This is a genomic window from Ochrobactrum sp. RH2CCR150 (genome assembly GCA_014138095.1).
GTDB classification, from domain to species: domain Bacteria; phylum Pseudomonadota; class Alphaproteobacteria; order Rhizobiales; family Rhizobiaceae; genus Brucella; species Brucella gambitense.
Genome location: JACGXE010000002.1, coordinates 1 through 57671, shown reverse-complemented (window position 1 = coordinate 57671; position 57671 = coordinate 1). Strand labels below are relative to the sequence as shown.

The window sequence follows — 57671 nt, the reverse complement described above, 5'->3', positions numbered from 1 at the left end:
ATTTTCCAGATGATCGTAAGCGCGGGCGATTTCCGCCAGCGCCTCTGGCGTGCGGCGAGTGGCGGCAAGCGCCACCGACTGCATTTCCACACCAAGCCGCAATTCGAGAATCTGCATTGCGGAGCGAATATCGTCGATCCGGCTGATCTCGTAATTGAGCGCCTTCACGTCCTTGTCCGTGACATAGACGCCCGCGCCCTGCCGCGTGGTGACACGCCCTGCCACCTTGAGCGAGGTCAGCGCCTCGCGGATGACAGTTCTGCTGACGCCAAACTCTTCACATAGCTGGGCGCTGGACGGCAGCTTGTCGCCCGGACCATAGAGACCCGAGTCTATCCGGGTCGTCAGTTCCGCGACGACAATTTCCGCCAGATTTCCGCGTTGGGTAATGATTGACACGACATTTAACTCCAGCGCTGGTTATTTGATTTTATAAATCACGTGATGACTAACTATAGAGGCAGTACCATTTCATTGAGTATCTGAACAGGATGCCGGATGGACCGGCGTTCAATCGCCTTGACCTGAGAACGGCAAGAATAGCCGGTGGCCATGACTATATCCTTCTCGCCGGACGATGCGAGAATACCATTCCAGCTCGCAGCGAACAGCTTTTCCGAAATCGGGCGATTGCGGACCTCGTGACCGAAAGTGCCCGCCATGCCGCAACAGCCCGTTTCCGGCACATCCAGTTCCACGCCGATCTGCTGGAACACGGATTTCCATTGTTTCATCGATGATGGAACATTGCTGCGCTCCGTGCAGTGCCCGAGCAGACGCAGACGCTTTTCGTGCGCCGCATTGTCGAGCCCGTGCAGACGGTCGCGATTGGCCTCCAGCCATTCCTGCACCAGATTGACCTGCGCCCTGATCCGCGCCGCCTCGACACCCTTATATTCGCTGCGATAGGTCAGCGTCATCGAAGGGTCGAGACCGACCAGCGCAATGCCCATTTCCGCCAGTTCGTTGAGGTAGCGGATGGACTTCGACGCGGTTTTCTCGAAGGCGCCCAGATAGCCGTGAACATGCAGCGCCTTGCCGTTCTGGTTGGGCGCGGCGAGATAGGGCGTAAAGCCCATCTTGCGGGCGAGTTGCAGAGCCGACAGCCCGACAGCCGGATCGAAATGGGCCGTGAAGGCATCCAGAACGAACACAACCGCCTGTTGCCGCTGCGCATCCGAAAGTTTGCGCATGCGTTCAGGTGTTGCCACAGCCACACCCATGCGCTGCGCTTCACGTGTCAGCGACAGAGCGGGCATTTCCGGCAAGGCCGTCAGCCCGGCCCGGCGCATGGCAGCGCGACCCAGACCGGACCGCACCCATGCATTGTAAGCAGGCTTCAGCCGCGCGAACAAAGGCAGCGTGTTCTCGATGCTCGCCACCATCATATCCTTGATCGGGCGGACATAGCGTCCATAGTAGATCTCAAGGAACTTGGCCCGGAACGCCGGAACGCTGACCTTTACCGGACATTGCCCGGCGCAGGCCTTGCAGGCGAGGCAGCTATCCATCGCCTCGCGCACTTCATGCGAGAAATCGTTGCGATTGGCTGGGTTGATCGAGTTCCACAGCCGTGCAGGCAGCGTGCGAATGGCACCGGCGTTGCGGGCCTGTCCGGCTTCCTTGCGCGGGTCTTTCCCGCTCTCCGCCATCAGCCGCAACCATTCGCGCATCAGCGAAGCGCGGCCTTTCGGTGAATAACGACGGTCGCGCGTTGCCTTGTAGGAAGGGCACATCAGGCTGGCATCGTCGAAATCGAAACAGGCGCCATTGCCGTTGCAATAGGCCGCGTTGTCGAAAGCCTCGCGGATTTCCAGACCGATGATCCGGTCGAACTGACCGCGCAGCGGCACTTCATCAATCTTCAACAGTGCCTGCGAAGACGGCGTTGCAATCTTGCCGGGATTGAGCCGGTTGCGCGGGTCGAACAGACCCTTGATTTCCTGCAGGCTCGGATAAAGCGCACCAAAGAATTCGGGCACATATTCCGAACGCACGCCCTTGCCATGTTCACCCCACAGCACGCCGCCATATTTGCGCGTCAGCGCAACCACGCCGTCGCTGATCTTGCGTACCAGCGGCTCGTGATCGGTCCGCGTCAGATCAAGCGCCGGGCGCACATGCAGCACGCCCGCATCGACATGGCCGAACATGCCGTAGCTGAGGCCTTCTCCGTCCAGAAGCGCCCGGAATTCGCGAATATAGGCGGCGAGGTTTTCCGGCGGAACCGCCGTGTCTTCCACGAAAGGCACCGGACGCACCGGCCCGTCGACATTGCCAAGCAGACCAACCGAGCGCTTGCGCATCGTCCAGATCGCCTCGATGTCCTTCGGATCGCGCGCAATGGTGTAAGGCTTGCCACCGCCGGACTGATCGGCATCGAGCGCGGCGATCACGTCGCGGAACTTGCTTTCCAGCTCATCTGCGTCATCGGCCACCAGCTCGACAATGTTGATACCATTGGTCGGGCTGCTGGCATCATCCGGGAAGAACCGAGCAATGCCCGGCCAGACAATATCCTTCTTGGCGAGACCCAGCACCTTCTCGTCGATGGTTTCGACCGAGGCGACCTTCAGCGCCACCAGCGCGCGGGCATGTTCCAGCGCTGTGTTGAAACTGTCGTAGCGGATATTGATCAGCAGCGCATGCGCCGGGATCGGCAGAAGATTGACCTCGATCTCCGCGATCATGGCCAGTGTGCCTTCCGACCCGCACAGAATGGCGTTGAGGTCGAAGCGACCATCCTCGCGCCACAGATGCTTCAGATCATAGCCCGTCATATAGCGGTTGAGATTGGGGAAAATCTCGTCGATCAGCGCCCGCTTCTCGGTCGCGATGCGTTCGACGGCGCGATAGATCTCACCGACACGGCCGGGCTTCGCCTGAGCCTGCGCCAGCGCCGGTCCGTCGAGCGGGCGGGACCACAACGCCTCTCCATTGGTCAGGACGACATGCAGCCCCAGAATGTGATTGCTGGTCTTGCCATAAAGGCACGAGCCCTGCCCGCATGCATCGGTGCTGACCATGCCGCCAATGGTGGCGCGGTTGGAGGTGGAAAGCTCCGGTGCGAAAAACAGGCCATAAGGCTTCAATGCCTTGTTGAGCTGATCCTTCACCACACCGGATTGAACGCGGGCCACGCGCCTTTCCGTATCGATTTCCAGAATGCGGTTCATATGGCGCGAGCAGTCAACCACGATACCGGTCGTCAGGGACTGGCCATTGGTGCCGGTGCCGCCGCCGCGCGGCGAAATCACCACGTCACGAAATGCAGGCTGTTCCAGAACCGTTGCAAGAATTTTCAGGTCGTCGGTTCCCTTGGGAAATACGATGCCGGTCGGCTCCACCTGATAGATGGAATTGTCGGTGGAATAGACGGTACGCGAGCTGTCACCGACCTCCACTTCACCTTGAAAGCCCGCCTGGGCCAGGTGTTGCGAGAGTTCGAGTGTCAGGCCATTGAAGGGCTGTTTCCTGATCAGGGACGGAATCATGTGGGACTCAAAAAACCTCTTGCATCGCCTTCAACTTGGCATATAAGTGATAACATACAATTCTTCCCACGCAAGACCAATAAGAGGCGGAACGTGAAAGATCAGACCATTATCATTGTCGGCGGCGCTTCGGGACTGGGTTTGACGACAGCAAAGCTGATGGTGGAAAACGGAGCGGCCAAAATCGGCCTCATAGACCGCAATGCGGAACTACTCGCCAGTTCCGCGGAAACCTTGCGCGGACTGGGCGTTGAAGTCGCGACTTCGGTCGCAGATATTTCGCGAGCCGAATCTGCCCATAAGGGCTTCAACGACGTCGCCGGCAAGCTAGGCCGCGTGCATGCGCTCGTCAACAGCGCAGCCATCTATCCGCGCAAGCCAATCCTTGAAATCACAGATGAAGACTGGGATCTGGAAAACGCCATCAACGTCAAGGGCACCTATCACATGATGGTGGCCGCCGTTCTTCATATGCGACAGTTCGTCGATGTGCCTCATGTCACGGGCCGCATCGTCAATGTCACCTCGGTCGACGCCTTCAAGGCGCATCCGCAAAACGCCCATTATGCAGCCACAAAGGCGGCTGTTGTCAGCCTGACCAAATCCTTCGCGCAGGAATGCGCCAAGGACCAGATTCTGGTCAATTCCGTTGCACCGGCGGGCTTTGCAACCGACCGCGCCAAGGAACTGGGCTTCCTGCCGGAACTGGCAAAGGCAAGCGCGCTTGGACGTGCCGCCGAGCCGGTGGAAATGGCGCAGTGGATCGTCATGATGGCTTCCGGCCGCAATACCTATGCCACCGGTGAGAATGTGGTGGTCAGCGGAGGCTATATCTATGTCTGATCCCTACCGCGTTGCGCTTGTCACCGGCGCCACGAGCGGCATCGGCAAGGCCACCGTCGCGCGGCTGCGCGAGCGCGGGCTGACCGTCTATGCCGTCGGTCGCAACAGTCAGGCGCTGGCAGCACTAGCCGCAGAAACTGGTGCGCTCACGGTTGAGGCCGATGTGCGCGACACGAAAGCAATCGAGGCTGCACTTTCCGGCGTCGAGGTCGACATCCTGATCAACAATGCGGGCATTCTTTCCACCCGCGCTTTGTTTCACGAGATTGACCCCGACGAGATCGATGCCATGGTCGATATCAATCTCAAAGCGCCGATGCATCTGACCCGCGCCTTTCTGCCCGGCATGGTGGCACGCAAGCGCGGTCACCTCATCTATATCGGATCGAGCGGCGGTCAGGCGCCTTATCCGAATATGGGCGCTTACGGCCCCTCCAAGGCTGGCTTGAGCCTGTTCTGCGACAATCTGCGTTGCGACCTTCTGGGCACTTCGGTACGCGTCAGCGAAATCGTACCGGGCCGGGTGCAGACTGCACTCTACCGGACATCGATCCCCGACAATCAGGCACAAGCCGTGCTTTACGATGGGTATCGCCCGATCCAGCCGGAAAACATTGCCCAGATCATCGGTCAGGTGATCGAACTGCCGGTCTTCGTCGATGTTTCCCGCGTCGAAGTCTTCCCGACCGATCAGGCGACCGGCGGCGGCTCCATGGTCAAGTTTCAGGAAAAATAAGGCGACGGCGACGCTCTGCGTCGCCTTTGTCGTTTCATCACCATCATACCGGGCATGGCTCGCAAGAGTCGCGCACCGAACAGCTATGCGCGCGCGAAAAGCCCACGCACAGCTCCAACGATAGACAAGTAAAACTTGCCAATTGCCGGAATATCTTGATTTCGTGAAAACGCTCCGGCTGGCATGATCATTCACAAGGTGATTGCCGAAAAGGCGCACAGGAAGGAATCAGGGATGCGTAACGGAGGCCAGCTTCTCGTCGAAAGCCTCGTCGCTTTGGGAGCAAGAAAATCTTTCGGCGTGCCGGGAGAAAGCTATCTCGCCGTGCTCGACGCATTGCACGATACCAGAGGCGCGCTCGACTTCGTTCTGTGTCGCAACGAAGGTGGCGCTTCCTTCATGGCAGCAGCCTGGGGCAAGCTCACCGGCGAACCCGGCCTCTGCTTCGTCACACGCGGTCCCGGCGTTACCAACGCCTCCATCGGCATTCACACCGCCATGCAGGATTCCGTGCCGATGCTGATCTTTGTCGGACAGGTCGGAACCGATATGAAGGGCCGTGAAGCCTTTCAGGAAATCGATTACCGCGCCGTCTTCGGCACCATGGCCAAATGGGCGACCGAGATCGATGATATCGACCGTATTCCAGAAATTCTGGCCCGCGCCTGGACGACGGCGACCACGGGACGCCCCGGCCCGGTGGTCATCGCCCTGCCGGAAGATATGCTGACCTCGGCAACAGATGCAGCCCCCCTTTCCGGCCCCGCAAAGATCAGCGAAGCGGCACCTTCCGCCGCCGGTTTGAACGACGTGCAAACCTTGCTCGGAGCAGCCAGGCGGCCTGTCATCCTGATGGGCGGCATCAACTGGACTGGGGCCGGACGCGACGCCCTGCAAAACTACGCTGAAGCCTCCGACATTCCGGTTGTCGCTGCCTTCCGCTATCAGGACCAGTTCGACAATTTCTCGCCCGCCTTCGTTGGCGAGGCAGGCGTCGGCATGCTGCCGCATGTCAAGGCGCTGATCCGCGATGCCGACCTGATCCTCGCGATCAATGTCCGCTTCGGCGAAATGACAACGGATGGCTATACGCTACTGTCCGTGCCGGTTCCGGCGCAAAAGCTCATCCATGTCCACGGTTCGGACCGGGAGATCGGCAAGATCTACCAGCCGACGCTTGGTATTCAGGCTGGCCCCAATGCTTTTGCTACGGCCTTGAAGCCAATCAAAGGCGACTGGAGCAAGTGGCGGGTCGATGCCCGCGCCGCTTTCGAGGCGAGTTTTTCGGCGCCTTCGCAGCCCTCGCCCGTCGATATGGTGGTGGCCATGGAGCATGTCCGCGATGTGCTGCCCGAAGACGCCATTCTTACCAATGGCGCAGGCAATTTCACCGTCTGGCCCAACAAGTTCTTCAAATTCGGCAAGAAGAGCCGCCTGCTCGCACCGCAATCGGGCGCAATGGGCTATGGCCTCCCCGCGGCTGTCGCCGCGAAGGTGGCCTTTCCGGAGCGCACGGTTGTCTGCTTTGCCGGTGATGGTGATTTCCAGATGAACTGTCAGGAACTGGCAACCGCCAAACAGGCTGGCGCGCAACCCATCGTGCTCATCCTCAACAACGGTATCTATGGTACGATCCGCGCCCATCAGGAGCGCAACTATCCGGGTCGTGTGTCTGGAACGACCATGGACAACCCCGATTTCGTGGCGCTTGCCAAGGCCTATGGCTTTCACGCGGAGCGCGTTGAGCGGACGGAAGACTTCCCTGCCGCTTTTGCCCGCGCCCGCGCATCGCGCAGCGGCGCTGTGCTCGATCTCGACATTTCGCCCGAAGCGCTGACACCGCGCCAGACGCTCAGCCAGATGCGCGCCGCAGCCCTCGCTAAGGTGCCGGTCTGATTGGATCAGATCAGCAGTTTAGCTGTTTATTTTAACGCGCATCTTTTCCGAAAACCGTTTCACACTTTTCGGGATGCGCACTAAAAAGGAACCAGCATGAGCCAGACCATCCGCCTTGGCGCTGATATCGGCGGCACCTTCACCGACATCGCGCTCGAATGCAAAGGCGCGCTCTATTCCACGAAGGTTCTGACCAATTACAGCGCGCCCGAACAGGCGATCCTCGACGGCATTGCCATTGTGACCCGCGATGCGGGCATCAGCCCCGCCGATCTCGACATTGTCATTCATGGCACCACACTGGCCACCAACGCGCTGATCGAACGTCGCGGCGCGCGTACCGCCTTTGTGACGACGGATGGCTTTCGCGATGTCATCGAAATGCGTACCGAAAGCCGCTTCGAGCAATATGATCTCAATCTGCGCCTGCCGAAGCCGCTGATCCCGCGTGAGGATCGCTTTGCAGTCAAAGGGCGCATCGGCGCGCAGGGGCAGGAACTGCTGGCCCTCGACGAAGCGGCGCTGGAGGCCATTGCCGACACCATTGCCGCGGGTGGTTTCGGCGCTGTGGCCATTGGCTTCATCCACTCCTATATGAACCCGGACCACGAGCGCCGCGCCCGCGATATCATCGCGCGCAAGGTTTCTGTGCCGGTTTCCATTTCCTCCGAAGTCTCGCCGCAGATGCGCGAGTTCGAGCGCTTCAACACCGTATGCGCCAATGCCTATGTGCGTCCGCAGATGGCGGATTATCTCTCCCGCTTGCAGGTGCGTCTGGCGGAGATGGGCGCAAAGTGCCCGGTCTTCCTCATCCACTCCGGCGGCGGGCTGATCACCGTAGAGACCGCATCCGAATTCCCGGTGCGTCTTGTTGAATCAGGACCGGCAGGCGGTGCGATCTTTGCTGCCGATGTGGCGCAGCGCTTTGGCCTCGACAGAGTGGTAAGCTATGACATGGGCGGCACGACCGCCAAGATCTGCCTGATCGAAGATTTTGCTCCCAAGACTGCCCGCACATTCGAAGTGGCCCGCACCTATCGCTTCTGCAAAGGATCGGGCATGCCGATCTCCATTCCGGTGATCGAGATGATCGAGATCGGCGCGGGCGGCGGCTCTATCGCATGGGTAGACGCCATGGGCCGCATCCAGACCGGCCCGGAATCGGCAGCTTCCGAACCCGGCCCGGCCTCCTATCAGCGCGGCGGCGAACGCCCCGCCATCACCGATGCCGATCTGCTGCTCGGCAAGCTTGACCCGGATAATTTTGCCGGTGGCGCAATCCGGCTATCGGTGGAGAATGCCGCCAAAGCCGTGGCGCGCGATGTGGGAGACAAACTAAACATCGCCGTCGAGCCTGCCGCCTTCGGCATCTGCGAAGTGGTGGACGAGAACATGGCCAACGCCGCCCGCGTTCACGCGGTGGAAAACGGCAAGAATATTTCCGACAATATCATGATCGCCTTTGGCGGCGCGGCCCCGCTGCATGCGGCGCGCCTGTGCGAAAAGCTCGGCATCGGCCAGTGCCTGATCCCTACTGGCGCAGGCGTGGGCTCGGCCATCGGCTTTCTCAAGGCGCCATTCGGCTATGAGGCGCTGGCCTCGAAGATCGTTCGCATGTCGGACTTCAAGGCTGCCAGCGTCAACACGCTTCTGGACGAACTGAAGACGACGGCGGAAGGCTTTGTCCGCGCAGGCACGAACGGAAAGGTGCTGCGTGAAATCACCGCCTTCATGCGCTATGTCGGTCAGGGCTGGGAAATCCCGGTGACGCTGCCCGACCGCAGCTTTACCGAAGCCGACGCAGAACTGATCCGCGACAGCTTCCGGCAAAATTATGCCCGTTTCTTCGGTCGCGCCATTGATGGGCTGGATGGTCTTGAAATCGAGATCGTGACCTGGTCGGTCAAGGCGCAGGACGAGCGCCCCGCACCGGAACGCCATGTGCTGACCTTCGGTCGCTCGACCGTTGAAACGCCGGTTACCCGCGCCGTCTTCGACCCCGCGGAGGCCGCCAATCTGACGACCGCCATTGTGGAACGCCACACGCTTGCACCCGGCGCGCGCGTCAGCGGCCCAGCCGTGATCGTCGAACGGGAAACCTCCACCGTTGTCACCTCGCCCTTCGATGTGGTCATGCAGGATGACGGCGCCCTTCTTCTCCTGCGCAAGGAAACAGCAGCATGAGCGACGCGACACAGGAAATCCGCATGCAGGTCATGTGGAACCGTCTGATCTCGGTTGTCGAGGAACAGGCGCTCACCCTTCTGCGCACGGCCTTCTCCACCTCGGTTCGCGAGGCGGGCGACCTGTCCGCCGGTGTGTTCGACCCGCAGGGACGCATGCTGGCGCAGGCCGTGACCGGCACGCCCGGACATGTGAACACCATGGCCGAGGCCGTGCTGCATTTCATGGCCGAAATCCCGCGCGAGGAGATGTATCCCGGCGACACCTATGTCACCAACGATCCATGGAAAGGCACCGGCCATCTGCACGACATCACCATGGTGTCGCCGTCCTTCCTCGGCGACACGCTGGTCGGCTTCTTTGCCTGTACGGCGCATGTGGTCGATGTCGGTGGTCGCGGCTTTGGCGCCGACGGCAAGTCGGTCTATGAAGAGGGCATCCAGATTCCGATCATGAAGTTTGCCGAGCGTGGCGCGGTGAACAAGGATCTGGTGCGCATGCTGCGCGCCAATGTGCGCGAGCCCAATCAGGTTGTCGGCGATTTCTATTCGCTCGCCGCCTGTAACGATGTCGGCCATAACCGCCTCATCGACATGATGCAGGAAATCGGCCTGACATCGCTCGACATGCTGGGCGAGTTCATCTTTGCGCGGACCCGCGCCGCGACGCTGGATCGCATCCGCGCATTGCCGAAGGGCCAGTGGTCGAACGAACTTGTCACCGATGGTTACGACAAGCCGATCAGCCTCGCGGCGAAGGTCGAGATTGAAGGCGACGCGGTCAATGTCGATTTTGCGGGCAGCGATGCCGTCAGCCCTTGGGGCATCAATGTCCCGATCATCTACACCAAGGCCTATGCCTGCTATGCCCTGAAATGCGTGATCGCGCCGGATATCCCCAACAACTGGGCGTCGCTGGAACTGTTCACGATCTCCTCGCCGGTCAACATCCTGAATGCCGAGCGCCCCGCCCCGGTGTCACTGCGCCACGTCATCGGCCATATGGTTCCAGACCTCGTGCTCGGTGCGCTGGCCAAGGCCCTGCCCGGCCAGATTCTGGCCGAAGGCGCTGCCGCGTTGTGGAACATCCACATTTCGGCGCGTCCCGTGGCAGGTCAAACCGGACGCAAAGCCGAAATCCTGATGTTCAACTCCGGCGGCATGGGCGCACGTCCGGAGCTTGACGGCCTGTCGGCAACCGCTTTCCCGTCCGGGGTGATGACCATGCCGATTGAGGCGACCGAGCATACAGGGCCGATTGTCGTCTGGCGCAAGGAACTGCGTCCCGATTCCGGCGGCGACGGCGAATATCGCGGCGGCCTCGGTCAGACGATTGAAATCGAGGCCATTCCCGGCCACGAATTTGATTTTTCGGCGATGTTCGACCGCGTTCACCATCGTGCCAGAGGCCGCAATGGCGGCAGCGAAGGCGCGCCGGGCGTGGTGGCTCTGGATGACGGCACCAAGCTGAAGCCGAAAGGCTGGCAGCATGTCCCGTCGGGCCGGAGGCTGGTGCTGCAACTGCCGGGCGGTGGTGGTTACGGCGAGCCACAGAACCGCGACCCGCAAGCCCGCGCCGAAGATATTTCGAAGGGCTATGTGTCGACCAAGTGAAATAAAATGCAACATCGGCCCGAAATCAGTTCTGATCTTCGGGCCGATGACATAGAAAATAGCGTTTCCGGCAAAACCAAATAGATGATCAGCCGGCATTCTTGATGGAGCGATATGAGCGAGCGGACTGTCAGACTGCCCCCTCTCAACGCGCTGCGTGTGTTTCACGCGGTCATGCGCCACCGCAGTTTTCGCAGCGCCGCCGACGATCTTCTGGTCAGCCCGCAAGCTGTCAGCCAGCAGATCAAGCAGCTTGAAGAAACGACTGGCGTTCAACTCTTTGAGCGGAAGGGGCGCACGGTCGAACCGACCGAGAATGCCATTCTGCTCGGCCACTATGTCCAGTCCGGCTTTGCCGAATTTGCCGAGGGTATCCGTCGCATCAGCAAGACCGGCCCTCGCGACCGGATCAATATCAATGCCAGCCCCTATTTTGCGACGCGCTATCTGCTCGAGAAGCTGGGCGGCTTTCGCGACATTGTGCCCGGAGCCGATCTGCGCCTGACAACCATGGTGGAGCTGCCGGACTTTGCCCGCGACGATGTGGATGTCGCCATACAATGGGGTTTTGAAGGCGATATTCAGGGCAGCTGGAAAAACTATGAGACCAGACTTCTGACCCGCGACGTCAAGGTGATCTGCTGTACGCCCGATCTGGCACGCCAAATCGCGTCACCCGCCGATCTTCTCATGATGACCCTGCTGCATCCCGTGCTTTCAGGCGACCTGTGGGCCGATGTTCTGGCGCATATGGGCGTGGCCTTCGACCCGGCGGCGGGCAATATGCGCCTGCAAGACGCCGCCACCATGCGCCGCGCCACCGTGGCGGGCCTGGGCGTCGGACTGCTCTCCATCGCCGATGCGGAGGAAGACCTCAAGCTTGGGCGTCTCGTCGCGCCTTTTGGGCGCGAGATCATGAGCACCATGCCAGAAGCAAAGGTGCCGGGCTTTTATCTTGTCTTCCCGAAAGCGCATCTGCGCGTCGCTGCCATCGCAGCTTTCTGCAAATGGCTGCAACAACAGGACTGGGATTTTAAACCCGTTCCAGCTTGATATGCGGCAGAGGCGGCAGCTCGACCTCAATCGGATCGTCGGCGCGCACATGCCCACCGGACAGAACGATGGTCATGACGCCCGTCTTGCGGATCACTTCCCCATCGGGCGTCTTGTCGAGCACTGCCGAGAGAAGACCCTTCTGGAAGTTTTCGATCTGCGGGCACGGATTGCGCAGGCCTGTCACCTGCAACACCACATCCTTGCCGATTTTCAGCAATGCGTCCCTCGGCAGGCCCAGCAGATCAACGCCGCGCGTGGTGACATTCTCGCCAAGATCGGCAGGCGCAATCTGAAAGCCTTTTTCCGCCAGTTCGTCGAAAAGTTCGGCCTGAATGAGATGTACCTGTCGCAGATTTGGCTGGGTCGGGTCCACTTTCACGCGCGAACGGTGCTTTACCGTTGTGCCCTGATGCGCATCGCCCTCGACGCCGAGCCCGGTGAGGATATGGATTTCCGCTACGGGCTGCTTGGAAAAGCGATGTTCGCCATCGCGTGCAACGGCCACGACAAATCCAGCACCCATGATCCTCATCCCATCTATCGCTTTGGCCGCCCTTTTGTTAGGGAGCCAATTATTGTTCAGGAGAATATTTCTCGAAGGGAAAAAACTCTCCTGGCCTGCTATCATAGGTTATAAGACATTTATGTGAATGCAGGCAGGACGAGGCGCAGATTGCAACAGAAAAACGCGCGAGACGAGTTCCGCTGGGGAATATGGGGAACTGGCGCCATTGCCAGCGCCTTTGCAGCCGATATTGCGGCCATTGACGGCATGCGCGTTTCCGCCGTGTGCTCGCGCACGCTGGAAGCAGCGGAAGTCTTCGGCAACCGTGTCGGCGCCGACAAGACCTTCAACGCAGTGGGTACATTTCTTGCCGACCCGGATATCAATGCGGTCTATGTCGCGACACCCAGCGCCATGCATGTCGCCCAGACCTTGCAGGTCATCGCCGCAGGCAAACCCTGCCTGACCGAAAAGCCGCTGGCGCTCGATGCTGCAGGGGCAGCGCGTCTTGCCGCAGCCAGCGAAATCAGCCGGACTTTCGTGATGGAAGCGATGTGGTCGCGGTTTCTGCCTGCCATACAGGCGGCGAAGCAGCATATTGAGACCGGCACTATCGGCAAGGTCACGCGCATCGAGGCAGACCTCTCCTATCTTCGCGCCTATGATCGACAGAGCCGCTTCTTCGATCCCGAACTTGGCGGCGGGGCGGCATTCGACCTCGGCGTCTATCCGGTCTCGCTGGCGCTGTTCTTCATGGGAGCGCCGGAGCGCTCGCAGGGTCGCTGCAAGCGCGCGGACAATGGCGTCGACCTGCGCACGGAGATTGAACTGTCCTGGCCCGATGCAGAAGCCCGACTGTCCTGCGGCTTCGACCGGGACGGCGACAATCGCATGCTGATCACGGGAACCAAGGGCGCGCTCTTGCTGCACGGGCCTTTCCTGAAAGCCCAGCGTCTGACGATCTATTCCGCTGGTGCATTGAAATCGCCCTTCGGTCCGGGCAAAGGCTCCGGCCTGATCGGCAAGATCATCAACCGCCTGCCCCTGCCGGGCCGTAAAATCGAAAGCCACGCCTTTTCCGGCAACGGCCTTCAGTTTCAGGCGCTTGCCGTGCGCGATGCTGTTGTGAACGGTGCGATTTCAAGTCCGGTCATGCCGCTGGCGGACAGTACAGCCGTGGCGGACATTCTGCATCGGATCGTATCGCGGGATTAGAAACTGCTCTTCATTTTATATGGAACTGCGCTATCACCAGCATTGTTGAGCGCCAATGCAATTTCGGTGATGTGCAGCGCCACATCGCCGGAAAAGAACGCCGTCTCTCCCGTTTGGATGGCGCGCGCCTGATCGACGATACCGCGCGCAAAATCGATCTGCGACGGAAAGGACGGCAAAGCAGCTTTGCTGCCCTTCGGATAGGGCAGCTTCTTGCCCGCGACGGGCTTCCACGATAGGAATTTGCCGATCCGCACTTCGAGAATGATGAACAGCCGCGCCCAGAACCGTGTCTTTTCATCCGCCTTCTCAAGACGCACGGCAGAGCGATTGTCCCACAGATCGTCAACGCTGATCGAGCCCTTGTCGCCCACCACCGTCAGGCTGCGATCACGCGGCATGGCCAGACCCGATGTCAGCCGCGCCACGAGGCCCGACTTGAAACGCAGGCAACCGACGGAAAAATCGGGAGCCATCTGAAGATGCTCGGTGCCCGGCCCCTTGTCGGGAAAGGTGATCGCGGAAAACGCCGTCACGCTTTCCACCGGACCGAACAGCGAAACCAGCCATGACAGCGCATAGCCTGCATGTTCAAGCGTACAGCCGATTTCAAATTCGTGCAGGCCGGGCCAGACCGCGCCGGACTGCGAGCGCCATGTCGACCATCTGTCGCGAAACACAGGGCCGTCTTCCATCTGTGCATAGACCAGACGCGGCGTGCCAACAGCGTCGATTGCGGACGAGACCAGTTTCTGCGCATCGCTGAGACCGTTGGCAGGCGCTGCGGCCAGTGTCAGGCCACGGCTCGCGGCAAAATCGACCAGCGCCTTGGCCTCATCGAAACTCATCGCAAGCGGCTTTTCGGAATAGACATGCTTGCCCGCCGCCAATACCGCCCGCGAGATCTCGTAATGGCTTTCCGGCGTCGTCAGATTGACGACGATCTGCACGTCCGGATCGGCCAACACGGCGTCGAAACTATCATAGACCTGCGCGCCATAATGCGCTGCAAACGCCTTGAGCCGTTCCGGCGACCGATCATAGACACCGCGCAGCACAAGCTCGGGGTAATTGCGCAAGGTGGTCATGTAATAATCGGCAACGAAACCCGTACCGACAATCGCAATATTCATGAATGATCTCCGATAGAGGCGGCTCGCATTGTCAGTCCAGCTTTTTCGGTATGCTGATTCTGGATGTCAGACGCAGCCCGAAAATCCCGAACAGGGTGGTGAGCCAGACCGGATCGACACGCCGGAAGAAGAAACTCTCCATCATCGCATTCAACGTGCAGAAGAACACGATCATCAGGAAGTAATCGGCAAGAAGCAGGTTCTCGCGCTGCGGCCTGCACCGGATGTAATTGATCAGCGGCATCACGATGATCACCGTCACGCCACAGATCAGCCCCGGAATGCCCATGGCCACCACCAGATCGAGATAGCCATTATGGGCATGGACCATGTTGCGCACGTCCCAGCCGAGATAATAGGGGCTGGCCGCTTCCAGCGCGATGGGCGACTTCCAGAAGCTTTCATAGCCGTAGCCCGTCCACCATCGGCCCGGCAGATTTTCGATGGCGAACTGCCAGATCGACACACGTCCGGTGAAAGTGGCATCGATACCGAGACCCTCGACAAAGATGCGGATCGGCTCGAACAGAACCGAACCGAAGGTCAGCAGCGCGAACATGAACTGAATGGAAAAGATCGCCGCGACCGTCACAAATCGCAGGCCAAAAGCACCCGGCACCATCACCAGCAGCATGGCCAGCGGCACCAGCGCCATGGTGGTTTTGGACCCGGTCTGCGCAACGAAGAACAAGGCCGACAGGCCGATCAGCAGGCCGCTTGCGCGCCAGCCGCGTCGCCAGAGATAGAGCCCTGAAAAGGCGAAAGCCGCCATGACCGGACCGGCAACATTCTTATGGCTGAAGACACCGCGCCAGAGGTAAGAGTTCTGCGGTTCAATCGGGTCTGCCCCATGCGTACCAAGCGATGGCAACAGCACGACACCGGCATAGGAAATGACCAGCACAACGGAGGCTACAGTCATCAAAAGCCGCGCATAGCCCTCACCGTCTTGCGGCAGTGCGAGAACCGCGACGACACAGCAAACACCGATCATCGTGAAAATAGCGCCGCGCATCACCACGCCGGGATAGATGCTCTGCATGAGCGACGCAAACAACAGAAGAAACATCAGCGACCAGCCGAAGCCGACGATCCGCGCCACTTTTCGCGGGTCGGCCAGCGTGACAAGCGCCGCCATGGCCCCAATGCCCAGAAGGCTGAAGCCGAGCTGATTGACGATATCGCCGCTGCCGCCGCCATCGCTTTCAGGCTCGGGCATGAAAGGACGAAACGAAATCATCAGGACGCACATGATGATCACAGCGACAACCAGCGCGACCTTGCGCATCTGCGCGCGGTGCGCTCCCGCAACCCCGGCGGCAACAGCGCCGGAGGCGCCGCTGTCAGTTTTTGTCGGGGTTACGATACTGCTCATGCTCATATCCAAAATGCGCCATGACCCGACCCAATCCGACATGGATATAATAGGCGCCGACGGAAACCGACCGCGCCTGAACTCCCTTGTACAAGGCCTTGACCGGCGAGAAGCCAAGCAGAAGCGCACTCTTCAGAAAAACCCGCGCTGCGCTGAACGGTTCGTCCTTGCGCTTGCGCCGCTCCATCATGGTTGAAATCATACCGTTGCGCAAACCGCGCGCCCGGATCCAGTCGCCCTCCAGCCGCCGCGCCGGGACGGTTTCATGCACCGGGGCTTCCGCGCACCAGCCCGTTTTGAAACCCTTGGCGACCGAACGGCTGATGAAATCGGAATCGCCGCCGCCGGTGAAGTTGAACATCGGATCGAGAAACGGAAAACCCGCCGCTTCCAGCACAGGCCGGGCGACGGCCAGATTGCCCGACGAATAGAGAGTTGGCACCGGCCCGCTGCGCTGATAGGTCGGCAGGAACACCGGGTGACGTGCCCAGTCCTCAGAGCCCGGGCGATCGAAGACCGGCACCTGCGGACCGCCGACCAGATCGACGGAATAGCGTTCCGCCGCCGCCATCATGTTTTCCAGCCATGACGGATCGGCCAGTTCGTCATCGTCGATCACCAGAACATGTTTCATGTTTGTGAAGTAACCGAGCGCGGTCAGCCAGGCGGCATTATAGGCGTTGCAATTGCCGCGCTGCGTTTCCACGATCACCAGACCACGATGGGTTCCAGCCGCGAAAAGTGGGGCTGCAACCTTGGCGCCCGCCCGTTCTTCCGCCTCATTTTCAACAACGATGATAGCAAATTGCCGCCCGGTCACCTGCGCCTTCAGGCTCTCCAGCGTTCGCAGAAGATGCTCGGGACGGCGAAATGTCGGCAGCGTCACCACCACCTCGACATTCACAAAATCCAAATGGGGTGTTTGCGTGACGACTTGAACATGATCGGGAAGCTTCGGCGTCGTGTTGTCCATTATAATTTCAACCGCGCCCTATCATCCGATGCAAAACCAATTGGCACTTTTGCCGGAAATGCCCTAATTTTGACACGTAAACTTCCCTATGCCACATCAATTATTCAATTGGTGCGGTTGTACTCAAAGACAGCGCCCAACTCGATTCAAATAATTTATTTCGAGCCTTATTATCAGGCGAGCGTTTAAGGATCATTTACACCGCGCCGCTATGACTCATGGCATAGGAAATACGGCATATCCCCAGGAGTCGAATTGCTACCGTTGCGTCTTGTCTTCGTGACCTCCCTTGTACCCCACGAAGATGCTTCGACTGGATATGAAGTCGCCAATGCCGCAGTCATCACCGGGCTGCGTCGGGCCGGCGCACATGTCACCGTGATCGGTTTCACATGGCCGGGACGCAAGGCTGCCGCCGACGCGGATGTCGTGGTGCTGGGTGAGGTGGAAGTGCGTACCGAAGGCGCAAGCGCCGCGCGGAAAATCGGCTGGGTCATCAAATCCTTCCTCACCGGCCTGACGGTTTCCTCCGCCAAGCTGCGCGTCATTCCTCCGATGAAACTGCATGAAACCATTGCTGCTTGTGGCGATTTTGACGCCTATGTGCTGAACGGCGTCGCACTTGCGGGCGCGTTCGAATCCGTATTTCGCGACAAGCCATCGCTTTTTGTTGCGCATAATGTGGAGCACCGCTCAGCGCGCGAGAATGCCGAAGATGCCAGGGGCATTATCCAGAAGCTTCTGTTTGCCCGCGAAGCCAGCATTCTCAAGCGGCTGGAAAAGCGGCTTTGCGACAATTCGGCCTTCGTCTTCACCTTTGCCGAGGACGATGCGCCAGCGCTTGGCCTCTCCCCGGAAAAAGCCGCAACCTTCCCGCTGGTCATGCCAGCCGGACGCAGATCGGCCAAACGCGAGATCGAATATGACCTTGCTTTGATTGGCACCTGGACATGGCATCCAAACCGGATCGGCCTCGAATGGTTCCTCAGAGAGGTCAGACCGCTGCTGCCATCGGATGTAACAATCGCGATTGCCGGCAGCACGCCAGCCGATCTGATTGCCGCCTGGCCGGGCGTGAATTTCGTCGGCAAAGTACCGGACGCCACCGCCTTTGTCGAAAGTTGCGCCGTCGTACCGCTGATCAGCCGCGCGGGCACCGGCGTTCAGCTCAAGACTATCGAAACCTTCGAGTTGGGCATGCCGAGCGTCGCCACGCCGCATTCCGTGCGTGGCATCGCGCGCATTCCTGAGAACTGCACCCTTGCCGACACGCCCGCGAAATTTGCAGCAGCAATCAAGACGCGCATTGCGACGGCCCGAGCAGGCGACCGCCAGATGCTCGACGGCAAGGCCTTTACCCACTCGCAGATTGAAGGCATGGATCAGGCGCTGAAACGCGGGCTGGAAGCGCTGCGTCAGGCTGCGAAGCGCGCGGCCGGAATCCAATGATGCTGGAACGCAGTTCTGCCCCAACCCGCAATATTCTTGGCATTGACGTCGCCTGCTTCGACTGGAGCGAAGCGCTCGACTTTTTCGACAAGACGCTCGAAGGCGGGCAGTTCCAGCGCGTGGCATGGCTCAACGCCCATTGCGCCAATGTTGCGCATGTCGATGCGACCTATAAGCAGGCTTTGCAGGGTTTTCTCGTGCTGCCCGATGGTGTCGGCGTCGATATTGCAAGCAAGATCGCCTACGGGCTGAAATTCCCTGCCAATCTCAACGGAACGGATTTCGTGCCGCGCCTTCTCGGCCATATCAAGCGCCCGCTGCGCATTGGATTGATCGGCGGGCGGCCCGGCATTCCTGAAAAGGCCGCAGAAGCATTTCATGTGCTTGCGCCGCAGCATGACTATCGGGTCTATGCAGACGGTTTTTTCACTGCGGACCAGTTGACTGCCATCCTCGACCGGCTTGCAGCCGACAGGCCGGATATCCTGCTGGTCGCCATGGGCGTACCGTTGCAGGAACTGTTCATCGAGACACAAATCACAACAGCGCATTGCGCCATGGCCTGCGCGGTTGGCGCGCTGTTCGACTTTCAGGCTGGCGCAACGGAACGCGCACCACAATGGGTGCGCCAGATGCGGCTTGAATGGGCTTACCGGCTAATGCGCGAGCCCGTGCGACTGGCGGGACGCTATCTGGTTGGCAATCCGCTCTTCCTGTGGCGCGTCATGGTCCATGGACTTCCGGGATATTTCAAGCGAGGCAATCGATGAAAAACGCTATTGTCACGGCAAGCTATGACAAGGATTTCGAACGCTGCAAACTGCTGTGCGAGACGGTGGACGAATATGTGAGCGGTTACACCAATCACTACCTCCTCGTTGAACCGCGCGATGTCCCGCTTTTCCGTCAGCTGGCCGGACCACGCCGCATCGTCATCGATGAGCGCGAGCTGCTGCCCTCATGGCTGCATGTTTTTCCCGATCCGACCTCCCTCGGCAAACGCCGCATCTGGCTATCGCTGAAGACAAGGCCGCTGCGCGGCTGGCATGTGCAGCAATTGCGACGCATCGCCGTGGCGCAAGTGCTGAAGGAAGACAGTTTTCTCTATACCGATTCCGACACGGTCTTTCTCCATCCGTTCGACTGCAACAGTTTCTGGCACGAAGACCGGCTGCGCTTCTTCGTGCGTCCCAATGCTCTGGCCGACCCGAAATGGACAGAGCATCCGTTCTGGTCCGCCAATGCGGCAAAGGTTCTGGGTATTCCCGAGACCAAACCCTCGCTCAACGATTATGTCGGCCAGCTCATCGCCTGGCGGCGCGACACGATGCTTTCCATGTGCGAGCGCATCGAACAACAGACGGGACGCCACTGGGTGGCAGGCATCGGGATGGACCGCCGTTTTTCGGAATGTTTCATCTATGGCCGCTATGTGGAAGATGTGCTGAACGGCGCGGGTCACTATACCGACACGAGGGATCTGTGTCGGGTGATGTGGTTCGAGCCACCACCGAGCGAGGCGGAATTCCGCGCGTTCATCACCGAAATGGAGCCCTATCAGGTGGCCATCTGCATGCAGTCTTTCCTTGGCCTCTCGGTCGACGATATACGCCGCATTATCGGCGCATAAATTTAAATGCGCTTGGCGGGCAACCGTAAGCTCGTATAGGTGAAAACCAGCGACAGGATATAAAGCGCGCCGAACACGAGATTGAGGCCTGCAATCCAGTCATTGCCGCTGGCGGCATGGCGCAGCAGCAACCAGACAAACAGAGCCTTGGCTGCCGTCATGATGACGAGGCTGAGCGTGCGCAGACCCGACTGGCCGCGCGCATAGAGAAGCTCTGTCTGGTATTCGATGAGATTGCGAAAGCCCGGCACCAGCAATACCAGCGGCAGCAGGCTGACAATCGCCGCCACATTTGCGCCGAGCGCATTTGGAAACACCCAGAGGAAGATTGCAAGCGCCGCAAGACCGCCCACCGAAACGGCGAACACCGCCGCTTCCAGTCCTGCGCGCAGGCGCAGGCTCGACAGCATGTCCGGCTTGCGCATCAGTTTTTGCACCAGCATCATGTTGAAGGAGCGCACCGGCAGCGCCGTCAGATCGACCAGCCGCATGACGATGGCATAAAGCCCGGCAATTTCCGGCCCGCCGACACTGAGCACCAGCAATTTGTCCAGCTCGCTTTGCACATAGAAGAGCAGTTCCGCCCCGGCGACAGCAATCGAATCCGCGATGCGGCGTATATAAAGTTTGGGCCGAAAACGGATTTTTCTGCGCGGATAGAAATAGATCGACACCGCAAGCGCTACTGCGTTGGCCGCGAGATACCACCATGCCCAATGGGCAACATTGTGCACTGCCGCCATCCAGGTGAACAGTACCGCCGCCACTGCCCGCGTGACCGTGCCGAAAATGACGAGACCCGCCGAAATGCCAAACCGGTTGAGGCCGTTATTGACGATGATGATGACTTCCGCCGAGCGCCAGAACAGGGCTTCCGCCACGATGATGACGGCGAAGGGCAGAAGCGTGATATCCCGGCTGAAGAAGACCAGATAGACCAGCCACGAGCAGACGGCGAACAACGGCAGCGACGCCACCACCGCCATGAGATATCCGGCGCTATAGGTGCCGAGCAGATGCGGCTTGACGGTGGAGATGCGGTAAAGCGGCGAGGTGAAGCCCAGCGAAACGATGCGGGACAGCATGACGCCGGTGCCCGATGCGGTCGCGAAAATACCGAAATCGCCGGTCGGCAGCGTATTGGCGAGCGCGATGAAATAAACCAGCGACACCACGAGGCGCCCGACCGAACCGGAGATGAGCGAGAGATAATCCCTGAGCATGCCGGACTTGAGACCAGAAATTTTTTGAATTGCTTTCGCTATCACCAACGAGCCTTTGTGTTCGTCGCATCGCTCACAATCTGGCATGTTTCACGGGCCGAAGCGAAAAGCCAGCGCAAAACTTGGAATGGTTAACGGCCAGCATATTGCATAGGGCGATTTTCTATAACATTAACCATTTTTTTCCCGTAGGCACTTACAGTCTCAACCCAAACGGGTTTTCAGAGTTCGGATATTTCAGGCAATGAGCAGCGATGATAAGCGTCATAAAGAGGAGAGCGGGAAACCCCTTCTCTCATTCTCCGACGCGCCCGCTGGCTTGAGCCGGACACCGACCTCCCCGACATCTGCCCAGACACAAACCCAGACGCCCCCATGGACTCCACCCGCTTCGAAAGAAGAGCGCGAGGAATTCGGTCGCACGCACGATCTCAGCCCGGAACGGCTGACCGAGGAAGAACTTGCGGCCTTGCAGGAGCGTCTTGCGGCCATAGAAACCGAACTTGACCGTAAGCTCGTCGCGCGCGAGCGGCGCAGGCAGGAACTGGTTGAGGACCAGCCCTCGCCTCAGCCGATCCCCGAAGAGACACTGTTGGCACCGGAAACACCTGTTTCCGCAGATCACGCGGCTAGAACGCCGGATAAGGATCGCGCCGATGACAATAGCTGGCGCCCGCTGATCGACCCCTATGCGGCAATTGACGTGATCAAGGGATCGCGCAAGCTTCTGCTCGTCACGACCGTTCTCGGCGGCATCGCCGGTGTGCTGATCGCGCTTTCCGTGCCAACCATGTATGTCGCGACGACCGATGTGCTGGTCGATCCGCGCAATATCAAAACCGTTGGTACCGAACTGACCCCCGGCCAGTTGCCGACTGACGCTTCGCTGGCCGTGGCAGAAAGTCAGGCGCGCATTGTCGGTTCCAGCAGCGTGCTTTTGAAAGTGATCGACCAGACCAAGCTCACGCAAGATCCCGAATTCAACGGAACGCTGGTGCCAACTGGCGTGGCCGGTTTCTTCGCGCAGATCCGCGACATGCTGTCAGCCAGGAAGACGAGCGACGGGCAGGCGCTGGAAACGCGGGTGCTCTATAATCTCTACAAGGCGATGAAGATCGACCGCGATGCCAAGACCTTCATCTATTCGATTTCGGTCAAGACCCGCGATCCGCAAAAATCGGCTTCCCTGGCCAATACGATCAGCACGGTGTTTCAGAACGAGCTTGTCTCGATGCAATCCGATGCGACCCGTCGTACATCGGAAGAACTGTCCACCCGGCTTGCCAGCCTGCGCGCAAGCGTCGAGCAGGCGGAAACAGCAGCGGCAGATTTCCGCGCCGCGCATGACCTCGTGGATGTCGACGGCAAGCTCATCAGCGACAGCGATCTTGGCCGTCTCAACGAACAGCTTTCCAACCAGCGCGCAGAGACGATGCGGTTGCAGGCGCGTATCGAGGTGATGAACAGCGCCACGTCGGACAATGTGGTTGCCGGTACATTGCCGGAAGAATTCCGGTCCAACACACTGACCGCCTTGCGGGCGCAATATGCGCAGGCAAGACAGGCGGCAAACGGCATGTCTTCACAGCTTGGGCCGCGCCATCCGCAATTGATCCAGGCGCAATCGCAGGCAGGTGCTATCCTCGGCGATATCGACGCAGAGCTGCGCCGCATCCGTTCCTCGCTTCAGGTCGAGGTTCAGCGATCAGTTCAGCAGGAAAAGGAATTGTCGGCTCGTCTGGCGCAGCTGAAAGCGCAACAGGCCAATAATAATGGCGATCTGGTCAAGCTGCGCGAACTGGAACGCGAAGCGGCGGCCCGCCGCTCCGTCTATGAAGCATTCCTCCTGCGCTCGCGTGAAACCGGCGAACAGGAAGGCCTCAACACGGTCAATATCCGTGTGCTTTCGGAAGCTCGCCCACCGCTCGATCCTTCGGGCACATCGCGCAAGCTGATCGTGATTGCAGGATTGATCGCCGGTTTGCTGGCGGGGCTGGCCATTACAGCCGTCCGCAACTTCGGACGGCTGCTGCGCCTTTCAAAATAGTTCGGGCAAGATGGTCTTAGGCAGTGCGCGCAATCTCGGCGCGCGGCACCTTGCGACCGCTTGCGCGCAGAACGCCGTGGGCGCCGTCGAGGTGACCCGGCTTCAGTTCGAGCGCCAGAAAACGCCGTCTTTCATAAGGGCCGGGCATAGCCAGTTCGCCGGTCTTCGCCGCCGTGAAGCCGAAACGTTCGTAATATTCCGGATCTCCGACCAGCAGGATCGCGCCGTGGCCAAGCATCGCTGCCTGCGCAATCGCATGACGCATCAGGGCCGAACCGATACCGGTACCGGCAGCCGACGGGTCGACGGCCAGGGGGCCAAGCAGCAGCGCGGCAACCGGAAAGCCGAAGGCATCAATGCCAGCCTGAACATTCCACAGACGAACGGTGCCGGAGAGAGCGCCATCAGCACTCTCGGCAGCAAAGGCCAGCCCTGCGGCGGGCAAACGACCGCGACGCAACTTTTCCGAAGACTTTCTGCGACGGCCTTCGCCCATGGCGCGGTCGAGCAGCGCTTCACGCGCCAGCACGTGCTCCACCGTCTCGCCTGCTATTGCAAAAGCAGGCGCAGCAACGGGGGCAAAGCCCTGCACGAAGCCAGCGGCGTCATTGTCCTGAAAATCGAGAATTGCATTCATCACATCTATCCCCGCAAAGCGGCAGCAGCACACCCCGTCCAGTGCCTTGCGGCACCGGACAGATTGAGAGGATCATTCAGGTCTCTGACGGTATGATCTTATCCGAAAACCGGTTCCCACTTTTCGGGATCATACCGAACCTGAAAGATCAGATGACGTAGGATCGGAGCGGTTCGAAGCCGTTAAACGCCACCGCCGAATAGGTGGTGGTGTAAGCGCCCGTGCCTTCGATGAGTATTTCGTCACCGATGGTCAGCGAGACCGGCAGCGGATACGGCGTCTTTTCGTAAAGAACATCCGCACTGTCGCAGGTCGGGCCAGCCAGCACGCAAGGCTCGGTTTCACTGCCGTCATGCGGGGTCACGATCTGATAGCGGATCGCCTCGTCCATGGTTTCGGCGAGACCGCCGAACTTGCCAATGTCGAGATAGACCCAGCGCACATTGTCGTTGTCCGCCTTGCGGGAGACCAGAACCACTTCGGTCTTGATCACGCCTGCATTGCCGACCATGCCGCGGCCCGGTTCAATGATAGTTTCCGGAATGCGGTTGCCGAAATGCTTGGACAGCGCGTCGAAGATCGCCATGCCATAGGCCTGAGCGGTCGGCACGTCCTTGAGGTAACGGGTGGGGAAACCACCGCCCATATTGACCATGCGCAGCACGATGCCTTCATCGGCAAGGGTGCGGAACACCGATGCCGCATCGCCAAGCGCGCGGTCCCAGGCCGAAAGGTCCGTCTGTTGCGAGCCGACATGGAACGATACGCCATAAGAATCGAGGCCGAACACCTTGGCATGGCGCAGCACGTCCACGGCCATTGCAGGCACGCAGCCGAACTTGCGCGACAGCGGCCATTCGGCGCCTTCACCGTCGGTCAGAACGCGGCAGAAGACGCGGCTGCCAGGAGCGGCGCGCGCGACCTTCTCGACTTCTTCCACGGAGTCGACTGCATAGAGACGGATGCCCAGCTCGAAAGCGCGCGCAATATCGCGCTCCTTCTTGATGGTGTTGCCGTAGGAAATACGGTTCGGCGTTGCACCGGCTTCCAGCGCCATTTCAATTTCGGCAACCGAAGCGGTGTCAAAGCAAGAACCAAGCGAAGCGAGCAGGCGCAGGATTTCTGGCGCAGGATTGGCCTTCACCGCATAGAAAATGCGGGAATAGGGCAATGCCTTCTCAAAGCTGTGATAGTTCTCGCGAACCACATCGGTATCGACGACGAGGCACGGACCGTCCGGGCGACGGGTGTTGAGGAAATCAATGATGCGCTGTGTAGCCATAGTCGTTCTCCTGCGGCGACCCTAACCGGGCCGTTTTTGGTGCACAATCGCGAAAAGTTGCTGCCTTTTCTGCAAACTGCACATAAAAACAAATACTTAGAGGACCATCCCTAGCTTACGGGAATGGAAATTCTCTAAGAGACAAAGGTGCATGAGACCCTCGCCGCGAAGTCAGCCTTTGGAGGCGCTGATATCACACGAAAGAACATGCGGCGATGGAACAACGCTAAACCCGCGTTACTCCGCTTTGTCTGCCTTGGATTGGAATTGGAGAACCGCATCCGCACTACCGGCAATGAAGGTGTGCCTCTTCAGTAATTTCGGCTTTTGGACAGCCGAAAGACACTAGAAAGGCCCGCACCGTCGTTGCTTCAAGATGTCCTCGATCTGGCGGTTGGCCAACAGATCGACTGGAGCGGTTAGGTCCAGGTACCGTACCGAATTCCTCACCATTCGAGGATCGGCGGACACCCACAGGCACGTGCGACTTTGGGCAAGGGCGATATAAGCGCAAAGCCGTGACCATTCAATGACAAATCTTTGTCGAAACGAATTTATTTTTCCGCTGTTTCAGCGGGTCTGTGTGCTTGCCATTGTTCAGCAATAGTGAAACATTCCACCGGAAATTTTCACTTTCTATTCAGCATAATGGCAGATTTCTGCACCAAGCGGTGAACAATGACCACCTTCGATCCCTTCAATGCGATCATCGCGAAGCCCGAAAATCCCCTTCCCCACGCGGAAAATGGTCCACTTTTCGGCGAACGGCTGGCGGTCAAGGACATCTATGATCTGGCTGGAATGGTCACCGGATGCGGCAATCCGCAGATTCTGGCCGAATCAGTACCCGCTGAAAAATCCGCGCCTGTGGTCCAAAAGCTCATGGCTGCTGGCGCTGAAGTCATCGGCAAGGCCCAGACGGATGAGCTTGCCTTTTCGCTGATGGGACAGAATTCGCATTACCCTCACCCGATCAATCCTGCCGCGCCGGATCGCGTAACCGGCGGATCGTCATCCGGTTCGGCGGCAGCGGTCGCTGGCGGGATCGCCGACATTGCGCTCGGCTCCGATACGGGCGGCTCCATCCGCGCCCCTGCAAGCTTCTGCGGCCTTGTCGGCCTGCGCACCACCCATGGCCGCATCCCGCTTGAAAGCATCATGCCCCTTGCACCGTCGCTTGATACAATCGGCTGGTTTGCACGCGACATCGCGCTTTACGAAAAAGTGGGCGCGGTCCTGCTGGGTGAAGACAGCCTGTCGTTTCAGCTGAACCAATTGCTGTATATGCCGGTTCTGGAGCAACTGCTGCTTGGACAGGACGAAACCGATGCCTATCGCGTCATGTTCGGGGCGATCCGCCCGCATTTCTCCGGCCTGAAGGCGGCCAGCCAGCCGACCTTGTCTATCGACGAGCTTTATCTCACCTTCCGGCAGATACAGGGCGCCGAAGCATGGGCCACCCACGGCGAATGGATATCGTCCGGCGAGCGTCAGCTTGGACCCGGCGTTGCCGACCGCTTCGTTTTTGGATCGCAGATCACGCCCGAGATACTGGCGCAACAGCGGACACGGCGAGCGCGTTTCACGCAGGAGCTTGAGGCGATCATCGGCGATCATGCCGTGCTTGCACTCCCCACCGTTCCGGGCGCCGCGCCACTGGCCAACCTGCCGTTCGAAGCGTTGCAGGCCTATCGTGAACAGGCCTTGCGCCTGCTCTGTCTTTCGGTGCTCTCAGGCCTGCCACAGATCAACTTGCCGCTCGGCCGCGTTGACGGCGCGCCATTCGGCATCTCTCTCATCGGACCACGTGGCAGCGATCGGGCGCTGATCGCGCTTGGCAAAACCATTCTTGAAACGCGGGGCTAGAACAGATGGACACGCTGACACGTATGCGCGCCTTTATCGACGTGGTCGAGGCGGAAGGATTTTCCGCCGCAGCGCGAAAAATCGGGCGCTCCAAGGCCCTGCTGTCCAAATATGTGCGCGAACTGGAAGACGAGCTGGGCGCGCGCCTTCTCAACCGCACCACGCGCCAGTTCTCACTGACCGAGGCGGGCCACACCTATTATCATCGCGCTGTGGAAATCATCCGCGAGATTGATGCCCTTCAGGATGCTGTCAGCGAAACCAGCTCCGATGCGCGCGGGCGGATAAAACTGTCTGCCCCACGCACCTTTGCCGATGCGGTGATTGGCCAGTCGCTGATCGACTTCTGCCTTGCCCATCCTGAAATCGTGCTCGATGTTCGGCTGGACGACCGTTTCGTCGATCTGGTCGAAGAAGGTTTTGACCTCGCCATCCGCATCACGCGTCTGCAGGACTCTTCGCTGATTGCCAAGAGGCTTTCGCCTTTTCATTCCATTCTGTGCGGCGCACCGGAATTGATTGCCCGCGTCGGCAAGCCGGAACGCCCGGAAGACCTGACCGACAGGCCCTGCATCATCGACACCAATGCCCGCTCGCGCAACAACTGGCACTTCCGCAATACGGACGGCTCGATGATGACTGTGCCGGTCAATGGCCCCATCGAGGTCAACAGCCCAGTCGCCACCAAAAATGCGGCGCTGGCGGGCCTCGGTTTCAGTATGCTGCCCGTCTTCATCGCCGAAGAGGAAATCGAGCGCGGCAGGCTGGTCGCGTGTCTGGACGAATTCATCGTCAAGGATGGCGGCATCTATGCTGTCTATCCACATCGCCGCTATCTGCCAGCGAAAATTCGCGCGCTTGTGGATTTTCTGACCCAGTGGTTCAAGGACCGCGAGCAGAACACGTCCACAAAGCCCCAGACTTCATAAAACTATCGTCGTTTTTGGGCTAAGCGTCCCACTTTCGCCGTCTTCGGCTTTGAGCATTAGATAACTCTCACGGAAAGACTATATGCAGGCTTCGTCATCACGGTTCAAAGGCCGGCTCGCCCGGACCATCGCAGCTGCACTTACTGCTGCTGGCCTTGTGCCGACGGTTGCGCTTGCCCACCCGCATGTCTTTGCCGAAGCGCGTCTGGAACTGACCCTTGCGCCGGACGGAACAGTTCAGCAACTCGCCCATGTCTGGCGCTTCGACGATGTGTTCTCGTCGACCGTACTGATGGAATTCGACAAGAATGGCGATCTCAAGCTCGACCATAAAGAGCTGATCGATCTCGGCCATGTCATCAATGAGTCCATTGCGGAGTTCAAATATTTCCAGAGCGTTCTGGAAGACGGCAAGGATGTCGCAATGGCAAGGCCCAACGATCTCGCCGCCGACTTTACCGACAATCGCCTGCTGATCGTCTTCACCAGCAAGCCCGCCAAGCCGCTCAAGGTGCAACCCGGCCACAAGGTCAGTTTCGGCGTCTATGACCCGACCTTCTACACCGCCATCGACTATGTGAGCGACAAGGATCTGGTCGTCAAAGGAATGCCCAAGGGCTGTAAATCGACCGTGGTGCGACCCGATCCCGATCAGGCCATCGCGCAAAATCAGGCAACGCTGACCGAGGCTTTCTTCAACGATCCGGCGGGCACCGACATGTCGAAGATTTTTGCCACACGTCTTGAAATCGAGTGCGCAGCGAAAGGATAGACCAGCAGATGAAGAGAACGGCGACGCTCATACTCACCTCTTGCCTGATTGTCATTGCTGCGCAAGCGCTTGCGCAATCATCTCTTGGCATCGGTGCGAATGAAGTGGCCATGACGCCGACCGGACCGTTTGCGCATATCATTCTCTGGATGAACGAGCAGCAGCGCTCGTTCTATCTCGCCATGACCACCGCGCTGAAAGCCATGCGCGAAGACCCGTGGCAGGCTTCCATTCTGATCGGTCTTTCCTTCATCTACGGCATCTTCCATGCGGCTGGTCCGGGGCACGGCAAAGCGGTGATCTCCTCCTATATGATCGCCAATGAAACGGCGCTGCGGCGCGGCATTTTCCTGTCCTTCATCTCATCGCTGCTACAGGCCATAATGGCGATTGTCGTGGTTGGCCTTGCATGGCTGGTGCTGCGCGGCACCGGCATTTCGATGAACCAGACCGCCCGCTATATGGAAATTACCAGCTTCGCGCTGGTGCTGTTCTTCGGCCTGTGGCTTCTGGCCCGCAAACTGCCGCTTCTTTTCCGCAAGCCCAGAGGCAACGTATCCGGGGCAAGCCCGGCCGCAGCCCTTTTTGCAGGCACGCCGCAACCGGCTATGGCAAGCGGTCCTGCCTGGCAAGGCAGCATTTCGCAAACGACGCGCGCGGCGGCAGGCGGCAGCACGGTCAAACTCAACTACAAGCCCGCTGCGGCAGCGGCAGTTGCAACAGACCATGTCTTCATTGGTGAAAGCGATGTTTGCGCTGCCTGCGGCAATGCCCATATCGCCGATCCATCGACACTTGGCGACGAATTCAACTGGACGACGGCGTGGTCCGCCATTTTCTCGGTCGGCCTTCGTCCATGTTCCGGCGCGCTGATCGTGCTGACCTTTGCGCTGCTCAACGGCTTGCTGATGGGTGGATTGCTGTCTGTCTTCGCCATGGCCTTCGGGACTTTTCTCACCGTGGCGGTGCTCGCCACACTAGCCGTCACGGCCAAGAATGTTGCGCTGCGCTTCGCAGGCAGCAACGCCATGTCGGGCCGGTTGAAGGCGGTCGTTGAAGTCTGCGCCGCCCTCTTTATCGCGCTCACGGGCGCGCTTTTGCTGAGCGCATCGCTGGTTGGATAAAAAGCACTGCTTCGCCACCATGGACGAAAGAGCCGAAAGCAGCTCCAAAACTAAATTCGGGAAGCCTGCATTTTCCGTTTTAACCACGGAAAAAATCCTCACTGAATTTGGAAAATCGTACCATATGGCGACTTACTGTAAAATAATATTCTAATATTTCAATGAGATCGGCGCTCCGAAATACCCATCAAATGAACCGTTTCGATGGCTCATAATTTCAAGAGGACATCCCTCAACATTAATTCATTTCAACGTGTACGCCTCGTTTTTCCATAATCCGAAAACCAATCAACACAGAAAGGATTTTTGGTTATGAAAATGAACGGGCAGCGCATTTTCTCTGCAGTCATCGCTCTGGGAATGCTCGGCGCAGCATCAGGTGTTTCCTACGCGCAAACGGCGGCATCCGAAGCAACAGCGCCAGCTGGCACCTACAAGCTTGATCCGACACATGCGGCCCTGCTGTGGTCCCTGAAGCATAACCAGATTTCCAACTATACGGCCCGCTTCAACAAGTTCGACGCAACATTGAAGCTCGACCCGGCCAAGATCGAAAACTCTTCGATCGAAGTGACCATCGACCCCACCTCCGTCGCCACCGCCTATCCGGCAGATTACAAGGCCACGCATGCCGATTCCGGCTTTGCAACCTGGGACGAAGATGTCAGCCGCTCGCCGAACTTCCTGAACAGTGACGCCCATCCGACAATCACATTCAAGTCGACCAAGGTCACGTCGACCGGCGACACGACAGCCGACATTGTTGGCGACCTGACACTTCTGGGCGTGACCAAGCCCGTCACGCTGAAAGCCACGCTTATTGGCGCAATCGACAGCCATCCTTATGCTGGCGTGCCGGCGCTCGGCTTCGCTGCAGAAGGCACCTTCAACCGCACCGAATTCGGTCAGGCGCTCGGCCCCGTCGGTCCGGATATCACCATCCGCTTCGACGGCGAGTTCATTCAGGAAGCAAGCTAAGTCCAGGCTTGATTGACTAAATCGAATGCCCCACCGGCTGCGTCTCCTCCCAAGCCGCGCCGGTGGGTTCCGCCATTTGAATCACGAAATCTTTGTCCGATACCGCATTGGCGGCATTCGGCCTCGACCCCGTCAGGATGACAATGAACACTCATCCCCAAGCCCCCAACCTATCGTCGCCCTCAACATCCAATAGCCACGGACAGGGCAAGGCCAAACGCTACAGCACAGTGGCCATATTGCTGCATTGGGCCATAGCCATTCTCGTCATCTCCATGATCCCGATGGGCTGGTGGATGGTCAGGGCTATCAACAATCCCGACACACAGCAGCTCGCCTATCAGCTGTTCCAGCTCCACAAGTCCATCGGTTTCGCCATTCTGGCCTTGACCCTGCTTCGCGTGATCTGGCGTCTGACCCATCCGGTTCCGGCACTACCATCCGACATGAAGGGCTGGGAACGCATGCTGGCGCGCGCGACCCACATTGCCTTTTATGCCCTCCTGCTGGCCATTCCGCTGACCGGTTGGACCTATGTCTCAACTGGCTGGGCTATCAGCACGGATCGCCCGCTGATGGTGGCGACATCGTGGTTCGGCCTGTTCGATGTTCCGGCTATTCCGGCCATGGACGGTATGCGCGACGTTGCCTTCGGGGCCATGGGCGCCCATGCCTATATGGCCTATGGGGGTGCCGCTCTTATTGTCCTGCACATTGCCGCCGCACTGAAGCACCAGCTGATCGACCGCGACGGTGTACTGGCCCAGATGCTGCCCTTCCTGCGCAGCAAAGACCATGGCGACGCGGTGCTCCCGGGCAGAGCCATGTTGCCGCGCGGTCTCGGCATTGCTTTTGTCGTCATGATCGGGCTTGCAGGCTACGCCATGCATCTGCCAACCACGCCTCTGCCTTCTGAACCTGTTGTGGCACAAGCGGAGCCGGTTGAAGCGGCGCCACAAACACCTGCATCCCCCGCACCAGCCACCGCAACAACAGGCGAGGCCAATGCCACCGCATGGACCATTGACCCGGCCGCGTCTGCCATCCGCTTTACCGGCACCCATGCGGGCAAGAATTTTGCCGGACAGTTCAGCCAGTGGAGCGGCGATATTCGTTTCGATCCCGACAATCTCGCCGGTTCGAAAGCCGTCATCACGGTCAACACCGGCTCGGCGACGACCGGCGACTCCACGCAGGAAAGTTCGCTCAAGAACGGCGAATGGTTCAATGCCCGTCGCTTCCCCGATGCGCATTTCGAGACCAAGAGCTTCCGGTCTCTTGGCGGCGAGCGCTATGAAGCCGACGCTATCCTGACGATCAAGAACAAGGCCGTACCGGTCGTCCTACCCTTCACCTACAAGCCCGAAGGCGACATGGCAGCGGTGGAAGGCAGCATCGAGCTTGATCGCGCAGCGCTTAATCTCGGCATGTTCTCCGACCCGGCTGCCGAATGGGTATCCAAGACGATTGCCGTCACGATCAATGTCACGGCAGCAAAGAGCTGATGCCCAAAACAAAAATCCCGGCACATGTGCCGGGATTTATCTGCCTGTCTGTTCAAGCTGTCTATGCTGGCTGGAACTGTTCGGGAGCCGCTGCCGCAAAGGCCGGCAACTCTGCGCAGGCCTTAGCCACTGCTGCAATACGCGGAAGATGCTGCCACTCGACGCCCCAGCGGCTTGCATTGTAAAGCTGGGGAACCAGCACGCAATCGGCCAAGCCCGGCGTATCGCCATGGCAGAAGCGACCTTCGAAACCCGGATGATCAAGCAGCTTTTCAAACGCTTCCAGACCACCGCGGATATTGTCGCTGTTCCACGTCGCGCGAGCTTCCTTGCCCGCCAACGCCTCCACCTGTGCCAAAACCCGAAGGTTGGAAACCGGATGGATTTCGCAGGCGATTGCTTCAGCCAGCGCGCGGACATGCGCCCTTCCCGCTGCATCGCGCGGGAGCAAGGCGGGGTCGGGCCGCGTCTCGTCCAGATATTCGATAATCGCCAGCGACTGGACCAGCACCAGCCCGTCGATTTTGAGAACGGGCACAAGCCCCTGCGGTTGCAGCGCCAGATGCTCGAGCGATAACTGCGCACCCGCAGTCAGATCCACCGGCACATGCTCATAGGCGATCCCCTTCAGGGCCAACGCAAGACGCACGCGATAGGCCGAGGAGGAGCGCCAGTAATCATATAAAGTCACCGTCATGGCTGCGCCGGGAGAATCTGGCCGATACAGGGCCCAAAGCCGATGCGATAGCCATCGCCTCTGGCTTCCGCAAAAAGGCCAACCTCGTCGCCATCCTCAATGAAGGTGCGGCTCGCGCCATTCACCGTGACCGGGTTCTTGCCGTTCTGCGTCATTTCCAGAAGAGCGCCGGTCTGATCGAGGCTCGGACCGGAAATCGTGCCGGAACCAAGCAGATCCCCCACCCGCATAGGGCAACCGGTTTCGGTATGATGCGCAAGCTGCTGTGCGCTCGAATAATACATGACATTGTAGTTCGTCTCAGCCATCTGCTGACCGTTCATGGTCCAGCCGATAGCGAGATCGTAGAAGCCCGGACGGTCTTCATGCAGATAGGGCAGAAGCGGATTGACGCGCTCTGCGCCCACGCTGCGGAACGGCTCAAGCGCAGCCTGCGTCACGACCCACGCGCCGATTGTCGTTCCCAGAGCCTTCGACTGGAAAGGCCCTAGCGGCTGGTACTCCCAGGCCTGAATGTCGCGGGCCGACCAGTCATTGAGCAGAACATAGCCGAAGATCATATTCTCCGCCTGTTCGACGCTGATGCGTTCGCCCATAGCACTGTCGATGCCAACGATAGCGCCCAGCTCCAGCTCCAGATCAAGCTTTTTGCAGGGGTCCCACACCGGTCCCTGTTCAGCTTTGGTTTGACCCATCGGGCGACGGATCGGTGTGCCGGTCACCACAACCGAAGAGGCGCGCCCATTATAGCCGATCGGCATATGGGTCCATTGCGGCGGCAGCGCATTTTCGGGTCCGCGAAACAGCACGCCCACATTGAAGGCATGGTTTTTCGATGCATAAAAATCGGTGAACTCCGTCACACGAATGGGCAAGTGCATCTGCGCATCGGCCATCGGCACGAGAGGCAGGCTTGTATCGCCGCCTTCACGCAACAGCTCCGTCAGCGTTGCGCGCACCTCGTCCCATTTGGCGCGGCCCAATGCCATGAAACCATTGAGCTGCGCTTCAGCAAAAGTGCCGTCAGCTTCGATGAGGCCCGCCGCTTCGCATTTATCAAGATCGAGTATCATATCGCCGATGGCGACGCCGCAACGCGGTGCGTTCCCGCCTACCGAAAACACACCATAGGGCAGATTGTTCAGGGGAAAGGGGCAATCCGCATGATTGGCGCTCTCTACCCAGGACCGGATCAAAGCCAATGTCCATCTCCTCGTTTCAGATCATATTCTTGGAGTACCGGCGCATAAAGCGCACAGCATCCGGTTGATTGACATCACTTCAAACCGGGCGTGCCGTCGAACTTCTTTTCGAGATGGTCCCACACTTCGATATATTCCTGCTGCATGGGGGCCTCGCGCGCGGCAAATTCAGTCAGATGCTGCGGGAAGCGGGTCTCGAACATGAAGCTCATCGTATTGTCGAGCTTTTCCGGGCGCAGTTCCGCATTCGACGCGCCTTCAAATGCGTCGCGGTCAGGACCATGCGGCAACATGCAATTGTGCAGGCTGATGCCACCCGGCGCAAAGCCCTGCGGCTTGGCATCATAGACACCGTAAATATTGCCCATCAGCTCGGACATGATGTTCTTGTGATACCATGGTGGACGGAAGGAATGTTCCGCCACCAGCCAGCGTTCGCGGAACAGCACAAAGTCGATATTGGCTGTTCCCTCCTGACCTGACGGCGCGGTCAGCACCGTGAAAATTGACGGATCGGGATGGTCGAACAGAATGGCGCCAACCGGCGAATAAGTGCGCAGATCATATTTATAGGCACAGTAATTGCCATGCCACGCCACAATATCGAGCGGCGAATGGTCAATCCAGCTCTCGTGGAACTGGCCGCACCATTTGATGACAACACGCGAGCGCGCCTGTTTATCTTCATAAGCCGCAACGGGGGATTTGAAATCGCGTGGATTGGCAAGGCAGTTCGCGCCGATAGGACCACGACCCGGCATATCGAATTTCTGGCCGTAATTCTCGCAGACGAAACCGCGGCACGGTCCCTCAAGCACCTCGACGCGATAGACAAGACCGCGCGGGATAATGGCAATCTCCTTGGGCTCAAGATCGATGATGCCAAGCTCGGTACAGAAGCGCAGGCGGCCCTCCTGCGGCACGACCAGCAATTCGCTGTCGGCGGAGTAAAAATACTCGTCCTGCATCGAGCGCGTGATCAGATAGACATGGCTTGCCATGCCGATCTGGATATTCACATCGCCCGCCGTGGTCATGGTGCGCATGCCGGTGATCCAAGTCAGATCCTCATCCGGCCCCGGCAGCGGAATCGGGTCCCAGCGATACTGGCCGAGACTGGTGATATTGCGCCGCTGTGGATCGCCGACCGGCAGATTGGGCGCGGTCTTCCAGTAGGGCACATCGATCAGCTGAAACCGGCCCGTATGATGAACGGACGGGCGAATACGATAACACCAGGTCCGCTCATTCTGCCCGCGCGGCGCGGTGAAAGCAGTGCCTGACAGTTGCTCTGCATAAAGCCCGTAATTACATTTCTGCGGTGAATTCTGACCTTGCGGCAAAGCGCCCGGCAGCGCCTCGGTTTCAAAGTCATTGCCGAAACCAGGCATATAGCCCTCGACCGTTCCAGTCGTTACCGATGCGCGGACCATGCCCTGCGGGATCGTGTGAGTGGTCATGATTATTCCTCCCGGCAAATTCGTTGCTCTAACAACGATATTAACGTTGCGAATGCAACGAAGTCAATGCTTCTTGCGTGACACATCTTTTTCCGTTGTATTTGCAATGAAACTCTGCTCCTTTCCTGCAAAAAGGAGACGTGCATGGCATTCGAACTCGATAGTTTCCTGCCCTACCGGCTCAGTGTTGTGGCCGCGCGGATCAGCGAGCGATTTGCAAAACGCTACGCCGCTGAAGCGGGGCTGACCATCCCTGAATGGCGCGTGCTGGCGCATCTCTATCGAAGCGGCGAAGTCAGCATCCGGGACATCAATACCCGGGTCAATCTCGACAAGTCGATTGTCAGCCGGGCCGCAACCCGTCTGGAAGGTGCTGGCCTGCTGCGTAAATCCGACAACAATGTCGACCGTCGATTGATTGTACTCGCACTCACCCCGAAGGGGGAAGAACTGATGCACCGTCTCGGCAAGATTGCCGACGAGTTTCAGGCGGAGATATTGAAAGATCTGGGCCCGGACGCCAAACATTTTCTCGAGGGGCTGACCCGCCTTTCCAGCGCCCACCCTTCGCGATAATTGCGAACCTCACTCGGCTTCGGTCACCTGTTTGACGGCCTTGTGCAGAGCAGCAATGCCCGTTTCCAGAGCCAGCCGGTCCTGCTCGGACATCGCACTCAAGATGGCATTGGCCTTGGCATCGACTTCGCCAAAGGCCTTTTGGAACAGGGCTTGTCCGACATCAGTGACCGCATAATGCCGCAAACGCCGGTCTTCTTCGGATATGGTCCGGATAATCAGGCCTTTCTCTTCCAGACGGCTGGCCGCACGGCTGACCTGCACCTTGTCGAGGGATGTTCGCTGGGCAAGCCGCACGGAATCGATGGAACCCGCCTCCGCAAGCAGAAACAGCAGGCGCCATTCCTCACGCATCAACCCATATTCGTGACCATAGACTGCAACGAGCTGCCGCGAGAACGCTTCCGCGACAATCGCGAGCCTATAAGGAAAAAACGTCTCCATGCGCATTGCATGCCCCTCACAAAGTCTTTTCATTTCAATCATTTTCCCGGAATGGACGAACAATTTCAAAGGCTTTTTCAAGAGCGAGATCTAATCGGAGCGAAACGCGGTCTGATGAGATTGCGCCTCAATGAAAACTACCCGTACACCACTGTTATCCTGTCCGTTCGAACAGCCTTTTGAATTGATCCTCGCACCTCCTGCAGATTGTAATCCCCAGAATCTGATGGCCATTATTTCATTGCATATGTAACGTTGCTATTGCAATGAACTTGACTTCGTTGCAAATGATACGATTATAGGGAGCCGGTAGCGAGGAACCGGTATTTCAAATGCTGGGCAGCGGAGGAGCAGCCATGAACACATCAGCACCGGCGGGCACAATGGATGCCGCGCAGACGCAAAAATCATCGATACGGCTTCTTTTCGCGGCCAGCACTGGCACGATTATCGAGTGGTATGACTTCGCGGTTTTCGCTTTTTGCGCCGCACTTGTTTTCAACACCGCGTTTTTTCCGGTGGTTGATCCGATCACCGGCCTGATTGCAGCCCTGTCTACGCAGGCTGTCGGCTTTATCGCCCGTCCCGCCGGAGGCTGGTTCTTCGGTGTTCTGGGTGACAGGATCGGGCGCAAGCAGGCGCTCGTTATCAGTCTCTTCATGATGGGCGGTGCGACTGTTGCCATGGGTTTACTCCCCACCTATCAGCAGATTGGCGTGTTCGCTCCGCTTCTGCTTCTCCTGATGCGCCTGCTGCAAGGTTTTGCCATCGGCGGCGAATCCACTGGCGCGCTAGTGCTGATCGCCGAAAGCCTTCCGGCAAAGCAGCGCGGTCTCTGGACCGGCTTTCCCATGATCGGCGGACCGGCTGGCAATGTACTTGCGACCGCCGTTATCGGTTTGGTCATCGGTCATTTCGGATCGGACGCTTTTGTGGAATGGGCCTGGCGTATTCCCTTTATCGCCTCCATCCTGCTGATCGGTCTCGGTCTTTGGGTCCGGCGCAAGGTCGAGGAATCCCCTGCTTTCATCCATCTGCAGGAACAGAAGACCGAAGCCGTCAAAGCACCCTTGCGCGAAGCGATTACGACCCAGGGCGCCAACATGCTGCGCGTCCTGTTCGTCAAGGCTGGCGAAAGCGCGCTCTTCTATCTCTTCTCCACATTCTTCGTCGTGCTGGCGACCGTGTTCCTCAAGGTGCCACGTGAAGCTGCCCTTGGCGCACTGTTCGTCGGTTCCATTGCCGAAGTCGCAGTCATACTCGCGGCAGGCGCCACCGCAGACCGTATCGGACGCAAGGCCGTTACGCTGGTGGGTCTCGTGGGCGGTATCGGCGCAGGCTTCTGGCTCTTCAGCCTGCCGCCCGGCGCAGACACCGCGACGCTCACCTGGGCAACCGTGCTGACACTCTCGTTCCACGGCATTATCGTGGGTGGCATGTCGGCCTATTTCACCGAACTCTTCCCGGCACGCGTTCGCTACACGGCGATGTCGACGTCCTATTCGGTTGCGACCGTGCTGGGTGGAGCGCTTGCTCCGATCATCGGTACGTGGCTGCTCGAAATTTTCGGTACGCCCTTCGCGGTCGCGATCTACGCCACATTGATGGCAATCCCGGCGATCTATGTGATGATCACCACGCCGGAAACCAAAGGCAGGGATCTGGTGAATTAAAGCGCTTCGGATTCTGTAAAGAGCCGCATCAGTGATGATGCCAAATGGAAAAAGAGAAGCCAAGCCTCACCGCTTTGCTTTACATCCATGGTCAGGAATAGAGGCGCGCCCAACCAACCGGTCTTGACGACCAAAACTGTCCGTGCATAATTTTAAGCATTCACCAGGGGAGTCCCGGCAAGGGGCTGAGATACTGCTAGCGTGCGCAGTGACCCGTTGAACCTGATCCAGTTCATACTGGCGTAGGGACGGTGCAAATGCTGGAAGGCGAGCGTCCACTGGATGCTTCCTGATGGCATTTTTTCATCCTTCCAACACTGGAACTGGGTCTCCAACGTCACATCTTGGAGCCTCAACCATGTCTATCATTAATGGCAACACAGCCCCGACTGTTACCACTGGCCCTCTCCCCGCCTCCCGAAAACTAAGCAAACCGGGAACGCTTTATCCGGATGTCCGCGTCCCGATGCGAGAAATTGCGCAGCATCCCAGTTCCGGGCTGCCACCCGTTACGGTCTATGATCCGTCTGGCCCCTACACCGACGATCACGCAACGATCAATATCGAAAAAGGGCTGCCCCGACTGCGCGAAAGCTGGATTAGCGGGCGTGGCGATGTCGAAGCCTATGAAGGGCGCTCGGTTCAACCCGCAGATAACGGCTTTGCGACAGGTGAACGACTGACACCGGAATTCCCTTTTCTAAATGCACCGTTGAAAGCAAGGAATGGCAAGGCGGTTACCCAGCTTGCTTATGCCCGTGCAGGGATCATCACTCCCGAAATGGAATTCGTCGCCATCCGTGAAAACCTTGGACGACAAGCTGTCCAGCATGAATTGCCGCGCGACGGGCAAGGTTTTGGCGCTAACATTCCCCACTATGTAACACCGGAATTCGTTCGCCAGGAGATTGCTGAGGGACGAGCTATTCTTCCTGCCAATATCAACCATCCTGAATCCGAGCCGATGATCATCGGGCGGAACTTTCTGGTTAAGATCAACGCTAATATCGGCAATTCTGCCGTAACATCTTCTATGGGCGAGGAAGTTGAAAAGATGGTATGGGCCATCCGTTGGGGTGCCGATACGGTGATGGACCTTTCAACCGGACGAAACATTCATAATATTCGAGAATGGATCATCCGGAATTCGCCAGTTCCAATCGGTACGGTACCGCTCTATCAGGCTCTGGAGAAGGTCAATGGTATTGCCGAAGATCTGAACTGGCAAATCTATCGCGACACATTGATCGAACAGGCCGAACAAGGCGTTGATTATTTTACCATACACGCTGGCGTGCGGCTTTCTTATATCCACCTCACCGCCAATCGAGTAACTGGCATCGTTTCACGCGGCGGTTCTATCATGGCGAAGTGGTGCCTGCACCATCACAAAGAGAGTTTTCTCTACGAACATTTCGAAGAAATTTGCGATATCTGTCGGGCTTACGATGTCTCATTCTCCCTTGGGGACGGTCTGCGTCCGGGATCGATAGCAGATGCCAATGACGCGGCACAATTTGCCGAACTCGAGACGCTTGGAGAACTGACCCAGATAGCATGGTCCAAGGATTGCCAGGTAATGATAGAAGGACCCGGCCACGTTCCTATGCACAAGATCAAAGAGAACATGGACAAGCAATTACACACATGCGGAGAGGCGCCGTTCTATACGCTCGGACCGTTGACCACTGATATCGCACCCGGTTATGACCATATAACCTCGGGAATTGGTGCCGCGATGATCGGATGGTTCGGTACCGCCATGCTTTGCTACGTTACCCCGAAGGAGCACCTCGGCTTGCCCAACCGCGACGATGTTAAAATCGGTGTCGTCACTTATAAGATAGCCGCTCATGCCGCAGACCTCGCAAAAGGGCATCCGTCAGCGCGTATCCGTGATGATGCGCTATCGCGGGCTCGGTTCGAATTCCGCTGGGAAGATCAGTTCAATCTTTCACTGGATCCGGAGACAGCACGTTCTTATCATGACGAGACCTTACCCAAGGAGGCTCACAAGGACGCTCATTTCTGCTCCATGTGTGGTCCAAAGTTCTGTTCAATGCAAATCTCACATGAGATACGCGCAGGATCGCAGGAAGAGAGCATGAAGGTGTGAGGCTGAAGCCGGCTAATGAGTGCAACTTCTAAATAGCTGCAGTAGCGCTATAAGTCTTACACAGACAAAGCAGGGGCACCCGCAACTCGATCATGTGGAGCTTGGCGGCGGCCATTCTGTATGGCGTGAGGCGGGGGTTTGACCACAGGGGGTACCCTCCCCACTCATCGTGAACATTAAACGTCGAAAGCCCCGCCGCTTACGCAGCGGGGTTTTTCTGTGTCTTGTTGCGCTCTGGCTTATTTCGAGGTCTTGGGCTTGTTTTGGGTTTGATGCGCTGAAGAGGCGCTTGAGCCTTTTCCTGATGTCTTTACGGGGTAAACTACGCTCTGTGCCTGTGTGGTGCCGCGGCTGTGTGAACATAGCCTTGGGAGCGCTCTTCCGATCTTTTCAGTGCTTAAAACGTCAAAAGCCCCGCATTAATTGCGGGGCTTTTCTGGAATGTTTTGGTTGCGGGGGCACGCAACTACCGATACCGACATTCATTAAAGATATCCATCTAGCAGCACTTCTGGGAAGTAATATAACCATGTCTTTTCAACTAACTCTTACACATCACTAACTGCTAGAAGCTAACAGCCACCGCCCCATCTATCCTAAACTGGTGTTGGAATGATCCGCTTCTCGATCAAATTCGTAAAAAGTTCTTTGAACATGTCTTCTGTATCGATGCAGTCCGCAAAACCATCCCGTCTGGCTTTGATCGTACTGGTAATGTTGTCGTATTGGGTTTTCAGAACCAAATCTCCGAAGTTCCAGTTCGCGATTTCGTCATAGCCATAGGGTGCAAGCCCATGATCGCGGACAAGGCCGTCCCAGAGAGCTTTTTTATCTGCCATCATCTCTTGCATCGAGAACGGAAGCGGTGCTCCGATCGGCAATTTGAAAAACTCCGCGATGCGAGGCCACAAGCGCACCCAACGAAAATAGTCTCCATTGGTGATGTTATACACTTGGCCTCGCGCGGCATCCGTAGATCCGGCCCACTCAGTTGCTTGCGCAAGAATCCGGGCATCGGTCACTTGGTAAAGCGTGTTATACGACGCGTCGGTTCCAGGGAATGTCAATGGCAAACTCAGTGCCCGACAGATCGTGGCGTAGACTGCAATCACCATGAGTAGGTTCATCGGATTTCCGACTGCCATTCCGCATACAGCCTCTGGCCTGAGCGCAGACCATTACCACTGCTTTCCGACCGAATGCACCCGCAAAAAGTCCTCTTGATCGTAATAGAAGTTGGGTGAAATATGTCTGGGATCATCTTCGCGCGCAGGTGTCGGAAAGGGCCCGAGATGACATCCGTAGGCTTTCCCGCCTTGCATGAGCGTGACGTGCTGCAACGATGGAGACGTCTGTTCTACGGTTTTCACAATATTGCAAAGCATTGCGAGGTTTGGAGCAACGAGCTCGTGACGTGTCGGTAGCTCCTTGTAGGCCGCATAAACGATATGCGTCGTACCATCTACGGTCCCAAGCTTCGACGCTGTATCAGCCTTGTCAAGAAGATCCACAGAGATATGTTCGGCTCGCGTTTTGAATTCCGGACGGCGCCTAGACAGCCCTATGACTCTCACATCCTTTTTCTGCTCATAATGTTCGAGTATCGCGCGCCCTATGACACCGACAGCCCCTGCAACTAATATTGTTTTCATGATGACTGACTCCTTAGTGCTTGGTGAAGCCAAAAGCCGTTCCGTCCTAAAACAGACCTTCCGACATCAAGCGAGATAAGATCACGATCCGATGTGTATTATCCCAATCCTATCTAGACCGATCAAACATGCTGGCCGCCGTTCACATTGATTTCCGCACCGTTGATATACGACGCTTCACCGGAACACAGGAAAAGGATTACACGGGCGATCTCCGTTGGATCACCGAGCCTATGCATGGGGATTTGGTCGGCGACTATTTTTTCCGTACCTGGTGAGAGTATCGACGTGTCGATTTCTCCAGGTGCGATCGCATTGACTCGAATTCCGTAACGGGCAAATTCGGAAGCTTGCTCGCGTGTCAACGCAGCTAAAGCTGCTTTAGAACAGGCATATGCAACGCCTGCGAATGGGTGAACCCGAGAGCCAGCGATTGATGTCACGTTGACAATTGCCCCGTTCGTCGCCTTGAGTTCAGGCAAGAGAAGCCGGGATAATGCCGCCGCTGAAAATAAGTTAACGTTAAAGACGGCCAGCCAGTCCTCATATGACGTATCTGAGATCCCCATACGAACGCCGCCCTCAAGCTTGGGGGAAATTGCCGCATTATTGACAATTCCATAAAGACCGCTGCCTCCAAGACGTTCGCTTACTTCTGCTGCCAATGTTTTATAGCTGTCAGCCCGCGACAAGTCCGCCTGGATATGGTTGTCACGACCTCCCGGCCATGGGCAATCCTCGGCGAAAGCAGCCCTCGACACGGTTAGAACCCGCCATCCGCTTTGATAAAAAAGCTTTACGGTTGCATGGCCAATACCTCGGCTTGCACCTGTCAATAGCATGGTGCGTTGCGATACATGAGGTTCATTTCGTCCAGAAAACATAGACAACTCCAATGGCTAGAACGGCTTGATGACGACAAGACCGACCACGACGATCACGATGCAGATGATGCCGAAAGCAGCAAACCGGATGGCGGCAATACCGCGTGGCTGCTGCTCAAGAGTGAGACGTCTCAGACCGCCCGATAGCATGCCGTGAATCCCGGAAAGTACAATGACGAGGGCAATTTTGATTATTATCCAGGGCTGTGACAGCCATTGACCAGTGACCGCTAGCGCGAGCCCGAATGCCCAGACCATCAGCATCGCAGGCGTTGTCACCCTTCGATCCCAGCGACGAATCCGCGCAAAGAATGCACCTCGGCGCGCCCCCGACACGTCTACAGGAATAACGTTGACAGCGGTTGTTGTGATGCCAACGGTCAACATGCCCCCAATCCAGATGATAGCCGCAGCAACATGGATTGCTTTTAACCAAAGGTAGTCCATCGGGTTTCCTTAAATTGAAGACTGTAGGGTCGCTTGACGTCGTGCAAGCGCGCGGTCGTTTAGAAAGCCACCAAAAGGAATGAAGGCTGAGACGACCATCCGGACGACCTCAAACCGGTCGTAGTCACCACCCGCAACCGTTTGGATAATGGCCCACGCATAGTAGACGAAAGCTATACCGTGGATGGGGCCCATGACCGAGACAGCCATAGGAAATCCATTGAGATGCTTTAACGGTACTGCGATGCAAAGAAGCAATATGAGTGTTGTGGCTTCGATCACAGATGCCAATCGCATCCGCCGCAACTGCGATAACTCTTCCTCAATATTCACCGAGCTCATCACCGATAATCCTGTCCAAGTCTTCGATGCCACCGCTGCGACCGCTTACCGGAAGGTGGGATATTGTCTTTCTCCCTTGCCGCCTAAGGTGACGATCCGAATAAGTTCGTCATCTCAAACGCAACGGTTTCCAAGGACAAATCGCTTCCATTGGCGCATTCAAAATTTCTATTTCACTTTTCATACAGCAGCGGCTAGCGCGAGGAAATGACGCACTTCCCTCTTTTTTCGCCATACCGAGATGTACCCTTAGCGAAGTCATGATAGGAAAGAGCAAGCTGGAAGTGTGACTGTTGAAGACTCCATGCGCTGAGAGGTTCTCGATGAATATGATTGCCGCAATTAGCAACGGGCCTGTATTGATGACTCGGGATGTAGCGTTTGTCGTGTATCCCCAATTCCAGATCCAAGATTTAAGCGGCCCTCTTTCAACATTCGAAATCGCCAGCAGGCAGAATGAATGTTTGCCGTACAATCTTCACATTGTCTCGAAAGAGGGAGGGCTTATCACAAGTTCGTCGGGCTTGGCCGTTCAGACCGAGGCCATCCGATCGGAGCCGTACGATACGATTATTTTCACCGGAGGAGACGTACTTATAAATCCCGCTGAGATAGGCTTTGAAATCGACGGTACATTTCATAAGAGTCTGCATTCTGCACGCCGGGTTGCAAGCGTCTGCACTGGCACATTTTTACTCGCAGCCGCCGGCCTCCTAAATGGACGTCGGGCTACAACTCACTGGAAATACGCCGGTCAACTTCAACGAATGTATCCGAAAATTAAGGTGGATGGAGATCGCATATTCACGAAAGACGGCGATCTCTGGACATCCGCTGGTATTACAGCCGGCATCGATCTTGCTCTGGCAATGATAGAGGAGGATTTAGGCACTGAGACGTCAAAAAGCGTGGCTCAGATGCTCGTTGTGTATCATCGCCGCCCAGGCGGACAATCGCAATTCTCGGCTATGCTGGATATGGAACCGGCTTCTGATCGTATCAGAACCGTACTCACCTACATTCGTGAACATTTGACAGAGTCTCTATCCACCGAGCGTCTTGCAGATGTAGCACATCTTAGCCCGCGGCAGTTCGGACGTTCATTTCTCGCAGAGACTGGAGAAACACCAGCTAAAGCCGTGGAACGTTTAAGAGCGGAGGTGGCCCGCGTCCGTGTCGAGCGGGGCGTAGAGCCGATAGAGGTCATTGCCCGTCAGGTTGGTTTTACCGATCCTGAAAGAATGCGACGTGCATTTCTTCGCATCTTCGGTCATCCTCCTCAGAGCCTGCGTCGTATGTCGACAGAGCCAGCCCCAAGTGCAACGCATCAGAGCGGAAAGGGCACTTTTGAAGAAAAAGCATCTTCATTCTGATGCCAACAACGAATTGTAGCCCTCTGCACAACGCTTTCGTGCCATTTGTAGGATACTTTTGACGCTCTTTCCAAATAACTTCCTACCCGTTTGGGATCGGAGGCTTCACCTGCTTTTCCATAACAAGTAGCGTATCTTGGATATGCATGATTTGCCTTAGAATAGGTTCGGGAACCGGTCTGCGGCGATCCATAACTTCTTCTATATAGTTTGCAGTGGCGGATGCGGTAATATCGTCAGGCCATTCTGGTGCAGCGACAAGAGGTGACTTTTCAGCTTCTTGCAACCGCGTCTGGACACCCGCAACGAATACATCGACCTGTTGAATCTTCCTTGCATCGGTAATGGATTCTCCTTCGATCCCCCTCAGCAGCATCGCGTCTGCGCCGAGCAGCCGATAGGTCTCAGACATGATTTCCGCGTAGGCCGTGTGCGTGTAGCTTCCGATGACCAGCGCCCGCGCAGAAGTGGGATTGAGGATTTTGACCAGGCTGTGCGCGGAGTTCCTTAGACCGATGGTTTTGCGGACATCCACAAGCTTTGCAAGCTTTGGCGCAAAAACATCGACAGGTAGAAAATTGATACCGTCAGACACATCGTCCACGTGACCACAATGGGGTAGTCCTAGCGCCGAAAATGTCTCCGCGACTGTCGTTCGTCCAGGGTCGTGATTCAATCCATGCACAATAACCCGTATGCCCTTTTCGGCGAGGAGCAATCCGAGCAGAGCCGTCAGGACAGGGAGCTTTCTCGCACCATTATAGCTTGGCAATATGACGGTTGCCCGCCCCGAAGGGGAAAGAGGTATGATTGACTGCCTCAGTCGTAGCGCATCATGAAAGCCGGCCATTTCCTCCGGCGTCTCACCTTTACTGCGCATGGCGAGGCAAAATGCACCTATTTCCAAGTCAGTTACGGTACCGTCCAGAACTTGAGCAAACAAGTCTACGGCCTGTTCGCGAGAGAGGGATTGAGCCCCCCGCGCGCCCCGACCAATAGTCTTGAGATAATGACTGATACTCATCATATCACTTCTATAAAAAAGCCCACCAGGAGATATCTGAAACACACACGCAAACCTTTGCACATAAAGTTCAAGATACGCCCTGTGTTGAGCAATTTCTGATAGGCTTAAGCGTTCATGCCGCCATCGACGTTCAGCCCTGTGCCTGTGATGTGCCGGGCAGCCGAACTGGCGATGAAAGCAACTGCAGCCGCAACATCCTTGTCCGTACCATATTTGCCAAGTGCAATTTGCGCGCGCATCGCGGCGGCGCCCGGCGCATCTGGCGGACTCATTTCCGTTTCGGTCGGCCCGGGATGCACGAGGTTGACCGTGATGCCTCGCGAGCCAAGTTCGCGTGACAAACCGCGCGTAAATGCCAGAAGCGCCGACTTTGACATCGAGTAAACAGCCACGGCTTCAAAAGCGACACGTTCCGCAAGGCATGATCCGATCGAGATAATCCTGCCGCCTTCGCCAAGGTATGGGATTGCAGCTTGCGAAGCCACTACCACTGCCCGGACATTCACCGCGAGAATCTTGTCGATATGTTCCAGTGGCATATCCTCGAGCAGCCCCTGGAACAATACCCCCGCATTGTTCACCAGAATGTCCAGACCACCGAGTTTTGAAGCAGCTTCATCGACTGAGCGTTTAATCTCTGACGCGTCCGCACTATCGGCCTGAATCGCAAAGGCTCGCCGACCTTTTGCTTCGATCTTCTTGACCAGTTCTTCGGCAGCAGTGGTGGATTTGACGTAGGTGAATGCGATGTCTGCGCCTCTTTCAGCCAATTCCAATGCGATGGCCGCGCCAATGCCACGTGAAGCACCAGTGATGAGGGCGCGCTTACCTGCAAATTCATTCATAGGCTGTTCCTTAATGGAGATCATGGTTTCGTATTCAATGGTCGTCACACGCCGCTGGTGAGCGATATGGTTGACTCACGAGGGAAAAACGAGGAGGCGGCAATTTGGTTGGCTTTGTCCGATCAATCACGAAAAGCCGCAATACTGCGCATTTCAATCTTCAACTCAGGCAGACCCAATGCTTCGACACCAAGTGCTGTCCACGCGGGAAAGGATGACGTGAGATATTTTTCCTTTACCGCGATAAACTGAGAAAAATGTTCGGGGAGGTTCACGTGATAGCTGTATATCTCGACCAGATCGTCCTTCGTCAGGCCAGCCCAGCGAAGCACTTCAAACGTTTTCTGAAAAACAAGGTCCACCTGTTCTGTAATATCGTCAGACACGGACCCATCCGGCTCTAGTGCGACCTGGCCAGAAATAAACAGCAAGCCGCCTGCACTTACTGCGGGTGAGTATCCATATTTTTCGAACTCGGCCTGACTGGGAAAGAGAGGCGAGTTAGCTGGAACGTTGATGATGCGTCTGGTCATTATGAAGACAGCCTCCGTTACGGAATGAAGTTGGACCTCACGATCCACCCTGCTTCTCCCGTAAAGGCTGAGCAAAGTAAAAGACGTATTTCCCTCATTGCTAGCCATACTGTATGCTTGGCCGAAATATCATGCTGTGAGCCTTAGAGAGGGGTGCCGCAGAACCATCGGTTCGATCAGCGGCACCCATGATCTAAGGTTGAAAACAGCTATTCTTCAATCAGGCAGAAGCGAGCCTTGCCGATTGGGACCGGCGCTGCATATGTTCCTCCGCCACTTTCAAGGCTGCGTCAGTTCGCCCCCATAAACCCTTCACCTGTGCGACAATTTCTGGGCGAGCACTTCGGGGATGACCTGAGTTCATGGTGGGCTGCGGGTCGTATTCGAGAACAAGCTGTGTGAACTCGGCCGCGTCTTGTCCTTTGAGTTCCGCGATGACCTGAAGTGCGAAATCGATACCGGCTGTGACACCCCCGCCAGTAATGCGATTTCTGTCAACGCAGACACGTTCATAGCTTGGCTCGATACCCAGTGCTATCAGGGGCTCATAAAACGGCCAGTAGGTGGCCGCCCGGTAACCCTCAAGCAATCCCGCCATTGCGAGAAGCACAGAGCCCGTGCATGCTGCGGTTATATAGGTGGCAGTTTTTCCGGCGCGAGCAATAAAATCGAGGAACTCCTGATCCTTCATGATTTCAGGTGTCCCTCCCCCACCGGCAACGAACAGTACGTCGAGATTGTCGGGAACTTCGTCAATCGTGATCGTGGGATTCATGGTGACGCCCATATCTGTTGGGACGGGCTCCATGGTCTTCCAGATTATATGGGTTTTGGCATGGAGACCGAACGCCGTCTGGGGTCCGGCAAGGTCCTGCAGCGTAAAGCCGGGGAAAATGACCATGCCAATCTGTAACTGGCGGCCTTCAGTCTTATTCTTTCTTTGATCCGTCATCGTCGTTTCCTTCGTCTTGAACATTCCTATTGAATAGCGCGTTCAAACAATCTACGTGAGTGGCAGGAATGACAAAAAACGATTGATTGCAGCCACGGCAAATAGCAGTTTACAATTTTCCGGCAGGAGCCGAATTCAATGCATAAAATTGCTGTTTTGGTGCTTGATGACGTGGTGCCACTGGATTTTGGCATCGCCTATCAGGTGTTTGCAATGGCGCGTCTGGCAGATGGAAGCAAAGCTTATGAAGTTAGGATTTGTGCGCCGAAGCGCACAATTCGCGCGGCTGGCTTTGACATGCAGGTACGACAAGGTTTGGCTGACCTTGCGCAGGCCGAAACGATCATAATTCCGGGAAGCGAATATCCGTTTCGAGACATTCCGGCAGCCGTAAGCGGTGCACTACGAAAAGCTTACGGGCGCGGTGCAAGAGTGGCGTCAATATGCACCGGAGCCTTTATATTGGCAGCGAGCGGTCTGCTTGACGGGAGACGCGCTGCTACCCATTGGCGTTTTGCAGAGGACCTTGCGAGACTTCATCCCTGCATAACAGTCGAACCGAATGTGCTTTTTGTAGACGAAGGCCGTATCGTAACTTCGGCCGGTGCGTCGGCAGGACTGGATATGTGCCTTCATCTTGTGCGACGAGATTACGGCCAGTCAGTCGCCGCCGATGCCGCACGTCTCACTGTCGCGCCATTGCACCGGGACGGTGGTCAGGCACAATTCATCCGCCACGAACTGCCGGGATCTCTGGCCAGCTTGACGCCCTTGATCGAATGGATGCGAGACAATCTGGACAGTGCCCATACCGTTGATAGCCTCGCGGCGCGCGCAAATATGAGTTCGCGCACCTTTGCCCGGCGATTTCAAGAGCAGACCGGTACGACCCCTTTGCAGTGGCTTCTCATGGCCCGCATCGATCGCGCACGCGAATTGCTTGAGGAAAGTGATACGTCCATAGATCAAACAGCATTCCTGTCCGGTTTTGGTTCAGCGGTGACCTTCCGGGCGCGCTTCCGGCGTGTCGTTGGTCTGACACCCACGGAGTACCGCCGCCGTTTTAGTCAGGGAAACTCCGGGGCGTGATCGCGAATCACATGCGAAATTACTGCGGTGTCCTGAATTGAGGGAACATCGTCCTTTAAGCCTTTTGCCTACCCTTCTATCCAAACGATATCAATTTGGACAGGAGATGCAAAAGTGCAAACTGTTGCTTCAATTCACCCGTGGTATTCACGATTTGTGTTTTTATTCGCTTGTCGGCGATCGTTTTCACTCGACAGCACCTTTTGTGTTGGTAGTGCGGGCTTCTTCCGGGGAGCCGGGCGATGACATTCTTTGGCTTACAGGCAGAAATGCTTGCGCGAATTCAGTTTGGGTTCACCGTTTCCTTTCACTTCATTTTTCCAGCATTCTCCATTGGCACCGCGAGTTTCCTCGCAGTTCTCAACGGTCTCTGGCTGTGGAAGAGAGATCCGGCCTATTTGAAACTGTTCGAATACTGGAAAACGATCTTTGCGGTGACCTTCGCCATGGGCGTCGTATCCGGAATTGTCATGAGCTATCAGTTCGGAACGAACTGGTCTGTCCTTTCTCACAGAGCCGGGTCAATCATCGGACCACTGATGGGATACGAGGTTCTCACGGCGTTTTTCCTTGAAGCGGGCTTTCTCGGCATTGCCCTGTTCGGGCGCGAGCGCGTCGGAGATGGCGCGCATATGTTCGCAGTCGCCATGGTCGCATTAGGGACTCTGATCTCGGCGACGTGGATCACCTCGGCCAATAGCTGGATGCATACGCCCGCCGGCTTCAGCATAGATGCGAACGGTATATTTATACCTGAAAACTGGTGGCAAATCGTATTCAATCCGTCTTTTCCCTATCGAATGTCACACACAGTGGTGGCGGCCTTCCTGACAACAGCTTTTGCTGTCGGTGCCGTGGGAGCATGGCATTTGCTGAAAGGAAATCAAAACCGTCAGGTTCGCATCATGTTTTCAATGGCGATGTGGATGGCCACACTAGGAACGCCGCTTCAGATTTTGCTCGGGGACGTGCACGGTCTCAATACGCTGGAACATCAGCCAGCTAAGATTGCGGCAATGGAGGGGCATTTTGAAACACACAAGAATGGCGCTCCCTTGATACTGTTTGGAATACCAGATGACGAGGCGGAGCGAACAAAATTCGCACTTGAGATCCCAAAACTCGGCTCGCTGATATTGAAGCACGATCTCACTTCCGAAATAAAGGGGCTGAAAGAGTGGTGGCGCGATCAGCGTCCGCCGGCGCTGATGCCCTTCATCACCTTCCGTATAATGGTCGGGCTCGGCTTTCTAATGTTAGGAGTGGGCCTGTGGTCCATCTGGAGTCGTTGGAAAGGACATCTATACAGTTCGCGATCATTGCATCGGTTTGCCGTGATCATGGGACCATCGGGCTTTATCGCGGTCCTTGCCGGGTGGTACACGACCGAAGTTGGTCGACAGCCATGGACCGTTTACGGACAATTGAGAACAGCGGACAGTCTTTCTCCCATATCAGCTTCAGCCGTTGGCACATCGCTTGTCATCTTTATCGTCGTCTACTTTATCGTGTTTGGTGCAGGCGTTGTCTATCTGCTGAAGCTCATGCGACGCCCCCCGCTTGAACTGGATGATCACGAACTTGGTTCCGCACCGATAAGGACCGCGGGAATGATTACAGCACATGCGCTCAGTAATAACCTCGGAGAACATCATGGAAATTGATCTTTCACTCGTATGGGCTGGGATCATTGCCTTTGCTGTTCTTGCCTATGTCATTCTCGACGGATTCGATCTGGGCGTTGGAATCATATTTCCCGCTTTCCCGGAGCGACAACACCGTGATCTCATGACAAACACCATCGCACCGGTATGGGACGGCAACGAAACCTGGCTGGTACTTGGCGGTGGCGGCCTTATGGCTGTTTTTCCCTCGGTCTATTCCATCGTTCTCCCGGCGCTTTACATGCCAATCATCATTATGTTGATCAGTTTGATCTTCCGGGGCGTTGCTTTTGAATTTCGTTGGCGAACGAGGCCAGGCTCGCACTTTTGGGACATCGCATTTTGGATGGGCTCATCGCTTGCCGCGATCATGCAGGGAATTACGCTCGGCACCCTCATTCAGGGCATAAGCGTCGAAAACCATGCTTATGCGGGCGGCCCGTGGGATTGGCTGACACCATTTTCGCTTTTATGCGGAGTTGCGCTTCTTGTAGGTTATGCTTTGCTTGGAGCCACCTGGCTTAATCTGAAGACCATGGGATATGTGCAAATACGCTGCCAATTTCTGGCCAAGCCCCTGACGGTCCTGCTGCTTGCATTGATCGGCATTGTGTCTATCTGGACCCCGTTTATTAACGAAATTTACTTTCAACGATGGTTCCGCTGGCCTACCGCTTTTTTCTCATCCTTTGTGCCGCTGTTATTGGCAATATGTGCCTATCTTTTGTTAAACGGGCTTAGAAAAAATAAACAGCTTCGACCGTTTCTGGCAGCTCTAGGCCTATTCATTCTGAGCTATGCGGGTCTGGGGATCAGCTTTTATCCATACATCATCCCGGATTCATTAACGATTCGAGAAGCCTCAGCCCCTTTCACCTCCTTGCGGTTCCTATTGGTTGGGTCCGCAATTCTGATCCCGATTATCCTCGCATATACCGGATATGCATACTGGGTTTTTCGAGGAAAGGTTCGCGCCGAAGACGGATATCATTGAATAAAAAGTCAAATCACCAGCGGCTGAGGTTCGCAGTCGCTGGTAAGAAATAAGACTGACGACTGCCTAAGTTTGAAGGATTTTTGATTTTTACCAAGGCAAGATAGTTACAAGCTTAATTGAAAAAACCTTACGATCTGTTGACACAGGTGTGAATAGCCCCGAGATTTGTCGACGCCCTCTTTCTTAATCTTGAGACAGGAAGAGTATCATGAGCAAATCGAAGTTCACAGAAGAATTTAAGCGTGACGCTGTGCGCCAGATCACGGAGCGAGCTACCTTCTAGCGACGCGGATTCCACTCGCCCATGTTATCCATGATAATCGCAGAGCCGCCGGTCAAGCCGCACTTGTCACGCAGCTGGTCGAACACACGCTTGGCGGTATGGCGCGGTTTGCGCGGCATCTTTAGATCGTCGTCGAGCCAATGCTCGATCGGTGTGCGCCACTGATAGCCCGGCGGTGTCGAATAGGCCGCGATCTTGGCCATCCTGTCACGCGATATGTTGAAATGCTTCTCGGCCTGTCGCCGGCACATACCTTCCGAGACTACCAGGCAAACACTCAGATAAAGTTCCAAGGTGTAGATTCCTACCCCTTCCTGCTGTCGCAGCAGAAGGATTAATTAAGTGGCTGAGTTTTACTCCGGCGCAGCAGGGTTATCCCGCCTCTTCCGTGGCCGACTTTTGCACTGTCGCTCTCAGAATATTAGAGCTAAATCCTGATATCGCCGTTAGCTCTTCTTTTCGCTAATTCCTTCGTGGCGCCGTTCAACAATGAGTTTTTCTCTTATTCTCTTTGCCGTTTCGATACGTGCTGCGGTGAGGTCAGCAACTGCATTAAGTTGCCTCTCAACGATATGCGCAGGAGCCCGGTCGGGAGTTCCACTATCGAAAGGTGGTTCCGGTTGATACTGCATATAAAGCTGAATCTGTTTGGCTAAATCTTCGTCGCGTACCATAGCAGCGAGTTGCAGTGCCCCATCTATACCTGAAGTAACACCCGCCGCGAAAATCCACTTGCCATCAATAACAACGCGTTCGTTGACAGGATTTGCTCCATATAGCGGAAGGACTTCCATTGATGCCCAGTGCGTGGTCGCTCGTCTCCCCATCAGAAGCCCGGCTGCGCCCAGCACAAGCGCACCGGTGCAAACGGAAAACACGTATGTCGCTGCCTCTGCCTGCTTGCGAATAAAACCAAGGACCTCCTCGTTCTCCATCACATCCTGCTGCCCTGGGCCTCCTGGAATATGCAAAATATCGAGCTTTGGCATTTCGCTCAGAGTAATCGTGGGCATTAATGGCAGTCCATGGAAATCCTTCACAACTTGCTTCTTTTTTGCGCCTATGTGGAATGTGGCGTTCGGAATAGCGGAAAGGACTTCATAAGGACCTGTCAGATCAATTTGATCAAAACGATCAAAAATCAACGATCCTATATGCAAGTGTTTACCGGGCGCGAACATCACATGGTTTCTCCTCAAGCAATTCGCCGCCTCCACAGAATACTTCCGCAGACTTGCGGTTCGCCAATCGGCGCAAAAATCGGAATCGATTTTTGTAAAGTACAACGCGTAAAAGTACAAAATTAGAGCGGTTTTGTACGTCCGAAAGAACGCACTGCGTTCTAATATTTCTCAAGTCATGATGAGCCACTATAAAGTAACTGATATGCCGCTAGTACGCTCAACTGTTCAGCTTGGAATAAACGCTATAACGCATTGGCAATCATCCGTTATACCAAAGGCATCTCACCAAATTGTATGGCATTGTCGAGCAACCGGTTCGCAAAACCCCATTCATTGTCATACCAGGCATGTACGGTGGCGTGTTTGCCATCGCCGATCACTTTGGTGAGTGTCGTATCGAAGATCGCCGAAGCAGGATTGTGGATGAAGTCGCTTGAAACCAGTGGAAGATCGTTAAGGGTGAGTATCCCTTGAAGAGGTCCTTCGCTGGCAACAGAACGCATCAGAGCGTTGATTTCCTCGACAGAAGTTTCGCGTCCGCAGGCGAAGCTTACAATCAGAAGGCATACGTCCATGGTTGGAACACGAATAGAAAATCCATCTAGCCGACCCTCCAGCTCGGGCAGAACCAGACCGATCGCTGATGCCGCGCCTGTCTTTGTTGGAATGATCGACGCCATTGCAGAGCGGGCGCGGCGCGGATCGGAATGATAGACGTCGGTCAAAACCTGATCGTTAGTCACAGCATGAACCGTGGTCATGTTTCCAGCAACGATACCGATCGCATCGTGCAACGGCTTTGCGACCGCGGCGAGACAGTTGGTTGTACATGATCCAATAGCGATGACACGATGCTCTGCTCTTAAAGCATCGTCGTTGACGCCATGAACGATGGTAGCGTCGATATCGCGACCCGCCGGCGCCGAGATTATTACCCGCTTCGCACCGGCAGCGAGGTGAGCCGACGCGGCAGCACGGTTTGCGAACAATCCCGTACATTCAAGAACGACGTCTACATTCAACTCACCCCACGGAAGTTTTGCCGGATCACGCTCCGCCAGAACTTTTATTGAATCTCCATTGACGACAAGCGCCCCGTCAGAAACAGAGATTTCGCCCGGGAATTTGCCGTGGGTCGTGTCGAACTGAGTCAAATGCGCATTGATTTCAGCACTTGCAAGATCGTTAATAGCGATAATTTCGATCGCCTCACGCTTACTCCCTTCATAAAGCGCCCGAAGTGCATTTCTCCCGATCCGGCCATAGCCATTAATCGCAATTCTCAGAACCATCATGTGTCCTTTCATAAGTTTGCGGCACACTACGGTTGGCCGAACATTCGAGAAATGACAATCTTCCCTCAAATTCAGACGCGTGTGTCCGCCGGATTACAAAAGCTATGAATTGGCCGGGTTCTGGCACCCGACGATCACGACGTTGTGCCTAATTCTGAGGGAATAATGGCTTTTACCAAACCAGTCCAACCGTGGGATAATTCGGGAAAGTCTTTCGGTCTTCCATTCAATTGAATGAATACCTCTATCGACCGGTATCTTTAAGAGGTGATCTCATCTCGACAGCACATACGACTGAGTAAACTCAATGAGATCAGCAGCGTTACCCCCTGACCGCTAGACCGGGTGAATGGGGTGAGTTGCCGTAGCAGTAGGAACAACATGACATGAATAAATTTATTTCTCGAACCGGTTATTTCATCGGTCTATGGCTGGTCGGCGTCGCCGCAGTATCCATTGTTGGATTAATTATTCGCGCAATCCTGAACTGAGTTATCGCGCATCACAACCATCGGTTTATATCATTACTCGACATCTGCAAACGGTACGTCCTTTGCGCGTTCCCGTGTGACACTTTCAATTAATCGCAAAATATAGGAAGGGTGTCAGGAAACCGGCAACGGTCCACCACAAAGCCGGTTTCCACTTGCCCTCACAGTGAAGTAAGTGGATCAACTCACATTCTTCCATTCCGACGTGATCTAGACAGCCGAAGTCACGTCTACAAACCGAACACCTTTTTCTGGCCATCCCAACCGGTGTTTCTCAGAAACTGCTCCCAGTTCAGGGTGTCTGGATTGTTCTTTCGGCTCCACTCAATGTCGCGGTCCGAACGAAAGTATCCATATTGCACTGCATACTCGACCATTTCCATTGTCTCGTGGACAAAGTCCTGGCTAAATTGCGGAAAATTCGTTCGAAAATCCTCTGACGTATGAGCCGGGATATATGCTGCCTTTTGTCCGCTGACACGACTGAACGTAGCTACCATTTCGGCAGGGGAAATAATGTCTCCGATCACTGGCAGAGTTTGACCGGCGTATGTGGAGGGATGATCGAATATCTCGAGAACCGCAGGACCGGTCGCTGTCAGCGGGTCGACAAAGGGAGTTGGAAAATATTCTGGCAAATAGATTGGAAACACCAATGTATCACCGTCCAGACGCGGCGGATAATATTCAAGAAGATTAGTGTAGAAAAATGCAAGCTCAATAAACGAACTTGTGACTGGCAGACCCCGAATATAGGCCTCGACACGCGCCTTCTCCGTGAAATGGCGGGCGAGAATTTTCCCTTGAGTAATCGTGTGTACGTCTTCCAGCGAGCTGAATACGATGTGCTTGACGCCTGCCTCGGTTGCTGCATCAACCAATTCCTTGCCGATCTCGAATTCAGTTGTTTCGGGTGGCACCACACCCGGCGTCAGCAGGAATGCACCATTGGCGCCCAGAAAGGCTTTGGTGAATTCATCCTTCCTCCCCCCCGCAAGGGGGACGGCGACTAGTTCTGCACCTGCGTTGGCCAATTTGACAGCCTCAGGTGAGTCAGTTCGTCTCGTCAGTGCGCGGACACGATAACGACCGCTTTGAAGAAGCGAGTGGGCAACGCTCCTGCCTTGCTTGCTCAGGCTTCCCGCAATCACAATCAGAGGTCTTGTCTCATTTGACATGCAAACTTCCTTTCCAAATTGAGCGGAGTACATCGATTGGTGACCACCGCGCTTGCAAATTGGCTTGCCGAGCAGTATTTGTGAAATCGATTAAGTTGTGAGTTCCAATCCATACAATGGATATCAAGCGCGTCGATCTTAACTTGCTTGTGAGCCTGGAAGCCTTGCTCATAGAGCGAAACGTCACCAAGGCAGCAGCTCGTTTGCATTTGAGCCAGCCAGCACTAAGCGCGCAATTAAATCGTCTGCGCGACGTGTTCGAAGATCAGTTGCTGATCCCCGCGCATCGGGGAATGATCCCAACAGCCAAGGCTTTGGATCTGATCGGCCCGCTCCGAATGGCAATGGAGCAACTTAGAGGAACGCTTCGTAATCATGCGGATTTCTCGCCCGAAACTGCGGCCTTGACCATTTCGATTGCTTGTACAGACTACATTGAAGCGGTCGTTGTTACACCGCTCATACTAGCGTTACAGGAGAAGGCGCCAGCGGTGCGCGTTGCAGTGCATCGGCTCAACCCGGCAAGACTTAATCAGCGATTGGCTGACGGCGAAGTAGATATGGCGATCGCGACGCCCGAAAATGAGCATGCTCAAATTCATACCCAGCACCTGTTTGAGGAAACTTACACTCTCATTGGACGAAAGGGACATCCGCGTATAGCCGAGGGGGTAACCGCAGAGGGGTTCTCAGATTTAGCGCAGATTTGCATAGCGGCAATCTAGGTGAGATTCAGCGTCAATCAGGATGAGACTCGCGCCGGGGTGTGACGGAGTGAGGGCGGAGCCCGATTGTAGTCATA

General features: G+C 56.6%; 50 protein-coding genes, 1 pseudogene and 1 riboswitch (1 of these 52 running past the window's edge). Of the genes and pseudogenes, 25 read left to right on the top strand and 26 right to left on the bottom strand.

What is annotated here, in order from left to right; all coding sequences use genetic code 11:
• Nucleotides 1–399: the 5' portion of a FadR/GntR family transcriptional regulator gene (locus FHW03_RS03990; protein WP_078339034.1), read on the bottom strand. The gene continues 333 nt to the left of window position 1, outside the view; only the first 399 of its 732 coding nucleotides appear in the window; the start codon lies at nt 397–399; the stop codon falls past the left edge of the window.
• A 53-nt stretch (nt 400–452) separates the two neighbouring features.
• Entirely contained in the window at nt 453–3494 is a 3042-nt protein-coding gene (locus FHW03_RS03985; protein ID WP_182519473.1) for an FAD-binding and (Fe-S)-binding domain-containing protein, read from the bottom strand.
• A gap of 93 nt (nt 3495–3587) precedes the next feature.
• Between FHW03_RS03985 and FHW03_RS03980 the strand changes: the two genes are divergently transcribed.
• The 6 genes from FHW03_RS03980 to FHW03_RS03955 all read left to right on the top strand — a co-directional run bounded on the left by FHW03_RS03980 (nt 3588) and on the right by FHW03_RS03955 (nt 11819).
• Nucleotides 3588–4337, top strand: a complete 750-nt coding sequence (locus tag FHW03_RS03980) for an SDR family NAD(P)-dependent oxidoreductase (RefSeq protein ID WP_078339036.1) — start codon at nt 3588–3590, stop codon at nt 4335–4337.
• A complete protein-coding gene (locus FHW03_RS03975) occupies nt 4330–5073 on the top strand; it encodes an SDR family oxidoreductase (protein WP_151588822.1) in 744 nt (247 codons plus the stop codon). The genes FHW03_RS03980 and FHW03_RS03975 overlap by 8 nt, the downstream gene beginning before the upstream one ends.
• A 234-nt stretch (nt 5074–5307) precedes the next feature.
• Complete coding sequence (locus FHW03_RS03970; protein WP_182519472.1) at nt 5308–6969, top strand: thiamine pyrophosphate-binding protein; 1662 nt, start codon at nt 5308–5310, stop codon at nt 6967–6969.
• Nucleotides 6970–7065: 96 nt separating this feature from the next.
• Entirely contained in the window at nt 7066–9153 is a 2088-nt protein-coding gene (locus tag FHW03_RS03965; RefSeq protein ID WP_182519471.1) for a hydantoinase/oxoprolinase family protein, read from the top strand.
• Nucleotides 9150–10766 carry a hydantoinase B/oxoprolinase family protein gene (locus FHW03_RS03960; RefSeq protein WP_182519470.1) on the top strand — a complete coding sequence of 539 codons (1617 nt, stop codon included), beginning with the start codon at nt 9150–9152 and terminating at the stop codon, nt 10764–10766. Before FHW03_RS03965 ends, FHW03_RS03960 begins: the two co-directional genes overlap by 4 nt.
• Nucleotides 10767–10880: 114 nt before the next feature.
• A complete protein-coding gene (locus FHW03_RS03955; RefSeq protein WP_182519469.1) occupies nt 10881–11819 on the top strand; it encodes a LysR substrate-binding domain-containing protein in 939 nt (312 codons plus the stop codon).
• Here FHW03_RS03955 and FHW03_RS03950 read toward each other — a convergent pair.
• Nucleotides 11800–12345: an MOSC domain-containing protein gene (locus FHW03_RS03950; protein ID WP_182519468.1), complete on the bottom strand. Its 546-nt coding sequence runs from the start codon at nt 12343–12345 to the stop codon at nt 11800–11802. The two genes, FHW03_RS03955 and FHW03_RS03950, sit on opposite strands and share 20 nt — an antisense overlap.
• Nucleotides 12346–12495: 150 nt before the next feature.
• On the opposite strand from FHW03_RS03950, the gene FHW03_RS03945 reads away from it, so the two are divergent.
• Nucleotides 12496–13542, top strand: a complete 1047-nt coding sequence (locus FHW03_RS03945; protein WP_182519467.1) for a Gfo/Idh/MocA family protein — start codon at nt 12496–12498, stop codon at nt 13540–13542.
• Here the strand turns inward: FHW03_RS03945 and FHW03_RS03940 are convergent.
• From FHW03_RS03940 to FHW03_RS03930, 3 genes are read right to left on the bottom strand one after another with little or no spacing between them, the layout of a single operon-like run.
• Nucleotides 13539–14675 (bottom strand): Gfo/Idh/MocA family protein, encoded by a 1137-nt coding sequence (locus FHW03_RS03940; RefSeq protein WP_182519466.1) that lies wholly within the window; start codon nt 14673–14675, stop codon nt 13539–13541. The two genes, FHW03_RS03945 and FHW03_RS03940, sit on opposite strands and share 4 nt — an antisense overlap.
• Nucleotides 14676–14706: 31 nt before the next feature.
• Nucleotides 14707–16050, bottom strand: coding sequence for an O-antigen ligase (locus FHW03_RS03935; RefSeq protein WP_182519465.1), 1344 nt, complete (start codon nt 16048–16050; stop codon nt 14707–14709).
• Nucleotides 16019–17023, bottom strand: coding sequence for a glycosyltransferase (locus FHW03_RS03930; protein WP_182519464.1), 1005 nt, complete (start codon nt 17021–17023; stop codon nt 16019–16021). The genes FHW03_RS03935 and FHW03_RS03930 overlap by 32 nt, the downstream gene beginning before the upstream one ends.
• A 264-nt stretch (nt 17024–17287) precedes the next feature.
• Here FHW03_RS03930 and FHW03_RS03925 point away from each other — a divergent pair, with 264 nt between their 5' ends.
• The 3 genes from FHW03_RS03925 to FHW03_RS03915 are packed head-to-tail and all read left to right on the top strand — an operon-like array spanning nt 17288 to nt 20102.
• On the top strand, nt 17288–18472 hold the full coding sequence (locus FHW03_RS03925; protein WP_377514338.1) for a glycosyltransferase: 1185 nt from the start codon (nt 17288–17290) through the stop codon (nt 18470–18472).
• The gene (locus FHW03_RS03920) at nt 18472–19242 is read left to right on the top strand and encodes a WecB/TagA/CpsF family glycosyltransferase (RefSeq protein ID WP_182520036.1); all 771 of its coding nucleotides are present in this window, start codon (nt 18472–18474) and stop codon (nt 19240–19242) included. Before FHW03_RS03925 ends, FHW03_RS03920 begins: the two co-directional genes overlap by 1 nt.
• Nucleotides 19239–20102, top strand: coding sequence for a DUF6492 family protein (locus FHW03_RS03915; RefSeq protein WP_182519462.1), 864 nt, complete (start codon nt 19239–19241; stop codon nt 20100–20102). Before FHW03_RS03920 ends, FHW03_RS03915 begins: the two co-directional genes overlap by 4 nt.
• 2 nt (nt 20103–20104) lie before the next feature.
• Here the strand turns inward: FHW03_RS03915 and FHW03_RS03910 are convergent, their stop codons facing one another.
• A complete protein-coding gene (locus FHW03_RS03910; protein ID WP_182519461.1) occupies nt 20105–21370 on the bottom strand; it encodes a lipopolysaccharide biosynthesis protein in 1266 nt (421 codons plus the stop codon).
• Nucleotides 21371–21569: 199 nt separating this feature from the next.
• On the opposite strand from FHW03_RS03910, the gene FHW03_RS03905 reads away from it, so the two are divergent.
• Entirely contained in the window at nt 21570–23372 is a 1803-nt protein-coding gene (locus tag FHW03_RS03905) for a GumC family protein (RefSeq protein WP_182519460.1), read from the top strand.
• 16 nt (nt 23373–23388) lie between these two features.
• Here FHW03_RS03905 and FHW03_RS03900 read toward each other — a convergent pair whose 3' ends face one another.
• Both FHW03_RS03900 and odc2 read right to left on the bottom strand, forming a co-directional pair.
• Complete coding sequence (locus FHW03_RS03900; RefSeq protein WP_182519459.1) at nt 23389–24009, bottom strand: GNAT family N-acetyltransferase; 621 nt, start codon at nt 24007–24009, stop codon at nt 23389–23391.
• Nucleotides 24010–24157: 148 nt separating this feature from the next.
• Entirely contained in the window at nt 24158–25291 is a 1134-nt protein-coding gene (gene odc2, locus FHW03_RS03895) for an ornithine/lysine decarboxylase (protein WP_182519458.1), read from the bottom strand.
• 678 nt (nt 25292–25969) lie between these two features.
• Between odc2 and FHW03_RS03890 the strand changes: the two genes are divergently transcribed.
• The 6 genes from FHW03_RS03890 (at nt 25970) to FHW03_RS03865 (ending at nt 32465) form a co-directional block, all read left to right on the top strand.
• Nucleotides 25970–27157: an amidase gene (locus FHW03_RS03890; protein WP_182519457.1), complete on the top strand. Its 1188-nt coding sequence runs from the start codon at nt 25970–25972 to the stop codon at nt 27155–27157.
• 5 nt (nt 27158–27162) lie between these two features.
• Nucleotides 27163–28086, top strand: a complete 924-nt coding sequence (locus FHW03_RS03885) for a LysR family transcriptional regulator (RefSeq protein WP_182519456.1) — start codon at nt 27163–27165, stop codon at nt 28084–28086.
• Nucleotides 28087–28168: 82 nt separating this feature from the next.
• Nucleotides 28169–28858, top strand: a complete 690-nt coding sequence (locus FHW03_RS03880; protein ID WP_182519455.1) for a DUF1007 family protein — start codon at nt 28169–28171, stop codon at nt 28856–28858.
• A gap of 8 nt (nt 28859–28866) precedes the next feature.
• Nucleotides 28867–29982, top strand: coding sequence for a nickel/cobalt transporter (locus FHW03_RS03875; protein ID WP_182519454.1), 1116 nt, complete (start codon nt 28867–28869; stop codon nt 29980–29982).
• A gap of 312 nt (nt 29983–30294) precedes the next feature.
• Complete coding sequence (locus tag FHW03_RS03870; protein ID WP_182519453.1) at nt 30295–30960, top strand: YceI family protein; 666 nt, start codon at nt 30295–30297, stop codon at nt 30958–30960.
• Between the two features lie 143 nt (nt 30961–31103).
• Nucleotides 31104–32465: a YceI family protein gene (locus FHW03_RS03865; RefSeq protein WP_182519452.1), complete on the top strand. Its 1362-nt coding sequence runs from the start codon at nt 31104–31106 to the stop codon at nt 32463–32465.
• 61 nt (nt 32466–32526) lie between these two features.
• Here FHW03_RS03865 and maiA read toward each other — a convergent pair whose 3' ends face one another.
• From maiA to hmgA, 3 genes are all read right to left on the bottom strand, one after another.
• Nucleotides 32527–33162 (bottom strand): maleylacetoacetate isomerase, encoded by a 636-nt coding sequence (maiA, locus tag FHW03_RS03860; RefSeq protein WP_182519451.1) that lies wholly within the window; start codon nt 33160–33162, stop codon nt 32527–32529.
• Nucleotides 33159–34364, bottom strand: coding sequence for a fumarylacetoacetase (gene fahA, locus FHW03_RS03855; protein ID WP_182519450.1), 1206 nt, complete (start codon nt 34362–34364; stop codon nt 33159–33161). Before fahA ends, maiA begins: the two co-directional genes overlap by 4 nt.
• 74 nt (nt 34365–34438) lie before the next feature.
• Nucleotides 34439–35824 (bottom strand): homogentisate 1,2-dioxygenase, encoded by a 1386-nt coding sequence (gene hmgA, locus FHW03_RS03850; protein ID WP_182519449.1) that lies wholly within the window; start codon nt 35822–35824, stop codon nt 34439–34441.
• Nucleotides 35825–35968: 144 nt separating this feature from the next.
• Between hmgA and FHW03_RS03845 the strand changes: the two genes are divergently transcribed.
• The gene (locus FHW03_RS03845) at nt 35969–36400 is read left to right on the top strand and encodes a MarR family winged helix-turn-helix transcriptional regulator (protein ID WP_182519448.1); all 432 of its coding nucleotides are present in this window, start codon (nt 35969–35971) and stop codon (nt 36398–36400) included.
• 9 nt (nt 36401–36409) lie between these two features.
• Here FHW03_RS03845 and FHW03_RS03840 read toward each other — a convergent pair whose 3' ends face one another.
• Entirely contained in the window at nt 36410–36844 is a 435-nt protein-coding gene (locus FHW03_RS03840; protein WP_377514074.1) for a MarR family winged helix-turn-helix transcriptional regulator, read from the bottom strand.
• 356 nt (nt 36845–37200) lie between these two features.
• On the opposite strand from FHW03_RS03840, the gene FHW03_RS03835 reads away from it, so the two are divergent.
• Nucleotides 37201–38517 carry an MFS transporter gene (locus FHW03_RS03835; RefSeq protein ID WP_377514072.1) on the top strand — a complete coding sequence of 439 codons (1317 nt, stop codon included), beginning with the start codon at nt 37201–37203 and terminating at the stop codon, nt 38515–38517.
• Nucleotides 38518–38672: 155 nt separating this feature from the next.
• Nucleotides 38673–38784, top strand: a riboswitch (TPP riboswitch).
• A gap of 91 nt (nt 38785–38875) precedes the next feature.
• Nucleotides 38876–40633 carry a phosphomethylpyrimidine synthase ThiC gene (thiC, locus tag FHW03_RS03830; RefSeq protein WP_182519446.1) on the top strand — a complete coding sequence of 586 codons (1758 nt, stop codon included), beginning with the start codon at nt 38876–38878 and terminating at the stop codon, nt 40631–40633.
• A gap of 596 nt (nt 40634–41229) precedes the next feature.
• Here thiC and FHW03_RS26010 read toward each other — a convergent pair.
• From FHW03_RS26010 to FHW03_RS03810, 5 genes are all read right to left on the bottom strand, one after another.
• Complete coding sequence (locus tag FHW03_RS26010) at nt 41230–41760, bottom strand: hypothetical protein (protein WP_377514070.1); 531 nt, start codon at nt 41758–41760, stop codon at nt 41230–41232.
• A gap of 51 nt (nt 41761–41811) precedes the next feature.
• A complete protein-coding gene (locus FHW03_RS26005; RefSeq protein WP_377514068.1) occupies nt 41812–42285 on the bottom strand; it encodes an NAD-dependent epimerase/dehydratase family protein in 474 nt (157 codons plus the stop codon).
• 122 nt (nt 42286–42407) lie between these two features.
• Nucleotides 42408–43169, bottom strand: a complete 762-nt coding sequence (locus FHW03_RS03820; protein WP_182519445.1) for an SDR family oxidoreductase — start codon at nt 43167–43169, stop codon at nt 42408–42410.
• A 15-nt stretch (nt 43170–43184) separates the two neighbouring features.
• Nucleotides 43185–43616 (bottom strand): CopD family protein, encoded by a 432-nt coding sequence (locus FHW03_RS03815; RefSeq protein ID WP_182519444.1) that lies wholly within the window; start codon nt 43614–43616, stop codon nt 43185–43187.
• A gap of 9 nt (nt 43617–43625) precedes the next feature.
• On the bottom strand, nt 43626–43958 hold the full coding sequence (locus tag FHW03_RS03810) for a DUF3817 domain-containing protein (RefSeq protein ID WP_377514066.1): 333 nt from the start codon (nt 43956–43958) through the stop codon (nt 43626–43628).
• Nucleotides 43959–44281: 323 nt separating this feature from the next.
• Between FHW03_RS03810 and FHW03_RS03805 the strand changes: the two genes are divergently transcribed.
• On the top strand, nt 44282–45331 hold the full coding sequence (locus FHW03_RS03805; protein WP_377514064.1) for a GlxA family transcriptional regulator: 1050 nt from the start codon (nt 44282–44284) through the stop codon (nt 45329–45331).
• Nucleotides 45332–45413: 82 nt separating this feature from the next.
• Here the strand turns inward: FHW03_RS03805 and ybiB are convergent, their stop codons facing one another.
• The 4 genes from ybiB to FHW03_RS03785 form a co-directional block, all read right to left on the bottom strand.
• Entirely contained in the window at nt 45414–46358 is a 945-nt protein-coding gene (gene ybiB, locus FHW03_RS03800) for a DNA-binding protein YbiB (RefSeq protein WP_210277161.1), read from the bottom strand.
• 104 nt (nt 46359–46462) lie between these two features.
• A complete protein-coding gene (locus FHW03_RS03795) occupies nt 46463–47203 on the bottom strand; it encodes an SDR family oxidoreductase (protein WP_182519443.1) in 741 nt (246 codons plus the stop codon).
• Nucleotides 47204–47325: 122 nt separating this feature from the next.
• Complete coding sequence (locus FHW03_RS03790; protein WP_182519442.1) at nt 47326–47736, bottom strand: RidA family protein; 411 nt, start codon at nt 47734–47736, stop codon at nt 47326–47328.
• A 220-nt stretch (nt 47737–47956) separates the two neighbouring features.
• Nucleotides 47957–48688, bottom strand: a complete 732-nt coding sequence (locus tag FHW03_RS03785) for a DJ-1/PfpI family protein (RefSeq protein WP_182519441.1) — start codon at nt 48686–48688, stop codon at nt 47957–47959.
• A gap of 138 nt (nt 48689–48826) precedes the next feature.
• Here FHW03_RS03785 and FHW03_RS03780 point away from each other — a divergent pair, with 138 nt between their 5' ends.
• From FHW03_RS03780 to cydB, 3 genes are all read left to right on the top strand, one after another.
• Nucleotides 48827–49777 (top strand): helix-turn-helix domain-containing protein, encoded by a 951-nt coding sequence (locus FHW03_RS03780; RefSeq protein ID WP_182519440.1) that lies wholly within the window; start codon nt 48827–48829, stop codon nt 49775–49777.
• Between the two features lie 242 nt (nt 49778–50019).
• Nucleotides 50020–51441 (top strand): cytochrome ubiquinol oxidase subunit I, encoded by a 1422-nt coding sequence (locus FHW03_RS03775; RefSeq protein WP_182519439.1) that lies wholly within the window; start codon nt 50020–50022, stop codon nt 51439–51441.
• Complete coding sequence (gene cydB, locus FHW03_RS03770) at nt 51431–52435, top strand: cytochrome d ubiquinol oxidase subunit II (protein ID WP_182519438.1); 1005 nt, start codon at nt 51431–51433, stop codon at nt 52433–52435. Before FHW03_RS03775 ends, cydB begins: the two co-directional genes overlap by 11 nt.
• 300 nt (nt 52436–52735) lie before the next feature.
• Here cydB and FHW03_RS03765 read toward each other — a convergent pair.
• The 4 genes and pseudogenes from FHW03_RS03765 to FHW03_RS03750 all read right to left on the bottom strand — a co-directional run.
• Nucleotides 52736–52972, bottom strand: a pseudogene (locus FHW03_RS03765) (IS21 family transposase); the annotation flags it as partial.
• A 195-nt stretch (nt 52973–53167) separates the two neighbouring features.
• Nucleotides 53168–53902, bottom strand: a complete 735-nt coding sequence (locus tag FHW03_RS03760; RefSeq protein WP_182520031.1) for a DJ-1/PfpI family protein — start codon at nt 53900–53902, stop codon at nt 53168–53170.
• A gap of 269 nt (nt 53903–54171) precedes the next feature.
• A complete protein-coding gene (gap, locus tag FHW03_RS03755; protein ID WP_182520030.1) occupies nt 54172–55197 on the bottom strand; it encodes a type I glyceraldehyde-3-phosphate dehydrogenase in 1026 nt (341 codons plus the stop codon).
• A 724-nt stretch (nt 55198–55921) separates the two neighbouring features.
• On the bottom strand, nt 55922–56869 hold the full coding sequence (locus FHW03_RS03750; protein ID WP_182519437.1) for an NmrA/HSCARG family protein: 948 nt from the start codon (nt 56867–56869) through the stop codon (nt 55922–55924).
• A 116-nt stretch (nt 56870–56985) separates the two neighbouring features.
• Here FHW03_RS03750 and FHW03_RS03745 point away from each other — a divergent pair, with 116 nt between their 5' ends.
• Nucleotides 56986–57594 (top strand): LysR substrate-binding domain-containing protein, encoded by a 609-nt coding sequence (locus FHW03_RS03745; protein WP_210277160.1) that lies wholly within the window; start codon nt 56986–56988, stop codon nt 57592–57594.
• The last annotated feature ends 77 nt before the right edge of the window (nt 57595–57671 follow it).

Excerpts from the sequence above, each read along its gene's own strand:
- FHW03_RS03985 (WP_182519473.1), bottom strand. The coding sequence starts at position 3,494 with ATGATTCCGTCCCTGATCAGGAAACAGCCCTTCAATGGCCTGACACTC.
- FHW03_RS03975 (WP_151588822.1), top strand. The coding sequence starts at position 4,330 with ATGTCTGATCCCTACCGCGTTGCGCTTGTCACCGGCGCCACGAGCGGC.
- FHW03_RS03970 (WP_182519472.1), top strand. The coding sequence starts at position 5,308 with ATGCGTAACGGAGGCCAGCTTCTCGTCGAAAGCCTCGTCGCTTTGGGA.
- FHW03_RS03965 (WP_182519471.1), top strand. The coding sequence starts at position 7,066 with ATGAGCCAGACCATCCGCCTTGGCGCTGATATCGGCGGCACCTTCACC.
- FHW03_RS03960 (WP_182519470.1), top strand. The coding sequence starts at position 9,150 with ATGAGCGACGCGACACAGGAAATCCGCATGCAGGTCATGTGGAACCGT.
- FHW03_RS03955 (WP_182519469.1), top strand. The coding sequence starts at position 10,881 with ATGAGCGAGCGGACTGTCAGACTGCCCCCTCTCAACGCGCTGCGTGTG.
- FHW03_RS03950 (WP_182519468.1), bottom strand. The coding sequence starts at position 12,345 with ATGGGTGCTGGATTTGTCGTGGCCGTTGCACGCGATGGCGAACATCGC.
- FHW03_RS03940 (WP_182519466.1), bottom strand. The coding sequence starts at position 14,675 with ATGAATATTGCGATTGTCGGTACGGGTTTCGTTGCCGATTATTACATG.
- FHW03_RS03935 (WP_182519465.1), bottom strand. The coding sequence starts at position 16,050 with ATGAGCAGTATCGTAACCCCGACAAAAACTGACAGCGGCGCCTCCGGC.
- FHW03_RS03930 (WP_182519464.1), bottom strand. The coding sequence starts at position 17,023 with ATGGACAACACGACGCCGAAGCTTCCCGATCATGTTCAAGTCGTCACG.
- FHW03_RS03920 (WP_182520036.1), top strand. The coding sequence starts at position 18,472 with ATGCTGGAACGCAGTTCTGCCCCAACCCGCAATATTCTTGGCATTGAC.
- FHW03_RS03915 (WP_182519462.1), top strand. The coding sequence starts at position 19,239 with ATGAAAAACGCTATTGTCACGGCAAGCTATGACAAGGATTTCGAACGC.
- FHW03_RS03905 (WP_182519460.1), top strand. The coding sequence starts at position 21,570 with ATGAGCAGCGATGATAAGCGTCATAAAGAGGAGAGCGGGAAACCCCTT.
- FHW03_RS03900 (WP_182519459.1), bottom strand. The coding sequence starts at position 24,009 with ATGAATGCAATTCTCGATTTTCAGGACAATGACGCCGCTGGCTTCGTG.
- odc2 (WP_182519458.1), bottom strand. The coding sequence starts at position 25,291 with ATGGCTACACAGCGCATCATTGATTTCCTCAACACCCGTCGCCCGGAC.
- FHW03_RS03890 (WP_182519457.1), top strand. The coding sequence starts at position 25,970 with ATGACCACCTTCGATCCCTTCAATGCGATCATCGCGAAGCCCGAAAAT.
- FHW03_RS03885 (WP_182519456.1), top strand. The coding sequence starts at position 27,163 with ATGGACACGCTGACACGTATGCGCGCCTTTATCGACGTGGTCGAGGCG.
- FHW03_RS03880 (WP_182519455.1), top strand. The coding sequence starts at position 28,169 with ATGCAGGCTTCGTCATCACGGTTCAAAGGCCGGCTCGCCCGGACCATC.
- FHW03_RS03875 (WP_182519454.1), top strand. The coding sequence starts at position 28,867 with ATGAAGAGAACGGCGACGCTCATACTCACCTCTTGCCTGATTGTCATT.
- FHW03_RS03870 (WP_182519453.1), top strand. The coding sequence starts at position 30,295 with ATGAAAATGAACGGGCAGCGCATTTTCTCTGCAGTCATCGCTCTGGGA.
- FHW03_RS03865 (WP_182519452.1), top strand. The coding sequence starts at position 31,104 with ATGAACACTCATCCCCAAGCCCCCAACCTATCGTCGCCCTCAACATCC.
- maiA (WP_182519451.1), bottom strand. The coding sequence starts at position 33,162 with ATGACGGTGACTTTATATGATTACTGGCGCTCCTCCTCGGCCTATCGC.
- hmgA (WP_182519449.1), bottom strand. The coding sequence starts at position 35,824 with ATGACCACTCACACGATCCCGCAGGGCATGGTCCGCGCATCGGTAACG.
- FHW03_RS03845 (WP_182519448.1), top strand. The coding sequence starts at position 35,969 with ATGGCATTCGAACTCGATAGTTTCCTGCCCTACCGGCTCAGTGTTGTG.
- FHW03_RS03840 (WP_377514074.1), bottom strand. The coding sequence starts at position 36,844 with ATGGAGACGTTTTTTCCTTATAGGCTCGCGATTGTCGCGGAAGCGTTC.
- FHW03_RS03835 (WP_377514072.1), top strand. The coding sequence starts at position 37,201 with ATGAACACATCAGCACCGGCGGGCACAATGGATGCCGCGCAGACGCAA.
- thiC (WP_182519446.1), top strand. The coding sequence starts at position 38,876 with ATGTCTATCATTAATGGCAACACAGCCCCGACTGTTACCACTGGCCCT.
- FHW03_RS26010 (WP_377514070.1), bottom strand. The coding sequence starts at position 41,760 with ATGAACCTACTCATGGTGATTGCAGTCTACGCCACGATCTGTCGGGCA.
- FHW03_RS26005 (WP_377514068.1), bottom strand. The coding sequence starts at position 42,285 with ATGAAAACAATATTAGTTGCAGGGGCTGTCGGTGTCATAGGGCGCGCG.
- FHW03_RS03820 (WP_182519445.1), bottom strand. The coding sequence starts at position 43,169 with ATGTTTTCTGGACGAAATGAACCTCATGTATCGCAACGCACCATGCTA.
- FHW03_RS03815 (WP_182519444.1), bottom strand. The coding sequence starts at position 43,616 with ATGGACTACCTTTGGTTAAAAGCAATCCATGTTGCTGCGGCTATCATC.
- FHW03_RS03810 (WP_377514066.1), bottom strand. The coding sequence starts at position 43,958 with ATGAGCTCGGTGAATATTGAGGAAGAGTTATCGCAGTTGCGGCGGATG.
- FHW03_RS03805 (WP_377514064.1), top strand. The coding sequence starts at position 44,282 with ATGAATATGATTGCCGCAATTAGCAACGGGCCTGTATTGATGACTCGG.
- ybiB (WP_210277161.1), bottom strand. The coding sequence starts at position 46,358 with ATGATGAGTATCAGTCATTATCTCAAGACTATTGGTCGGGGCGCGCGG.
- FHW03_RS03795 (WP_182519443.1), bottom strand. The coding sequence starts at position 47,203 with ATGAATGAATTTGCAGGTAAGCGCGCCCTCATCACTGGTGCTTCACGT.
- FHW03_RS03790 (WP_182519442.1), bottom strand. The coding sequence starts at position 47,736 with ATGACCAGACGCATCATCAACGTTCCAGCTAACTCGCCTCTCTTTCCC.
- FHW03_RS03785 (WP_182519441.1), bottom strand. The coding sequence starts at position 48,688 with ATGACGGATCAAAGAAAGAATAAGACTGAAGGCCGCCAGTTACAGATT.
- FHW03_RS03780 (WP_182519440.1), top strand. The coding sequence starts at position 48,827 with ATGCATAAAATTGCTGTTTTGGTGCTTGATGACGTGGTGCCACTGGAT.
- FHW03_RS03775 (WP_182519439.1), top strand. The coding sequence starts at position 50,020 with ATGACATTCTTTGGCTTACAGGCAGAAATGCTTGCGCGAATTCAGTTT.
- cydB (WP_182519438.1), top strand. The coding sequence starts at position 51,431 with ATGGAAATTGATCTTTCACTCGTATGGGCTGGGATCATTGCCTTTGCT.
- FHW03_RS03760 (WP_182520031.1), bottom strand. The coding sequence starts at position 53,902 with ATGTTCGCGCCCGGTAAACACTTGCATATAGGATCGTTGATTTTTGAT.
- gap (WP_182520030.1), bottom strand. The coding sequence starts at position 55,197 with ATGGTTCTGAGAATTGCGATTAATGGCTATGGCCGGATCGGGAGAAAT.
- FHW03_RS03750 (WP_182519437.1), bottom strand. The coding sequence starts at position 56,869 with ATGTCAAATGAGACAAGACCTCTGATTGTGATTGCGGGAAGCCTGAGC.
- FHW03_RS03745 (WP_210277160.1), top strand. The coding sequence starts at position 56,986 with ATGGATATCAAGCGCGTCGATCTTAACTTGCTTGTGAGCCTGGAAGCC.